Origin of the sequence: Paenibacillus sp. FJAT-27812, from assembly GCF_001273905.1 — a bacterium.
In the GTDB taxonomy this organism is placed as follows: domain Bacteria; phylum Bacillota; class Bacilli; order Paenibacillales; family Paenibacillaceae; genus Pristimantibacillus.
Genome location: NZ_LIGH01000001.1, coordinates 6,609,291 through 6,666,961, shown reverse-complemented (window position 1 = coordinate 6,666,961; position 57,671 = coordinate 6,609,291). Strand labels below are relative to the sequence as shown.

57 protein-coding genes, 1 pseudogene and 1 other annotated feature (2 of these 59 cut by a window edge) are annotated in these 57,671 nt (G+C 47.1%); of the genes and pseudogenes, 48 read left to right on the top strand and 10 right to left on the bottom strand.

The window, feature by feature from the left end:
• From ADU23_RS28640 to ADU23_RS28625, 4 genes are all read left to right on the top strand, one after another.
• A protein-coding gene (locus tag ADU23_RS28640) for an MFS transporter (RefSeq protein ID WP_053376879.1) crosses the window boundary here: on the top strand, positions 1-386 show its 3' portion. The gene continues 844 nt to the left of window position 1, outside the view; the window shows 386 of its 1,230 coding nt (coding positions 845-1,230); the start codon falls outside the window, past its left edge; its stop codon occupies positions 384-386.
• A gap of 62 nt (positions 387-448) precedes the next feature.
• Positions 449-1,009 carry a maltose acetyltransferase domain-containing protein gene (locus tag ADU23_RS28635; RefSeq protein WP_053376878.1) on the top strand — a complete coding sequence of 187 codons (561 nt, stop codon included), beginning with the start codon at positions 449-451 and terminating at the stop codon, positions 1,007-1,009.
• A gap of 161 nt (positions 1,010-1,170) precedes the next feature.
• Positions 1,171-1,887 (top strand): DUF421 domain-containing protein, encoded by a 717-nt coding sequence (locus tag ADU23_RS28630; RefSeq protein WP_053376877.1) that lies wholly within the window; start codon positions 1,171-1,173, stop codon positions 1,885-1,887.
• Positions 1,888-1,953: 66 nt separating this feature from the next.
• Positions 1,954-2,826: an aminoglycoside 6-adenylyltransferase gene (locus tag ADU23_RS28625; protein WP_053376876.1), complete on the top strand. Its 873-nt coding sequence runs from the start codon at positions 1,954-1,956 to the stop codon at positions 2,824-2,826.
• Positions 2,827-2,879: 53 nt separating this feature from the next.
• Here the strand turns inward: ADU23_RS28625 and ADU23_RS28620 are convergent, their stop codons facing one another.
• A complete protein-coding gene (locus tag ADU23_RS28620) occupies positions 2,880-4,679 on the bottom strand; it encodes a DEAD/DEAH box helicase (protein WP_053376875.1) in 1,800 nt (599 codons plus the stop codon).
• Positions 4,680-4,808: 129 nt separating this feature from the next.
• On the opposite strand from ADU23_RS28620, the gene ADU23_RS28615 reads away from it, so the two are divergent.
• From ADU23_RS28615 to ADU23_RS33020, 3 genes are all read left to right on the top strand, one after another.
• On the top strand, positions 4,809-5,009 hold the full coding sequence (locus ADU23_RS28615; RefSeq protein ID WP_053376874.1) for a YwbE family protein: 201 nt from the start codon (positions 4,809-4,811) through the stop codon (positions 5,007-5,009).
• Between the two features lie 12 nt (positions 5,010-5,021).
• Positions 5,022-5,324, top strand: coding sequence for a hypothetical protein (locus ADU23_RS28610; RefSeq protein ID WP_053376873.1), 303 nt, complete (start codon positions 5,022-5,024; stop codon positions 5,322-5,324).
• A gap of 148 nt (positions 5,325-5,472) precedes the next feature.
• Complete coding sequence (locus ADU23_RS33020; protein ID WP_197286118.1) at positions 5,473-6,669, top strand: GNAT family N-acetyltransferase; 1,197 nt, start codon at positions 5,473-5,475, stop codon at positions 6,667-6,669.
• A 512-nt stretch (positions 6,670-7,181) separates the two neighbouring features.
• Here the strand turns inward: ADU23_RS33020 and ADU23_RS28600 are convergent.
• On the bottom strand, positions 7,182-8,807 hold the full coding sequence (locus tag ADU23_RS28600) for an FAD-dependent monooxygenase (protein ID WP_231637552.1): 1,626 nt from the start codon (positions 8,805-8,807) through the stop codon (positions 7,182-7,184).
• A 133-nt stretch (positions 8,808-8,940) separates the two neighbouring features.
• Between ADU23_RS28600 and ADU23_RS28595 the strand changes: the two genes are divergently transcribed.
• The 3 genes from ADU23_RS28595 (at position 8,941) to ADU23_RS28585 (ending at position 12,080) form a co-directional block, all read left to right on the top strand.
• Positions 8,941-9,642 carry a MarR family transcriptional regulator gene (locus tag ADU23_RS28595; protein WP_053376872.1) on the top strand — a complete coding sequence of 234 codons (702 nt, stop codon included), beginning with the start codon at positions 8,941-8,943 and terminating at the stop codon, positions 9,640-9,642.
• Positions 9,643-10,440: 798 nt separating this feature from the next.
• Complete coding sequence (locus ADU23_RS28590; protein ID WP_053376871.1) at positions 10,441-11,538, top strand: L-dopachrome tautomerase-related protein; 1,098 nt, start codon at positions 10,441-10,443, stop codon at positions 11,536-11,538.
• A gap of 281 nt (positions 11,539-11,819) precedes the next feature.
• Complete coding sequence (locus ADU23_RS28585) at positions 11,820-12,080, top strand: hypothetical protein (protein WP_053376870.1); 261 nt, start codon at positions 11,820-11,822, stop codon at positions 12,078-12,080.
• Between the two features lie 304 nt (positions 12,081-12,384).
• Here ADU23_RS28585 and ADU23_RS28580 read toward each other — a convergent pair whose 3' ends face one another.
• Genes ADU23_RS28580 through ADU23_RS28560 form a run of 5 tightly spaced genes read right to left on the bottom strand, consistent with a single transcriptional unit; the run spans position 12,385 to position 14,699 of the window.
• The gene (locus ADU23_RS28580; RefSeq protein WP_053376869.1) at positions 12,385-12,681 is read right to left on the bottom strand and encodes a spore coat protein; all 297 of its coding nucleotides are present in this window, start codon (positions 12,679-12,681) and stop codon (positions 12,385-12,387) included.
• A gap of 11 nt (positions 12,682-12,692) precedes the next feature.
• Positions 12,693-12,893 carry a hypothetical protein gene (locus ADU23_RS28575; RefSeq protein ID WP_053376868.1) on the bottom strand — a complete coding sequence of 67 codons (201 nt, stop codon included), beginning with the start codon at positions 12,891-12,893 and terminating at the stop codon, positions 12,693-12,695.
• Positions 12,894-12,924: 31 nt separating this feature from the next.
• On the bottom strand, positions 12,925-14,061 hold the full coding sequence (locus ADU23_RS28570; RefSeq protein ID WP_053376867.1) for a zinc-dependent alcohol dehydrogenase: 1,137 nt from the start codon (positions 14,059-14,061) through the stop codon (positions 12,925-12,927).
• The gene (locus ADU23_RS28565; protein ID WP_053376866.1) at positions 14,058-14,444 is read right to left on the bottom strand and encodes a spore coat protein; all 387 of its coding nucleotides are present in this window, start codon (positions 14,442-14,444) and stop codon (positions 14,058-14,060) included. The genes ADU23_RS28570 and ADU23_RS28565 overlap by 4 nt, the downstream gene beginning before the upstream one ends.
• A gap of 12 nt (positions 14,445-14,456) precedes the next feature.
• Positions 14,457-14,699: a hypothetical protein gene (locus ADU23_RS28560; protein ID WP_053376865.1), complete on the bottom strand. Its 243-nt coding sequence runs from the start codon at positions 14,697-14,699 to the stop codon at positions 14,457-14,459.
• 191 nt (positions 14,700-14,890) lie between these two features.
• Between ADU23_RS28560 and ADU23_RS28555 the strand changes: the two genes are divergently transcribed.
• The 5 genes from ADU23_RS28555 (at position 14,891) to ADU23_RS28535 (ending at position 20,116) form a co-directional block, all read left to right on the top strand.
• A complete protein-coding gene (locus tag ADU23_RS28555) occupies positions 14,891-15,172 on the top strand; it encodes a hypothetical protein (protein ID WP_053376864.1) in 282 nt (93 codons plus the stop codon).
• Positions 15,173-15,858: 686 nt separating this feature from the next.
• Entirely contained in the window at positions 15,859-17,529 is a 1,671-nt protein-coding gene (locus ADU23_RS28550) for a spore germination protein (protein ID WP_442950664.1), read from the top strand.
• A gap of 15 nt (positions 17,530-17,544) precedes the next feature.
• Entirely contained in the window at positions 17,545-18,750 is a 1,206-nt protein-coding gene (locus tag ADU23_RS28545; protein WP_053376863.1) for a Ger(x)C family spore germination protein, read from the top strand.
• A gap of 5 nt (positions 18,751-18,755) precedes the next feature.
• Positions 18,756-18,977, top strand: coding sequence for a hypothetical protein (locus ADU23_RS28540; protein ID WP_053376862.1), 222 nt, complete (start codon positions 18,756-18,758; stop codon positions 18,975-18,977).
• 35 nt (positions 18,978-19,012) lie between these two features.
• Complete coding sequence (locus ADU23_RS28535) at positions 19,013-20,116, top strand: GerAB/ArcD/ProY family transporter (RefSeq protein ID WP_053376861.1); 1,104 nt, start codon at positions 19,013-19,015, stop codon at positions 20,114-20,116.
• Between the two features lie 449 nt (positions 20,117-20,565).
• Here the strand turns inward: ADU23_RS28535 and ADU23_RS28530 are convergent, their stop codons facing one another.
• Positions 20,566-21,771, bottom strand: a complete 1,206-nt coding sequence (locus ADU23_RS28530; RefSeq protein WP_053373954.1) for an IS110 family transposase — start codon at positions 21,769-21,771, stop codon at positions 20,566-20,568.
• A gap of 270 nt (positions 21,772-22,041) precedes the next feature.
• Between ADU23_RS28530 and ADU23_RS28525 the strand changes: the two are divergent.
• The 9 genes and pseudogenes from ADU23_RS28525 (at position 22,042) to leuS (ending at position 31,870) form a co-directional block, all read left to right on the top strand.
• Positions 22,042-22,508 (top strand): annotated as a pseudogene (locus tag ADU23_RS28525) (DUF2691 family protein).
• A 230-nt stretch (positions 22,509-22,738) separates the two neighbouring features.
• Complete coding sequence (locus ADU23_RS28520) at positions 22,739-24,283, top strand: right-handed parallel beta-helix repeat-containing protein (RefSeq protein ID WP_053376860.1); 1,545 nt, start codon at positions 22,739-22,741, stop codon at positions 24,281-24,283.
• Between the two features lie 303 nt (positions 24,284-24,586).
• Complete coding sequence (locus ADU23_RS28515; protein ID WP_053376859.1) at positions 24,587-25,156, top strand: PadR family transcriptional regulator; 570 nt, start codon at positions 24,587-24,589, stop codon at positions 25,154-25,156.
• Positions 25,153-25,563, top strand: coding sequence for a DUF6194 family protein (locus ADU23_RS28510; RefSeq protein WP_053376858.1), 411 nt, complete (start codon positions 25,153-25,155; stop codon positions 25,561-25,563). The genes ADU23_RS28515 and ADU23_RS28510 overlap by 4 nt, the downstream gene beginning before the upstream one ends.
• Positions 25,564-26,235: 672 nt before the next feature.
• On the top strand, positions 26,236-26,724 hold the full coding sequence (locus ADU23_RS28505) for a DedA family protein (protein ID WP_053376857.1): 489 nt from the start codon (positions 26,236-26,238) through the stop codon (positions 26,722-26,724).
• Between the two features lie 9 nt (positions 26,725-26,733).
• Entirely contained in the window at positions 26,734-26,940 is a 207-nt protein-coding gene (locus ADU23_RS34110) for a hypothetical protein (RefSeq protein WP_331459296.1), read from the top strand.
• A gap of 274 nt (positions 26,941-27,214) precedes the next feature.
• Positions 27,215-27,901, top strand: a complete 687-nt coding sequence (locus ADU23_RS28495) for a response regulator transcription factor (protein WP_053376856.1) — start codon at positions 27,215-27,217, stop codon at positions 27,899-27,901.
• Positions 27,902-28,112: 211 nt separating this feature from the next.
• Positions 28,113-28,997, top strand: a complete 885-nt coding sequence (locus tag ADU23_RS28490) for a HAMP domain-containing sensor histidine kinase (protein ID WP_231637650.1) — start codon at positions 28,113-28,115, stop codon at positions 28,995-28,997.
• Between the two features lie 103 nt (positions 28,998-29,100).
• Positions 29,101-29,349 (top strand) — a binding site (T-box leader).
• 82 nt (positions 29,350-29,431) lie between these two features.
• Positions 29,432-31,870, top strand: a complete 2,439-nt coding sequence (leuS, locus tag ADU23_RS28485) for a leucine--tRNA ligase (RefSeq protein ID WP_053376855.1) — start codon at positions 29,432-29,434, stop codon at positions 31,868-31,870.
• A gap of 48 nt (positions 31,871-31,918) precedes the next feature.
• Here the strand turns inward: leuS and comER are convergent, their stop codons facing one another.
• The gene (gene comER / locus ADU23_RS28480) at positions 31,919-32,758 is read right to left on the bottom strand and encodes a late competence protein ComER (protein ID WP_053376854.1); all 840 of its coding nucleotides are present in this window, start codon (positions 32,756-32,758) and stop codon (positions 31,919-31,921) included.
• Between the two features lie 190 nt (positions 32,759-32,948).
• On the opposite strand from comER, the gene ADU23_RS31845 reads away from it, so the two are divergent.
• The 7 genes from ADU23_RS31845 (at position 32,949) to holA (ending at position 41,365) form a co-directional block, all read left to right on the top strand.
• Positions 32,949-33,470, top strand: a complete 522-nt coding sequence (locus ADU23_RS31845) for a ComEA family DNA-binding protein (protein ID WP_063846113.1) — start codon at positions 32,949-32,951, stop codon at positions 33,468-33,470.
• Between the two features lie 91 nt (positions 33,471-33,561).
• Entirely contained in the window at positions 33,562-34,857 is a 1,296-nt protein-coding gene (locus ADU23_RS28470; RefSeq protein ID WP_053376853.1) for a homocysteine synthase, read from the top strand.
• Positions 34,858-34,919: 62 nt separating this feature from the next.
• The gene (locus tag ADU23_RS28465; protein ID WP_053376852.1) at positions 34,920-35,450 is read left to right on the top strand and encodes a deoxycytidylate deaminase; all 531 of its coding nucleotides are present in this window, start codon (positions 34,920-34,922) and stop codon (positions 35,448-35,450) included.
• 112 nt (positions 35,451-35,562) lie between these two features.
• Positions 35,563-38,145, top strand: coding sequence for a DNA internalization-related competence protein ComEC/Rec2 (locus ADU23_RS28460; RefSeq protein WP_053376851.1), 2,583 nt, complete (start codon positions 35,563-35,565; stop codon positions 38,143-38,145).
• 372 nt (positions 38,146-38,517) lie between these two features.
• The gene (locus tag ADU23_RS28455) at positions 38,518-39,066 is read left to right on the top strand and encodes an RNA polymerase sigma factor (RefSeq protein ID WP_053376850.1); all 549 of its coding nucleotides are present in this window, start codon (positions 38,518-38,520) and stop codon (positions 39,064-39,066) included.
• Positions 39,063-40,076 (top strand): anti-sigma factor family protein, encoded by a 1,014-nt coding sequence (locus tag ADU23_RS28450; protein ID WP_053376849.1) that lies wholly within the window; start codon positions 39,063-39,065, stop codon positions 40,074-40,076. The genes ADU23_RS28455 and ADU23_RS28450 overlap by 4 nt, the downstream gene beginning before the upstream one ends.
• Before the next feature lie 254 nt (positions 40,077-40,330).
• Positions 40,331-41,365, top strand: coding sequence for a DNA polymerase III subunit delta (gene holA / locus ADU23_RS28445; protein WP_053376848.1), 1,035 nt, complete (start codon positions 40,331-40,333; stop codon positions 41,363-41,365).
• Between the two features lie 147 nt (positions 41,366-41,512).
• On the opposite strand, the gene rpsT is transcribed toward holA, so the two are convergent.
• The gene (gene rpsT, locus ADU23_RS28440) at positions 41,513-41,785 is read right to left on the bottom strand and encodes a 30S ribosomal protein S20 (protein WP_053376847.1); all 273 of its coding nucleotides are present in this window, start codon (positions 41,783-41,785) and stop codon (positions 41,513-41,515) included.
• A gap of 259 nt (positions 41,786-42,044) precedes the next feature.
• Here rpsT and gpr point away from each other — a divergent pair, with 259 nt between their 5' ends.
• The 17 genes from gpr to mtaB form a co-directional block, all read left to right on the top strand.
• Positions 42,045-42,986 (top strand): GPR endopeptidase, encoded by a 942-nt coding sequence (gene gpr / locus ADU23_RS28435; protein ID WP_053377871.1) that lies wholly within the window; start codon positions 42,045-42,047, stop codon positions 42,984-42,986.
• Between the two features lie 231 nt (positions 42,987-43,217).
• Positions 43,218-44,465 carry a stage II sporulation protein P gene (gene spoIIP, locus ADU23_RS28430; RefSeq protein ID WP_053376846.1) on the top strand — a complete coding sequence of 416 codons (1,248 nt, stop codon included), beginning with the start codon at positions 43,218-43,220 and terminating at the stop codon, positions 44,463-44,465.
• A 38-nt stretch (positions 44,466-44,503) separates the two neighbouring features.
• Entirely contained in the window at positions 44,504-44,941 is a 438-nt protein-coding gene (locus tag ADU23_RS28425) for a hypothetical protein (RefSeq protein WP_053376845.1), read from the top strand.
• A gap of 80 nt (positions 44,942-45,021) precedes the next feature.
• Complete coding sequence (gene lepA / locus ADU23_RS28420) at positions 45,022-46,839, top strand: translation elongation factor 4 (RefSeq protein ID WP_053376844.1); 1,818 nt, start codon at positions 45,022-45,024, stop codon at positions 46,837-46,839.
• 140 nt (positions 46,840-46,979) lie between these two features.
• On the top strand, positions 46,980-48,140 hold the full coding sequence (gene hemW, locus ADU23_RS28415) for a radical SAM family heme chaperone HemW (RefSeq protein ID WP_442950634.1): 1,161 nt from the start codon (positions 46,980-46,982) through the stop codon (positions 48,138-48,140).
• A gap of 93 nt (positions 48,141-48,233) precedes the next feature.
• Positions 48,234-48,704 carry an N-acetyltransferase gene (locus tag ADU23_RS28410; protein WP_053376842.1) on the top strand — a complete coding sequence of 157 codons (471 nt, stop codon included), beginning with the start codon at positions 48,234-48,236 and terminating at the stop codon, positions 48,702-48,704.
• A gap of 205 nt (positions 48,705-48,909) precedes the next feature.
• A complete protein-coding gene (locus tag ADU23_RS28405) occupies positions 48,910-49,185 on the top strand; it encodes a hypothetical protein (protein WP_053376841.1) in 276 nt (91 codons plus the stop codon).
• 159 nt (positions 49,186-49,344) lie between these two features.
• A complete protein-coding gene (gene hrcA / locus ADU23_RS28400; protein ID WP_053376840.1) occupies positions 49,345-50,370 on the top strand; it encodes a heat-inducible transcriptional repressor HrcA in 1,026 nt (341 codons plus the stop codon).
• A 60-nt stretch (positions 50,371-50,430) separates the two neighbouring features.
• Positions 50,431-50,991: a nucleotide exchange factor GrpE gene (grpE, locus tag ADU23_RS28395; RefSeq protein ID WP_053376839.1), complete on the top strand. Its 561-nt coding sequence runs from the start codon at positions 50,431-50,433 to the stop codon at positions 50,989-50,991.
• An 84-nt stretch (positions 50,992-51,075) separates the two neighbouring features.
• Positions 51,076-52,911, top strand: coding sequence for a molecular chaperone DnaK (gene dnaK, locus ADU23_RS28390; protein ID WP_053376838.1), 1,836 nt, complete (start codon positions 51,076-51,078; stop codon positions 52,909-52,911).
• A 104-nt stretch (positions 52,912-53,015) separates the two neighbouring features.
• Positions 53,016-54,146, top strand: a complete 1,131-nt coding sequence (gene dnaJ / locus ADU23_RS28385; protein WP_053376837.1) for a molecular chaperone DnaJ — start codon at positions 53,016-53,018, stop codon at positions 54,144-54,146.
• A 110-nt stretch (positions 54,147-54,256) separates the two neighbouring features.
• A complete protein-coding gene (locus tag ADU23_RS32515) occupies positions 54,257-54,412 on the top strand; it encodes a YfhD family protein (RefSeq protein WP_082311237.1) in 156 nt (51 codons plus the stop codon).
• Entirely contained in the window at positions 54,412-54,618 is a 207-nt protein-coding gene (locus ADU23_RS28380) for a hypothetical protein (protein WP_053376836.1), read from the top strand. The genes ADU23_RS32515 and ADU23_RS28380 overlap by 1 nt, the downstream gene beginning before the upstream one ends.
• Positions 54,619-54,853: 235 nt before the next feature.
• The gene (prmA, locus tag ADU23_RS28375; RefSeq protein ID WP_053376835.1) at positions 54,854-55,834 is read left to right on the top strand and encodes a 50S ribosomal protein L11 methyltransferase; all 981 of its coding nucleotides are present in this window, start codon (positions 54,854-54,856) and stop codon (positions 55,832-55,834) included.
• A complete protein-coding gene (locus tag ADU23_RS28370; protein WP_053376834.1) occupies positions 55,834-56,508 on the top strand; it encodes a site-2 protease family protein in 675 nt (224 codons plus the stop codon). The genes prmA and ADU23_RS28370 overlap by 1 nt, the downstream gene beginning before the upstream one ends.
• Positions 56,509-56,607: 99 nt before the next feature.
• A complete protein-coding gene (locus ADU23_RS28365; protein ID WP_053376833.1) occupies positions 56,608-57,384 on the top strand; it encodes an RsmE family RNA methyltransferase in 777 nt (258 codons plus the stop codon).
• Between the two features lie 5 nt (positions 57,385-57,389).
• Positions 57,390-57,671, top strand: partial view of a tRNA (N(6)-L-threonylcarbamoyladenosine(37)-C(2))-methylthiotransferase MtaB gene (mtaB, locus tag ADU23_RS28360; RefSeq protein ID WP_053376832.1) — the 5' portion only. Its footprint extends 1,110 nt past the window's final position; the window shows 282 of its 1,392 coding nt (coding positions 1-282); it begins with the start codon at positions 57,390-57,392; the stop codon falls past the right edge of the window.

Below are 57,671 nucleotides of genomic sequence, written 5' to 3'. Positions count from 1 at the left end.
TCATTCGTGCTGGGCAAATTACGGCTCTGGTCGGATCAGCGCTAATGTTCTTGCCATTGCCGTCTGTTTTCTCGCTTGCAGGCTTTATGATCGTCGGATTAGGGCTGGCGCCGATTTATCCATGCATGCTGCATGAAACGCCGGTACGATTCGGGAAAACGCACTCCCAGACGATAATGGGGTATCAGATGGCTGTAGCCTACACGGGAAGCACGTTTATGCCTCCGATACTTGGTTTCCTTGCTTCCTATTTAACAATCGGCATTTTCCCCACATTTATCGTCATGTCTGCTGTAGTTATGCTTTTGTTCTCAGAGAGGCTGAATGCCTTCTTGAAAAGAAAGGGTATTTTAAAAGAGAAAACATCGGGCTTTACGGTTCATTAAGCATAAGCTGCATCTTGCTTCTTTCGGAATAAAGGAATTCAATAAATAGGAGCTGTTTTTGCATGAAGACCGAAAAAGAGAAAATGCTGGCTGGCGAGCTTTATCTGGCGAGCGACGCGGTATTAATGAATGAGAGGCTGAATGCTCGAAGGTTGACTCGACTGTTCAATCAAACGCTTGAAACGGAAGATAACCAAAGAACAGAACTGCTCAAGGAACTGTTTGGCTCAACCGGAAAAAATCTATACGTTGAACCAACGTTCCGTTGTGATTATGGCTACAACATTCATGTCGGCGAAAATTTTTACGCTAATTTTGATTGTGTTTTACTGGATGTTTGTGAAATTCATATTGGCGATAATGGCTTCCTAGCGCCAGGGGTGCACATTTATACGGCAACCCATCCGTTGAATGCAAAAGAGAGAATATCGGGCGCTGAATACGGCAAGCCGGTAACGATTGGCCATAATGTCTGGATAGGCGGGAGAGCCGTCATTAATCCTGGCGTTAAAATAGGCAACAATGTCGTGGTCGCCTCCGGTGCAGTCGTTACGAAGGATGTACCGGATAACGTTGTAGTAGGCGGAAACCCAGCGAAAATACTTAAAGGTATTGAACAATAGAAACCGTTAAGTTTTCGAAAAATGATGATGAACGAATAGAAGCGGCAGTCTTGGGCTTTTTTGTCCGAGGCTGCCGATTTGTTTTATTTTCCGCTCAAAACAAAGTTATTTTTCTCTAAATGGGGGTAATGAATGATAAACGTTTAGAGGAGGCAGCCGCAATGGAAAACTATTTGCCCATACTGATAAAGCTGATTGTTGCGTTTGCCGGACTATGGTGTTTGACGCGACTGCTTGGCAAAAGGGAAATCGCCCAGCTTTCTCCCTTTGATTTCGTATCCTCGATGATAATGGGCGAAATTGTCGGCAATACGATTTACGACGAGAACGTATCTGTGTGGATGCTTATATTCGCGCTGGCGCTTTGGGCTGGACTATCTTATTTTTTCGAGAAAATCATGGAGTTCGGCAAGCCGCTGCGCAGACAGCTCGAAGGTAAACCAGAGCTGCTGATTGTAAATGGACAAATCGATATGGAAGCGCTGCGCCGCAATAATATGGCATTTGACGAGCTGCGAATGATGCTGAGGCAGCGTGATGTTTTCTCTCTTAGCGATGTAGCTTACGCAGTTTACGAAACGAATGGAGCACTCAGCATTTTGAAAAAATCGGCGTTTGATACCGTGCAGCGCGGCGATCTTAATCTCCAGTCGAATCCGCCAAATCTGCCGCACATTCTGGTTGAGGACGGGGTTCCACAACATGAGGGGCTTGCCGCCATTAAGCGTGACGAGAAGTGGCTGCTTCAGGAGTTGGAGAAACTCGGTTACCCGGAGGTTCGGTCAGTGGCGCTCGCTGAATGGACTACGGACGGTGTATTAAAGGCGATTCCGCGGTTTGAAGGAAAGGGTGATCGGAAAATATCTTTTCAGATTTAAAAACGGCGACAGGCAGGTATTTTCTTTTGCTTAAACGAATTGTGATAATGATGGGGGTGAACACGAATGAGAAGTGAAAAGGAAATGTTTGATTTGATTTTGGAGGTGGCGCAAAAAGACGAACGTATCCGCGCCGCATACATGAACGGTTCGAGGACGAATCCGAATGTTCCCAAAGATATATTTCAGGATTATGATATCGTTTACGTGGTCACGGAGACGTCTTCTTTTGTTAAAGACGAGTCGTGGATAAAGGTTTTTGGGGAGCTAATCATCATTCAAGAGCCTGATAAAATTGATGAGAGCCTTGGAATGAAGATGGATTTTGATCGTTCCTATACCTATTTGATGCTGTTTAAAGACGGAAATCGGATCGACCTTCACATTGAAACGAAAGAATCTATGCTTGAGGGTTATGTAAAGGATAAGCTCACGGTGCCGCTATTGGATAAGGACAACTGCCTGCCGTCTATTCCAGCGCCCTCAGATATCGACTACCATGTTAAGAGACCAACAGAAGCAGCGTACATAGGCATCAACAATGAGTTTTGGTGGTGTCTGCAAAACGTTGCCAAAGGAATATGGCGAGATGAATTGCCTTATGCGAAGCAGATGTTTGAGCCATCCAAAAAATCATTGGACGAGGTCGTTTCCTGGTGGATCGGCATGAAATATGATTTTAGCATTTCTACGGGAAAGATGGGGAAGTATTTTAAAAATGATCTTCCGGGGCCGTACTGGGAGTTGTATAAAGCAACGTATTCGGATAGCAGCTATGAACATATGTGGGATTCCATATTTGCAGCCTGCGACTTGTTTAGAACGTTATCCAAGGAAATTGCAGAAGCATTTTCCTACAGCTATCCTCATAACGAAGATAAAAATATGACAGCCTATCTGGAGCGTGTAAGAAGCCTGGCTCCTGCTGTGAAATCGTAAAAAAAGAGCAGTCTCTGGTGAATTTACATCCCGGAGACTGCTTTTCTTATGGTTTAGCGACTGCGACCGCCGCCGCGCGGTTTGTTTGAAGAGCTTCCGCCACGCGAGCTTCCGCCGCGTCCGCCTGCCGGTGAACTGCTGCGACCGCCTGCGGAAGAATTGCCGCGCTGACCGCCACGGCCGCCAGCTTGTGCTTTGCCGCGTACGGCGCCGCGCTCGTTGCTTGCTTTAGCATCCTTGCGCGTTGCTTCCCATGGGCTCTCTACCGAAGAAGCAGCACGGCCTGCAACATGCTCAGCTCCGCGCGGGCTTCCAAAGCCGCTGCGGCCTGCGCCGCCGCGAGCTGCTGTGTCGCGATTGCTGGAGCGTTCGCCGCCGCGAGGCGCGCTGCCGCGATTGCTCGTGCGTTCGCCGCCACGTGGTGCGCTGCCGTTATCGAACCGCTCGCCGCGGCGAGCTGCCCAGCCGGATGTTTCGCCAGCTGTTTCCACAGCTTCACCGCGAACTTCCGCTGTTCTTCCGGTACGTTTGCCTGCTGTGGGACGAACCGTCTCGCGCTGGCCTCTGCGACCGCCTGGCTTAGCGCCGCGGTCCGATTGACCGGAGCGACCGCCGCGACGTCCGCCTTCAGCAGGCTTGCCGCCGCGAGCGGCGCCTCTGCCGCTGTCAGAACCTGCAGGACGGCGGCCTTTTTCAGGACGATCGCCAGGCTGGGAACGGACAGCTGTCTCTACGCCTTCGCTGTCAATTGCACGGCGAGGAAGTCTAGCGTTAATGCTTTGCTCGATAAGCAGCAAATGGTTTTTGTCATACGGCGTTGCAAGTGTAATTGCAGCACCTTCTTGGCCAGCGCGTCCGGTTCTGCCGATACGGTGAATATACAGCTCGCCGTCCTGTGGAACATCATAGTTGTACACATGCGTTACGCCTTCAACATCAAGTCCGCGCGCAGCTACGTCAGTCGCAACGAGCACTTGAAGACGCGCGTCTCTGAAGCGCTTCATTACCTGCTCGCGCTTCGCTTGCGTCAGATCGCCATGCAATTCATCGGATTCAATCCCGATTTCTTGCAGCTCTTTGTTCAACTTTTTCGCGCGAACCTTCGTCCGGCAAAAAATAACGGCCAAATACGGTTGATGCTGCTCAAGCAAATGCACCAACGTTTGCTGTTTGCTGCGATCAGTCGTTTCGTATACGATTTGGGTAATGCTGTCCAGCGTGACGTTCGTGCTGCGAACGCGAATGTCGGCTGGCGTTTTCATATAATCAGCTGCCAATTTGCGAATAGCATCAGGCATCGTAGCGGAGAACAGCATCGTTTGACGAGCCTTCGGCGTTTGCGAGATTATGCTTTCTACATCTGGCAGGAAGCCCATGTGAAGCATTTGGTCCGCTTCATCAAGGACTAGCATTTGCAGCTTGCCTAGGCTGACGGTCTCACGCTTCATATGATCGATAAGACGGCCCGGCGTTGCAACGACGATATGAGGCGAACGCTGCAGCTTGCGGATTTGAGCATCTACGTCTTGGCCGCCGTAAGCAGCAAGCACGCTAACGCCAACAGCAGGGACAAGCTTTTTAAGCTCGCTCGTTATTTGAATGGCAAGCTCCCTTGTTGGTGTAAGGATAAGCGCCTGCACTTGCTCTTTCTCTATATTAATTCGTTGCAAAATAGGCAAAGCAAACGCGATTGTTTTGCCTGTGCCCGTTTGTGCTTGTGCAATGACATCCTGTCCATTAAGTAGGAGAGGGATAGCTTGCTTTTGAACCGGAGTCGGCTCGGTAATTCCATCTTGGTGCAGCAATTCGCTTAGCTTGGGAATGATACCCAAAGCGTTAAATGCGTTAGACATTAATACATTTCCTCTTTTCGTAAACATCGTTTGATGTTAAGTATAACAGCTGTCCTTATAATGTGCATCTTTACTTTGCATATGCTATGCTATAAACCAACATTATTAGCAGCAGAGGCAGGTTAGAGAATGAATGGAACAGAGCGCTCCGCCATTAGAGCAGGGCTTGAGGTCGATATCGTATTGAAGCAAGATCAACGTACAGGCAAGCTGACACGAGGTGTCGTGAATGATATATTGACCAATTCGCCGAAGCATCCGCATGGCATTAAAGTAAGGCTGGCGGACGGCCAAGTTGGACGCGTCAAAAATATTATTGCTCAGCCATAAAGGAGGGCGACTATGGCATTTGGCATAAAGAGGCAAGAGATGGAGCAGTGGAAGTCGGCTGTAGCTCATGGAGAAATTGCTTTTCTTACTCATTACTGGCGGGATCCCCGATTTCCGAACATGCGGACAGTAACGAAGGTTGGCTGCTCCGATATGGCGAAGCTGTCGCGCTGGTGTCTCGATCATGGTCTCAACCCTCGTTATATTCATGCGCGATCAGAGTATCCGCATTTTGATCTGCTTGGACCAATGCAAATTGAAGTACTAAAGCGGGCGAACCAATACGAACAGCTTGAGAGATTCGGCATGCTATGAGGATAGGTAGTACAAATGGCTGCTCATGGAGCGGCTGTTTTTTTGCTGCGAACACAAAAAATGTTCTCGCTTGTAAACGTTGAATCCAGTACTATAAAAGTATCAGATGGAAATGTTTACATTTTTTAGGGGAAGAGGGAACTTGCAAATGGATAAAAACAAAGAACAGCTGCTTCATGCCTTTGGAGAATGGATTACGTTTGTAACGGATTTGGCGAAGTATGAGGAACGGATATGGAATCAAAGCGTGGAGCCCGGAAAATGGACCGTTCGTGAGGTTGTGGCGCATATTTTGCGATGGGATGATTATTTCTACAAGGATGCAATTGCGAGGGCAGCCGAGGGGGTGCCGCTCACGGTTAAGCATCTCGATTATGATCAGTTCAATGAAGGCGCGAAGGCATATGGGAAAGCAACCTCGATTGCGGAGCTAACGGAGCAAGCGGTTCGGAGCCGTAAGCAAATAATAGATGCGATAGCTGAACTTACGAACGAGCAATATGAAGCGTCATATGTGGATGCTGACGGGCATCCGTTCCAAATGTCGCATTATATGAACGATTTTATATGGCATGACCAGCATCATATCCAGCCGATTAAGCGCCTGCTGCATTTTCGAATCGAGGAAATGAGCTTGAACGGCTGGCCTGCCCTGCAAACGGTCGTATATGACGGCTGGCTGCAGCGATTTGCGGAAGGGTATACGAAGCGATCAAATAGTATAAATCCGATCTATGGCCATACGCTGGAGCTGGATCCCAAAATCCGCGCCTGCGAGAAAAGGTATGAGCAGGAGGGCATCCGGACGGCATTCAAAATTACCCCGTTCAGCCAGCCTGCCTCACTTGATGATGAATTAGCCGCACGCGGTTATGAGCTTATCGATCAAACGGTTGTGAAAACGGTACATTTATCTGAGGTGCTCTCTCCCTCAAATGGAGATGTCTGGCTAGAGCAGTATCCTTCAGAGGCTTGGCTGGATGCATTACGCGTATTTAGCGGGTTAACGGACGGACAGAAGGATATCACTCGAAAAATGCTTGAGCAATCGCCGCTTGAGCAGTGCTTTGCGATTTTGCATGATAACGGCATTCCGGTCGCTTGCGGGTTTGCAGTGCTGGAAGACGGCTTCGTTGGCCTTTATGATATCGTCACCGATACCGGCAAACGGAATAAAGGGTACGGCGAACAGCTTATTTTACATTTGCTGCAATGGGGCAAAGGACGCGGAGCGAAGGAGAGTTATTTGCTCGTTGTAAAAAATAATGCGGCAGCCAATCGGCTTTACGACAAAATTGGTTATGTGCAGCAGTATGAATATTGGTACCGCGTTAGTCAGAACTAACGGTGAACGTAGTAAAGAAAACGTATCATGCACAGCTCGTGGAATGGGACGAGCTGCTGTATGGGAAGCTAAACAACATAGAAGAACAGCATGAGAAGGAAGGATTATTTTGTGAACTGGTGTCAGACCACGAGAACATATCACCATAAACGATAGAACTTGGTACTAATCCAGTGCCGAATTATTGACAATCTGTTGTCATTGCACTATCGTTCCCCATCATGACGGGATACGATAGTCGAAAATAATACATTAACATGAGCAGATGCTACAGTGACCTTCTCATTTATTAAGCTATTTCTGGGACCTCATAATACGAACGGGAAGAATAACGCAACGACAAGTGGCTGTCCTAAAAGCCAATTTGATTCTTTGGAGTCCTAGTTAATGTTGAATTTCTTCGAAAAAAAGGATCTCAGGCTCCATTTTACAGTGGAATTTGAGGTCCTTTTGTGAAAGCAATAGATACATACTTGTTTTGGGAAGTGAAAATCTAGCTGTGACTGAAACCTTCAGTTTGAATGAATCGCATTGGACCGTGATGGGGTCATCGTTTTGGATATATTATCAAAAGCTCCCTGCCAGTTGTTCGAGATGATGTTTCCAATGTAACCGTCAGGTCGTATCAATACCAGCATGTCACTGGTAATGCCGTAAATTTTTTGAAGATTGCCTGTGGTGTCTTTAATGGAAGTGTCGTCGATGCTTCCATTGCCTACAATATATCGGCGCAATTCAGCTCCATCGGTAGGCCATGTCAGCCCAGGAAGTTCCTTGGAGGCATTGGCTCCAAAGGCAAGAAGAGTGAAGTGGGGGCCTTGATATAGGTCAAAGAGTCGTCGTATCCCACCAGGACCGCTACAAGGTGCGTCCGGAGCTCGGTCTCCCACTTGCAAGGTCTTGGTGACTGCGGTGTCTGCAGGGGCGAGCGGCCCGGCATGGTATGAAATTATGAGCTGTCGTTCCTCATCTCCACGCTTTAGGCTGGAGAGTGAGCGCTTGTCTATGCCGGAGTAAAGCTCATTTGATTTACCAAGAACATGAGCAGCAATCGGCTGCCGTTCAGCTTCGTAGCTGTCGAGGAGACTGTCGGGAGCTCCGGAGATGACCTGCCCTAATTTCCAACCGAGATTGTATGCATCCTGCACGCCGGTGTTGAGCCCCTGCCCTCCGGCAGGTGTATGAACGTGGGCGGCGTCGCCAGCCAAGAAGACTCTGCCTGCCCGGTAGTGCTTCGCGAGCCGAATATTGGGTCGGAACACAGAGGACCAGGTGATGCCATGTAACCGGAACCCAGTGAGAGTATAGAACTGATCTGACAATGCTGCTTCATCGAGGACAGGCGTCTCATCAGTTTTCAGCCGAATCATGATTTGGAATTGGTCGGAATGGGGCAGTGGGCATACTGCGACCGACTTACCATGTGTACGTGGCCACATATGCCATCGGTTGCGTGCCAGTTTGTCAACTGTACCGTCGACAATGAGCCATTTGTCGGATTCGTTGGTCTCTCCGACGAACCCAATACCAGCAGCTTTGCGAACAGTGCTTGAGCCTCCGTCGGCCCCAACCAAATATCTGCAGCGGACCTTCTCCCCAGAAGAGAGCTTCGCAATCACCCAATCGGAATCTTGTTCGAAGCTCTCCACGGCAGTGCCGAACTCAATGTTAAGTCCACGGCGCTCGATCAGGCGATGCAAGATGGCGTCGGTGCGGAGTTGCGGCAGCAATAAAGTGTTTGGGTATGGTACGCTTGGAGACGATTTATTCCGCTGTATCATACGCCACGGCAATGTGAACGGCCCAAAATGGAGGCCAGCAAGAGGGTATGCTCCTCCTTCAGCGAGCGCCTCATCAAGTATCCCGAGGTCTTCAAAGACTTCCAAAGTACGAGGTTGAACTCCCTTTGCACGGGAGCCTTTGAATGCGTGTGGTGCCTTGTCAATCACTCGAACACGAAGACCTCGACGTAGAAGGTCTGCTGCCAACGTTGATCCTGTTGGGCCAGCACCGGCAATAAGAACATCGATATCCTGGTGATCGGTATTTGATGACTTGCTTACTAATTCAAAGTTCTTCATTGTGTAGTTTCCTTTCTGTGCAAAAATAAACAAAATGATTCTAATTTTAGTTTCCATGAAACATTATGTTTCTTAGAAACAATAATACATGGAGCTTGCTGTTTACGTCAATAATGTTTCGTGGAAACTTTAATTGCTCATTCACTCTTGATATACTGGTTTTAGCTTAACTAATATCGGAGGAAAACAAATGTTAAACGAATCGGGGAAACAAAATAAGGATCGATTAATTAAAGATTTGATTGTGTCAGTAAACGATCTACAAAATAAATTCCAAAGAGACGATGGCCAAGAAAGACAATGGCTTATTCAGAATAGTCCTACTCCTATAATCGCTCAGCTGGTGAAAGATATGACTGTTAAGATGCTGCATGTGCTTAGTGCCATTGGTGAGCTTGAGCCTGTTAATGGTATTACAATTTCAAAACAATTCGGATTCTCAAAAGGGAATGTCTCTAAAATCACGAGAAGACTTGCAGATAAAAAAATTATTATTTTTGAATATCTCCCTGATAATAGAAAGGAAATCCTGTTTCGCACCACACAATTAGGAAAAGAGATTAACCTTTTACATCGAACGCTACATGAAAAAATTGATATTGGGGCCAATCATTTATTAAAACGATATAACGAAGATGAATTGCGATTTCTAGTCAATGTTATTCAAGAGACTTTGCACACTTCTTTGATTCATTCGGAGACAAACGAAGAATCAAACCCACTCTGTAAAAGTGCGTCGCATACGAAAGTAGAATCAGACATAGACAAGGCAACAACAGATTCTGACGATATCAACGAAGTCATTGAGTTGCTCAATAAGCTGGATTCCCGTAACTTAAAGAAAGCGAAAGCGATTCTTAAAGATGTATTTTTTTCAGTGTACGAGGATTAAAGCTTCAACAAATTAAGATTGAACAATTAATAATTGATTAATCTGTTATACTCCCTTGGTACGATATGATTTTCTCAAGAATGCTCGCTTATTCGCAGGACTTCGCCCGGATAGTAAGGGGGAAGACATGAAGGGAACACCCTGTTAGACTTCGGTAACATGAAGGCGCACGGGAATAGAGGAGGGATAAAACCGTCCTATATACTTCCATTTACTGCAAGCTTTCTCCACGCGACCCTTGGAGGTTTTCACTCCCATGTCTTAACGGGTCGTTGCTCTTTGGTTTAATGAATCCGGTACTCCGTGCTTTCTTTGAAATCCTTCGAATAAGCCAAAACTCGTACAACGAAACGGGTTGTATGGTTAAGCTGCTTGTAAGAGTGGTAACGTTTTATGTGGCATGTAGGCTTTACCGCTACGAGCCATCCCGACTAGTATTCTGGCCAATTATCGCAGGGACTTTCAATATTAGGAGAATGAAAGGCAGCCGGCCTCACGATCGGCTGCCGTTGTTCGTTAAATTAACTACGGGCAGCATTCCTATTATGAAGAAATACGGAGTTAACGTTTCTCCAATGAGGGAGGATAGTTTAAGATCATTCGCGGTGAACCATATCAGAAGTAAAAGAGGTTCTGAAATAATTTCATTTTAGCGTTAATAAAACCAACATTTTTAATAATGGGAAGTTGAAACCCACAGCATTCATCACGATAGAAAAATTTATCAAGAACCAGGCACTACAAAAAAAATTAAACATATATAGTTGATATCCGTTCGGATTTGATGAGGAGGATATCATGCAACCTATGTTACCTATGGAAAAATATTTTGGGCAGTTTGAACTGGTGCATGCTTTTTATGGGGCTATGCCTACAGGTGTCAGCGTTTCCGAAACCGGCCGTATTTTTGTTTGCTTTCCGAAATGGGGAGACGACGTTCAATTTACTGTGGCGGAAATTGTTGAGGGTGAAATGCAGCCTTATCCCAGTTTAGAAACAAATATGGTTAATACCGGTAATATTAAAATGTCTTTCGTCAGTGTCCAAAGTATCGTTGCTGATGGAAGAGGAATACTTTGGGTACTAGATACAGGGGCACCAAATTTTTCTGAACCTATTCAAGGGGGAGCAAAATTAGTTGCTGTTGATTTAAGCACGAATACAATAAGGAGAGTATATACCTTTACAGAAAATGTTGTCTTGCCAACAACTTATCTGAATGATGTCCGGTTGGATTTTCGGGTTGGAAGAGCAGGCTATGCATATATAACGGATTCTTCTTCCAGAGGGCCAGGGGCTATTATCGTCGTTGATTTAGAAAATGGGAACGCGTTTAGACGTTTAAATGGGGCAATATCAACTTCGCCTGATCCCTATTTTTTACCGAAAGTAGAAGGTGAAGTTTTGATGAATCGAAACCCGGACGGCTCGACTTACCCATTTAGATTGGCTTCCGATAGTTTAGCGATTTCTCCTGATGGAAAGGTTTTATTTTATGCTCCGCTAACCAGCCGTCAACTGTTCTCAATCTCAACAGAAGCCCTAAGAGACAGAAGGATACAGGACATGAATTTATCCCAATATGTGCAGTATTGGGGGGAAAAAGGTGCGTCAGATGGAATGATCACCGGCGCAAACGGCACCGTTTATGCGGGAGACTATGAAAACAACAGTATCCGGAAGATATTGCCGAATGGTGCAATGGAAACCATCGCACATGACCCGAGAATTTTATGGCCGGATACTTTTTCGATTGGCCCCGATCAATACTTATATGTCATTGTGAATCAATTACATCGGCAGGCGAGATTTCATTATGGAAGAGACCTGCGGGAAAAACCATATAGTTTACTTCGTATGAGAATTGATGAATTCCCTGCTCCTACCTTTTCATAATAATTTTAACCGAAGGTAGCTATCCCTCATCAGGGAGCTGCCTATTTTTTCAGTTAAAACTATATTTTTGTAAAATTGTATATATTCCCGCAACTGCCCTATTATAAAGAGGCTGTTATCTGTTGATAAGGAAGGACCCTTGAGAAATATGGGTTCTTCCCTAGTTTTGCATTTAGCATTATTCCTCTATTTGAACGGTAACACCCTTCTCCACATGGAACTCCATCTCCAGATTCAGTATGACTTTTTTTGATTAGTAAGTACTAGGAAGATCACCCCAGATGCTCATTAGAAGTTATTCGTACATTCTCAACCTAAGGGGAAACTACGAGCAGTACTCGGGCCTGACAGAACATCTCGAAGGCGAAAGGGTAGCCCTCTTTGGTGAGGTAGCTGAGGACGGCAATGACCACGACACGCTTGAACCTCAACAGCACACCCACATGGGAATACTGGAAGAAGGCGACATAGACCTCAAACCAGTTGGTTTGCTGGGAGGCCTTTGTGACCAGTGGCTAGATTTGTGGAGCTTTTCGACCTGAAGGGCCGCAGGCATACTACAGGATCGGTATACTCGGCGACAACGAATACTTCGTCCTGCTGTACGCATCCCAAAACTCGTTAGACCTTGAAATTGAATCTTGGCTGGCCAGCAGATCCCAAAGTAAATCCCCTATTCCGCTTACGGAGTAGGGGATTTTCAATTCTAACCAGGGGCGAACAACGAATGACACAAGCTAATCAACAACTTGAGTTCTTCCCGGGTTCTCTGAAGTCTCCGGCTAAAATCAAAAACGCGCCTGAACCATTGTGGTTTTGCGCGTTTTGCCGGGACGAAATACGGTGTCAGGACGGAATGTTCATAGCGGTCTGAATGTTTTTCAGATCGAGCTGAATTTGCTCTGGAATATGGTAGGGATGGTATAGGCCCCGCTGCATCATGTAGATTGTTATCTTTTCATGGGAGTCTATGGCTTCGTCGAGCTGTTTCATCAAAATTTGCTTGATTTCGGGAGTGGCACATTCGGTCACGGCCATGGCGTAGTTTCTGACTCCGCTCTTGGCGTTCATCAAAAAATCCATTGCGATCACGTCATCGGTCAGCATATGAAGCCCTGTCATGTGTTCTAATATTGTATTCATGTTATTATCTCCTATAGGGTCATTTTAGACAGCACTCCACCGAGCTCCTGAAGGTGCTGCTGTGAAGATTGCACGTCTTGCTGCAAAATTTGCATGAGCTCCGGGTCGGTTACCAGAGCTTGCATGGTTTTGGATTTGGTCATGCAAACCGTCTTGAACGCAGCCATTTCATGAACCTCCAGCATTTCATGCAAAGCGTAATTGGAATTCATTCGGATTGTCCTCCCATGTATCTATCCATATTCAAGGCTTTAAGATGACTTTGATGCAATCGTCCGTTTTCGTATCGAACACTTCATAGCCGCGCTTGGCCTCGCTGAGCGGAATGACGTGCGTAACAATATCTCCAGGGTCCACTTTGCCCGAAGTAACCAACTCGTACATATACGGCATGTAGTGAACGACCGGAGCTTGTCCGGAACGGATATTCACGTTGCGCTGCATGATGTCGCCGAGCGGGAATCCGTTATAGCGTCCGCCGTATACCCCAGTGACTTGGATAGTCCCGCCTTTGCGGACAGCCTGAGACGCAATGATAAATGCGCTCATGGTGCCGCCTTGCAGTTTCAAACCGCTGGCTAGAAATTCGAGATCGCTCATCTTGCCGTCCATTCCTACCGCATCAATCACGACATCGGCGCCGCCTTTGGTCATTTCCTTGAGATTGTTGCCGATATTCTTATCCTGTTCGAAGTTTACGATTTCCACATTGTTCGTTCGCTTCGCATGCTGTAAGCGGTAATCGACATAGTCGACGGCTATGACCCGCTTTGCTCCTTTCAGCCAGCAGAATTTCTGGGCCAGAAGTCCGACCGGACCGCAGCCGAGCACGATGACCGTATCTCCATTCTTTACGCCGGCGTTATCTACGCTCCAGAATGCCGTCGTCATGGCATCGGCGATCAAGCTTAGCTTTTCGTCCGGTTGTTCGCAGTTTTCGGGAATCTTGAAGTGGGTAAAATTTGCGAACGGGACTCGTAAATACTCGGCTTGCCCGCCAGGGTATCCGCCGGTCGTTCCGGAGTAGCCGAAATATGCGCCCATATCCCCGTGTTCGTTTGAGTTGTCACATTGGCTTTCCAGCTGATTTTTGCAAAAAAAACATTCTCCGCATGCGATGTTGAATGGGATGATCACACGGTCGCCTTTCTTTACATTTGTCACGCCTGGGCCTACCTCTTCTACGATCCCCATCGGTTCATGCCCGATGACATAGTTCTCCTGAAGGTTAGGGATCATCCCGTGAATAAGGTGAAGGTCGGAACCGCATATGGCGGTACTGGTGATCTTTACGATCATATCGTCCGGTTTCTCAATCTTCGGATCCGGTACCTCTTTGACTACGACATTTTTAATCCCTTGATACGTTACCGCCTTCATGCTTTATGTCCTCCAATATGTTCATCTGGGGTCCGATCAAACATCCCTTTACGAGACGTATCACCCGGGAACAAATTCATCTGCCCGATCATCACCGTATTTTTCGCCGAAAGCTGGTCGAGTTGGTACTGTTCGTTCAGCTCGTAAGGATGGAACCATTTTTTGCGAATCATGAGCTCCGTGATTTCTTGGTGCATTGCAATCCCCTGCTTAAGATGATTGCGCAGCAGCGCTCTTACATCCGGAGAAGCCGTTTCCGTCAGGGCGATGGACAAATTTCGCACACCCTCCTTGGCACGAAGAAGGAAGTCCATTGCAAAAGTCATATCTGCCATTTCTGGCATATTTAATGAATTAATCGGGTCTAAATAATCGGTATTCATTTGCGTTCCCCTTTAATGTGTTATAGGTGTCGGGCTATTCGGAACAGGCGCTTGGAAAGGAGCTCTTGCGTAGATTGCTTGCAGCTCTGTAATCTGTTGTGTGGATTGAATTACGTCTTTCTGCATTAACGCTTTTAGCTCTTGGTCAAAGACCAAGCCTTGCATAAGTTTTGACTTAGCGAGGCAGAGCGTTTTAAAGTTTAACGCTTCATGTAGTTCCATCGATTCGTGCGGCGCTAGCGTTGGCGTATTCATTGAGAAATTATCACCTCCTTTTTTTTATCAACGTTAGATTTTCCGACGCACCGGATCTTATACTAAAATTGATTGCCGGAAATGTGGGATCCGGATATTCCCATGCAGTCGCAGGAATATAAACAAAATCTCATCCGCATACTTATTTCTGTATAAATTAATGATCTTTGCTCAAGGGAGGATGACTCGCTTTGCCTAATGAAAACAAAATTGATCTAGCCACCGAAAATGCAAGAAAGCCGGCAGAAAGTACACTTAACTCGAGCGGCAATACGCTGGAGCAGCATGCATTTAACGCGGTTTCTGATGCGCAAACGGCTTTAAATCAGGCGATAAACTCGATAAGTGAATCTAATGCGGCAACAAATTCACAAGCTTTGGAGACGGCCCGGAAGCAATTGACCCAAGCAGAGGAATTTTTAGAACAAGCACAAACTTCAGAAAACGCATTACGTCTACCGGACCAACAATAAAACGGGCTTGGCGCAGATAGGCTTGGCAGAGATTCTCCTTCTTTTTCGGATACAAGTGGAGTCAGGCTTACTAATGTCGAGGTATGACCGTCTGTCTATGTCGAGTAGACGCTGCGATGATGTTTTGCTGTCTTAGCCGATACTCTCCGCATGGGCAAAGAACCTGCTTTGAAGCTCGGAGGAACGTATTTGCCATTGACACAGAGAGTCACCGTCAGAAGGCTTCGGCTTGTGCCGAAGCTTTTTGTTTTTTGAGATGTCTCGGACATTTTCAAAAAACTAATTCGAATCCGGATATTATTGAGCAGTGGAGCCCAATTTATTCAATCTTCCGGAATTTGACTTCTCCCGTTTAAGGCAACTGGGAACATTGGTTAACAAAAACATGCGAATCATAAAATCATTCGCTTGTAATCGCATTACACATTAAGCTGCTGCTTTTTTTGAGCTGCCTGGGGCTTCGACACAGAAGAAACAATCACAATACTGCTAACCAATGAGCTTATGATGTGTTCACCTTGTATGCGAATGCATGATTATTTTTATACTGATCAGCAAGGCTCCTCAAAGATTTAGGATATCAGATTGTATCCCTAAGAAATTTACATCGTGCGTGCATTAGTCCAATTATGCGGTAAAGTATGCTATTTCCTTTTATGATTATAGCTGTGAGTATTTTTCCCTCAATTGGTAATCCTAATTCTGCTAATCGCTATTATAAACGTCCACAGGTTAGGAGGGATATCATAAAGCTATTTAATAAACAGAGGCATAGTAACTACACAAGTTCTCCTGTTGAAAAACCGCATAGATGGTGGGAAGAGGTCGACACTGAAATCAAGGTAGACATTAGCATTAAGACTAATATAGATTGGATTGCGAATCGGCTGGGCAACAGTACGGATCTGACTATTAGGTATTTTAAAATGGGTGAAAAGGATTCCCGTTCTGCGGCTGTTTTGTTTCTTGAGGGGATTTCCGATGCGCCCAAAATGCTGGAATCCATAGTTACTGCTGTGCGCGATCATGCGAATCAAGAGCTCCATTGGTTAGTAGTCGATGGGGAGGATTTTATGGACCGTCTGATCCTTCCTGCCGGATCGGTAAAAAGGGCAGACAATATGACTGCTATCCTTAAAGCGATACTCTTCGGTGATACCGTTATTTTATTAGAGGGTTGGGAATACGGGGTGCTCGCAGGCTCTCGTAAGTTGGAGGATCGCGGAATTGAGGAGCCGAGCAACGAGCCAGTCGTTAGAGGTCCACGAGACGGCTTCAATGAGACACTTAGAACCAATACGAGCTTGATTCGCCGTCGGATTAAGGATCCGAATTTATGGATGGAAACCATTCAAATCGGAAGATCCACTCGAACGGACGTGGCCATTATGTATTTGAATGGCATTGCAAGTCAGAAGGTAATCGACGAGGTGCGGAAGCGATTGAAAGCCATAGATGTCGATGGCATATTGGAGAGCGGCTATATCGAGGAATTTATACAAGACAAAACCTTCACTCTTTTTCCGCTGATTTACACCACTGAGCGGCCCGATGTTGTCGCCGCGGAGCTGTTGGAAGGGAGGGTTGCTATTCTTGTAGATGGTACTCCCTTTGTGCTAATTGCTCCAGCGATGCTGATTCAATTTCTGCAGGCCTCGGAAGATCATTACCAGCGCTGGGATTTCGCTACGTTTATACGTCTAATCCGATACGTTAGTCTTGGCATTACGATGCTAGCGCCAGCGCTTTATATTGCGATCACTACTTTCCACCAGGAGGTTCTTCCGACACAGCTTCTGATGAGTTTGGCAGCAGCCCGGGAAGGCGTTCCTTTCCCTGTTTTTGTAGAGGCTGTATTGATGGAAATTACATTCGAAATATTACGTGAAGCCGGTGTAAGGATGCCGAAAACGATCGGTCAAGCTGTATCCATCGTAGGTACGCTAGTCATCGGCCAAGCAGCTGTTGAAGCGGGTCTGGTTTCCCCGGCTATGGTCATTGTAGTAGCGATAACCGCGATTTCCAACTTTGTGCTGCCGTCATATAGCATAGCCATTTCTTTTCGAATGCTGCGTTTCTTTATGATGATATTAGCTGGCTCCCTAGGTTTTTTTGGTATTTTACTTGGCCTGTTAGCTGCCGTATTTCACTTATGCGGTCTGGTATCCTTCGGGCTGCCTTATATGAGCGGCTTTGCTCCTTTTCATTTAAATGACCAAAAGGATGTCATTCTCCGTGTGCCTAGATGGGCTATGTTCACAAGACCTAGTTACATCAAAGATAGAAATTTCACCAGAATGGGGTCGGACAAAGATCCATCTTTAAAAAAAGAATCTGAGGAGAATTCCAATTCATAACGCGGGAGGGCTTTAATGGCGGTTAGGATTTGTAAAGGGCTATTCATAATCGGATTAATGATATTGGTGACAGGCTGCTGGAATCGCAGGGAGCTAAATGAAATGTCTATCGCGGTGGCCATGGGACTGGACGAAGCGAGGGAAGGCCGGGTTTTGGTTTCGGTACAAGTTGTCAATCCCGGCGAGATTGCTTCAAAAAAAACATCGGGGTCCGGTGGAACTCCGGTAACGACGTTTCGTGCGGAAGGAAATTCAATTTTTGAGGCACTCCGAAAGCTAACGCTAAAGCTAAACCGTAAAATTTATTTATCTCACCTGCGAATGCTGGTCATCGGGGAGGAGCTCGCGAGGAAAGGAATTGCAGAACCCATTGATTATCTGTCGAGGGACCATGAGCTGCGGACTGACTTTGCCATAGTCATAGCGAAAAATGGAAAAGCAGAGGCTATGCTGGACATTTTAACACCCCAAGAGAAAATCCCAGCGAGTAAATTGTATTCCTCGCTTGAAGTAGGCGAAAAAGCATGGGCTTCTACGAGCAAAGTGTCTTTGGATATGCTGATCAATGATTTAGAAAATGACGGAAAAAATCCTGCTCTGACTGGAATAATTATGAAAGGACCTCATAACGAAGGGCAAAAATTATCCAATCTTCAATTGACAGATACGAAAACAATTATGGTGTACGACGGATTTGCTGTTTTTCGTAAAGACAAGCTCGTGGGATGGTTGAACATAAATGATAGTCAGGGCTATAACTACATCCAGGGAAAAGTGAAGAGCACAATCATCGTAAACTCATGCAGTGGCGGTGTAATAGAGGTGGAGCTCATTCGAACAAAAACAGCTGTCAAGGCAACTCTGACAGAAAAGGGAGAGCCGAAAATAATAGTTGATGTCCATGGGGAGGGTAATGTAGGAGATGTTTCCTGTGACATCAATATGCTGGACCCCACCACCATTCCTCGGATCGAGAGGATGACCGAGCAGCGTATTGTGGAGATTATTAAAGGCGTGGTAGATACGACCCAATCAAAATATAAAACCGACATTCTCGGCTTCGGAGACACCGTTCATAGGGCATACCCACAGCAGTGGAAGAAGTGGAAGCAGGACTGGGACTCTACTTTTATGCACTTAACCGTGCAAGTGGACGTGCATATCGACATCCGACGAATTGGAACCATTAACCAGCCTATTAAATCAAAAGTAAGGAAGTAGATCACATGTGGGTAACGGTAGGAGCCGCTGTAATCGGCATCTATGCTGTTTGGTCAGAGATGCCTGAACTGCACAGATCAAAGAAATACAAAGAGATGCTGATATTTAGTTTACTGGTGGTCATTTCGCTGACCGTTTATACTATGCAAATCATTCATGCAGCTCTTCCAAACCCGCTCGAAGGGATAACAATTGTTTATGAATGGCTCGGGCTGGTTCTAAGGTGAAGGATAAAGTGATCTGAAGAGAAAGGAGGTTTATCATGAAAGAAAGTGAGACAATCGGTGTCCATCAATTTACGATTTTAGTGATTATTTTTGGTATTGGAACCTCTATTCTCATCGCGCCAGCTGCCCTTGCGGCCGTTGCCAAGCAGGATGCCTGGATTTCAAGCATCATTGGCATTCTGGCAGGTTTTTTACCGGTTATAGTCTATGTTACATTATCAAAAAAGTATCCAAATAGGACAATTATTGAGATTAATGAACTGGTTTTTGGAAAATGGCTAGGAAAGACAGTTTCCGTATTATACTTATCGTACTTTTTTGTATTAAGCGTGCTGCTGCTCGGGGACGTTGGATACTTCCTAACGACGGAAGTGATGCCGGAGACGCCTATTGTTTTTATTATGGGCTGTTTGATGATCGTAATTATTTTAGCTACGCGTAAGGGGCTAGTCGTCATAGCCCGGGGAGCTGAAGTCTTTTTTCCTTGGATCGTATTGCTGCTGGTAATGGTTATTATAATGCTGCTGCCGGAAATTGAAATACGAAAAATTGAGCCGGTTTTGGAAAACGGGCTGATTCCGTCATTGGAAGGCTCTTATCCGTTTATGAGTCTGCAGGAGTATATCGTTCTGATGATGATTTACCCATTCGTTAAGGTCTCGAAAAAGAAGGCACCCGCTTTTTTTGTCGGTACCCTCCTGGCTGGGATTGTACTTATCATTATTATATTAGTATGTATTCTTGTACTTGGAGCCAGTCTAACAGAATCCAGCATGTACCCGACCTTCACGCTCGCCAAAAAAATTAGTATTGGTAATTTTCTTGAACGTCTGGAGGTTATTGTAGGCGGTTTATGGTTCGTAACCATTACCTTCAAGCTCATTATAACCTTCTTTGCGGTAACTGTTGGCACAAGTCAGCTGCTTCAATTCAATTCGTATACCTTTTTGACAATACCTATAGGCATGCTGATAACGGCAATGGTACAACCTACCTGCACAAACATAGTTTATGTCATGAATTTTATTCAGAAGGTTTGGCCTGCGTACTCCTTAACCTTTATGGTTGTACTACCGCTTCTGACCTGGCTTTTATCCTTGATAAGAAAGAGAAAGAGTACAGCCATTCAAGTTCAATAAAAGCCGCAAAGTAGCAGCATATAAAAGCACTCCTTCTCTTTGCTTGATGACCTATCTCAAGACAGCAAGCTATTCGTTTCTCCATAATTAAAATGGATTCCAATGAAATCATAGGTTCTTGTGGTAATAATTCTTTGGATTTGGAAAATGAAAATGTATAAATTGGATATGACATTGCTAAATCATTTTGGGGAAGAGGATATGATATGCTTCAGAAGCTATCTATTACGCATTCTCATCTTTAAAGATAAACGATAGTTCATAGAAATTACGGAAGTAGTAGATACAACTAGGCAGTGATTATACGCTTGATTAAGCTATACCAGCTAATAGCCTGTCAATATTTAATTATTAATGAAGTAAACGAAGGGTGCTATACTGGTAAAAATGCACGACAAATAACCGCCCCATAGAATTTGGGAAGGTTTTCCTCAATATCTAAACGTTTCTTATTCAGTCAAGCGGTAAGGTTCTTTCTTGGTCAAAATTGCATAAATCCATTGGATTAGTTTATTTGCACATGCAATCACGGCTACTTTAAWTAGTTTACCTTCTGCTCGCTTTTTATCGTAATAAGCTCTGATTTTCTTATTACGTGAGCTTCGCAAACCACATCGCACAGCTTGATATAAGGCTGTCCGGAGTCTTCTGGAGCCGCGTTTGGTGATTTTATTTCGGGTTGCTGTAAATTTACCAGAAGAAWAGACACTTGGATCAATACCGGCAAAAGCAACCAGCTTCTTTGCGTGATCGAACCGATCGATTTCTCCGATCTCAGCTAAAATTGTTGCAGCAATTTTAGTGCCAATGCCGGGTATCGATTGGATTAAATCATACTCCAGTAATTCTTCAGCCAGGGCCTCTATCGATTTATCAAGTTTCGTTAGATGCTCCTGGTACTGAAGAAGTAAATTAATGAACAGCTCTAATGAGATTAAATGACTCGGAAATGCGGTCTCCCTAAAGGGATTTAGCTGTGCTGCAGCCATTAGTTTCTGTGCCCGTTCCAGCGACCACCGGTTCGAGGCGACATGTCCAACAAGGCGTTGTATGTTCGCCGTAACGTTTTCCTCGGTCATCGCTAGCACGGATTGAGACGTTGGATACTGAGCCAGGAAACGAAGCGACACCTTAGAATAAAGGTCACCAAACACGCCGTGATACTCTGGAAAGACTTGATCCAGTACCGCTTGAAACTGCAACTTTGTCTGGACATACATTTCTGTCAGTGACTCATGTTGCCGAGTCAGGTATCGCAGATTCATCAGATACTGACYCCGTTTTTTGTAAGGCTCCAGCTCTTCTTTGTAGAACAATTCCCCCAGCTGGTAAGCGTCAGCAACATCCGTTTTCACCTTACGTAAATTCATCTTTTTCGCCTGGTGTGAAATTAACGGATTGATAATGATATACAGATATTGATGCTCATCTAGAAACTGTATAACTGGACTATGATAATGCCCCGTTGCTTCTAACACAATGGCCGGACGCTGCCCAGCAAAGGACTCCACGTTTTGAGCAAAGCGGAGGAAGGACGCTAATCCCTCAAGATTGTGCTCAAATCGAAAGGTCTTTCCGTAAGGCATTCCTCGATCAGAAAAAGCTTGTGCATGACTTTCCCCTTTAGATACATCTAATCCAATGACAGGGTTCATTCAATCACTCCCGATATTATATTCGCCGGCAACCCCTAACCTTCTCGTCGTCCACATTATCGCATGTGATTCGGGATCATTGTCCCAACYAGCCTAATCATGGTTTAACAAGTAGGGGGGATGAACTGTATAGCTCTCGGGATCCAACTCCCACGGGCAGAAACGTTCGATCCCCGGCTACCGCTATCTTATGACCTCACAAAAATGAGGTCTACCAGAAAGATCTGGTGACCTCATAATACGAACGGGCAGTATAGGAGAGGAGTTATTATGATAAGAGGCATTAGCTTCGAAATACCAAATGAGTACGGGAGCTACTTGGCTGGGATACTGAAGCCAGTCGATGTAGCTGCATATAACTGGATGTTGGCGGTGAAGAAGCATATTTCATCGAGGACGGGGAGTTAGGGCGGCCACTCTTTCCTGATGAGGTTATTGGAATGGAAGGCGAAACATTAAAGCAGACAATAGAAAAAAACGAGTATTATGTGATTTTTACAAACCTAAAGGCTTTTCCAAGAAATAAAGAGATTATTGATATTCAAACGTTTGAAGATTTTATTATCAGTGAATGTAGCCTCGTTATTTTAGTGGTCGATTGCGTGTATGTTACGGTGTATAGTAAGGATCCAGAAACAATCCAAAGGCTCTATAATAACTCGCTAACAATGGGGTTTTCTGAAGTAAACTTCATTACAGATGAAAATGATTTTAGAACAAGACTTTCTGTATGGTAAAGCATTCATGTTTGCATTGCTTGAATGTAATCGCTCAACTAACGGGACACGTTAACGGGCGGGTAGTTGAACAAGTCTAGAGAATAAATGCTGATAATGATATTCCCGTCTGAGTTTAAAGTACGCCAGTCTTTTCCTTGATCACATTTGCTCAAGTGTTTACTTGATGGTGCTTAAGATTCGTTATAGTATAATTAAAAGAAACATTCAGGAAAGGTAGATCCGTCTCAATGCAAACAAAGAGTAAATTATTCATTCTTGGTACGGTAGTTGCAACTGTAATAATTATGATGGGGCAATTGCGTGCCACCTCTACTTCAGCAGCCACTCCCACCTATTATGTAGACTCCAGAGGCAACGATGATAACGCGGGCACCAAAAAATCTCCTTGGAGAACACTCCAGCATGCAGCAGACGTCGTAAAACCGGGCAGTACCGTGTATGTTAGAGGGGGCGTATATAAGCAAAAGCTAAAAATTACCCGCTCCGGCTCAGCCCGGGGTGGTTCGATCACGTTCGTAAACTTTCCGAAGGAAAGGGCAGTCATTGATGGAAGCGGACTTTCTGTCACAGGACAACAAGGCATTATTGAGATTGAAGACGCCAGCCATATCACGATAAAGGGGTTTGAAATCCGTAATTTTATCACAACGAAAAAAGATCAATTGCCTATAGGTATATATGTCCACGGCTCAGGAAGCTATATTAAGATTCTGAATAACAAAGTGCATGATATCAAAAATACCGCTGCACCAACCGGCAGTGACCTGCTTGGCCGGGATGCTCACGGTATCGCTGTGTATGGTACTGATGCACCCGCCTCCATTCATCATGTAGCGATAGAAGGTAATGAGCTTTACAAGCTGGTACTGGGTTCAAGCGAGTCCCTTGTTTTAAACGGAAATGTCGATACTTTTTCCGTGACGAACAATCTCATTCATGATAATGACAATATCGGGATCGATCTCATCGGCTTCGAAGGAGTAGCGCCGCATCCGTCCTACGATCAAGTGAGAAATGGATTAGTCAGTGGCAATAGAGTATATAACATCTCATCCAACTTTAACCCTTCTTACGGTAAATCACTTCCTAACAATAGCAACGCGGCCGGCGGTATTTATATAGATGGGGGGAAAGACAGTGTTATTGAACGAAATTACAGTTACAAGAACGATATTGGCATTGAAATTGCCAGTGAACATGCAGGGAAATCCACAAGCGATATTACCGTGCGAAGCAACATTGTCTACAGTAATCGGTATACGGGAATAGCGATGGGCGGCTACGATAGTGAACGAGGCGCAACTGTGAATTGCAAGATCATCAACAATACCCTATATCAAAATAATTCGCTGAATAACGGCAGTGGTCAAATTCTGCTACAGTATGATACCAAGAATAATATGATCACAAATAATATCATCTTTGCGGAATCATCGAATGTCTTCATCTATAACGAACACACGAAAAACTCGGGAAATGTGGTAGACTACAATCTTTATTACGCCCCCGGAGACGTTTCGAAAGCAACTTGGATTTGGAAAAACGAGGAATATGTCGGTTTTTCGGCTTATAAGACCAGTACTAGAAATGATGTACACTCTATATTTGCCGATCCCCGGTTTGTGAATCAAGGCCAAAATAATTTCCACCTTAAAGCTGCTTCCGCAGCAATCGATGCTGGTAGATCTTACAGTTCGATCATCAAAACCTTGGACATTGACGGTCAAGCAAGACTACGGGGAGCATCAGTTAACATAGGGGCAGATGAGTAAAAGGAAACGTTAGTTCAATAGTACACATCGATGAGCAGGCGCTGCGGTGGCCTGCTCATTTTATTAAGCTCCCTCGGTACGATGCAGTTTTCTCACGAATACTCGCTTATTCGCAGGATTTCACCAGAAGATAAATCGTAAGCCGGATAGAATGGGGCTATAGCCGTCTAAATGGGCATCCGGCTGCTGAGCGGCGTATTCACTAATTATTCAAGTTTGACTAGTGTGAGTTAGGAACGTTATAATACAAGGTATCGCTATTCAAATTTGATTAGTAAAGCAATCCTTGTAAAGGAGATAACCATGTCAACTGTTAGATTACTCGTGTTAGGTTCCATATTGCGAAGAGGAATTAGTCATGGCTATGCAGTTTTAAGTGATATCACTTCTTGGCATGCTGACACTTGGACCAACGTAAAGCCTGGATCTATATATCATGCCTTAGACAAGCTTGAATCGCAGGGGATGACAAGGTCCGTTAATTCAGAGCTCAATGTAAAACTTGGTCCATCACGTAAGGAGTACACTGTCACTAAGAAGGGCGAAATCGAATTTATAGCTTTGCTTGAATCGGCACTTGTAAGTATCGACCTTCAGCAGTTTTCAGCAGGGATTGCTTTTATGAATATGTTATCACGACAAAAATTAAATGCGCTCTTACAGCAACGCCGTATTGCATTAAAAACTTCGATTAACTTTTTGAGGAGTTTGCCAACGGAAGAGCGCCCATCTGATCCTTCCAAGCATCCTGAACTTGTTGGCATTTGGGTTAGTTATGTTGAGAATGAGGCAGCAACTACAGAGAGGATATTGGCAAATGTCCAAGCAGGTAAATACGAGTTCAAATCTGAATTGTTGGAGGGAGAACGATGAAACAGGTGGATTATGACGCATTCATAATGGAACTGCCAAATGTGCAACGAGAAGTGAACTTCGGATATTCGTTCTTTTTTGTCGGCGACGATCACCGCTTACCGTTTGTAACCATTGCTTATTCAGATAATGAATACGACGATGTGTCCAACCTTAATCGAGAAGATGTATTTCGCCTCAATATTGGAGTTAGCAAACAGACCTTTAATAATCTCCTCGCTGGCCTGATGGATGAAAGCATCGACTATTTGGTGCTGAACGAGTTTTTACCACATCCCCAATATTCACGTCAATTCTTTGTTTGTATCCTTAATCCAGTCGGAGAGAATGCCGAAAAAACAAAGCAACTGATTGTAGAAGCACATTTGATTGCAGAAGGAAGGCTTCAACGTAAGGGCGGTAGCTAGGGATAGAGGGTGCATTTCCGTGTGCATAGTAGCTTAGATCGTCGGCTTCGCCAAATATGCCAGCCTGAATAGTTGCATACAAGCCGCGGACTTCAAGCAATTTTGGAACTTAGGGTATTCGCTCGAGTAAGGGAGGGAAACATTATAGCTCTCGGGATCAAGTCCCAAGGGCAGTTACTTTCGAACAGGCTACTTTAATCCTCTATGCAAATGAAAAGAGGTTCAACCAGAAAGATCTGCCTGAACTTATAATACGAACACAAGGCAGTTCAAAAACAGCAGCACCTTAATTTATAATGCGATTGGATGCGAATCATTTTATGATTCGCTTTATTCGCTTTCTTCGCCCCCATATTTTTCATATTTACAGCCCTGTTCCACCCATTGTTTGTCATGTACAAAAGAAAAACGTTCAAAATCTAAGGAAACAAGCGTATTTAAGAGGAAAACGATTCTCCATATAGTGAGATCAATTAAATAACCCGTAAGAAATGCTTGCCTTTAAAAGAGGCGAGCATTTCTTGTTTTGACTGCTTTAAAACATTAAAACAGCTAAGTAATCTTCAGAATTTCTTCAGAAAGTACCTAGGTAGGAACTAAGTATTTTTTTCTATACTGATGTTGTCCTTATCAGGGCGCACACAAGTCATTTTCACGAAATGGGGAGCATACGTGGATCAAATTATGACAATGATAAGCCATTATGGTTACATTGTACTTTTCTTAGCTTTCTGTTTGGGGCCTTTTGGGATTCCAGTTCCAAATGAGGTGACGATTATCGCCGCTGGCATTATGACATCTCAAGGATTGTTGCACCCCTTTTACACCTTTGCTTCTATTCTATTTGGAATGACATCCGCCGTGACGTTAGGGTATTGGATCGGCAGGCTGGCAAGTAAATACGGTTTCCTTCGAAAATTGAGCCATTTCGGAGGATATAAGAAAGCTGAGCAATTTTATATAAGGCATAGTGGGACAGCTTTGTCGTTAGGCTATTTGATTCCGCTAGTTCGATACTTCGTTAGTATTTTAGCCGGAGTAAACAAACTTCCTTTTAAACGAATAATCTTCGTCTCCTATCCAAGTGCTATTGTATGGATCGGCATGTTATACGGTGTCAGCTTCATTATTGGCAATCAATTAGTCCAAATATTTCAATGAGGTGTTAAAATGATAAAGAATCATTTACTGCTTTTTTTTAAAAAATTCATTCTTAATCCTAGAAATGTTGGAAGCGTCATTCCGAGCTCACGTTTTTTGGCGAATCGCATGGTCGCATCGGCAATGTGGGAGCAAGCTGAAAACATCGTCGAAATCGGTTCAGGTACCGGTGGAATTACACGCGTAATTGCAAATAAGATAAAGTATGGTGGTTGAGAGAGATGAAGAGATGGGTCAAACTCTTCAACGGGATTTTCCCCATTTTATTAGGGAAAGTAATGCATTAACCAACTGATTTCGCAGTGCAAAGAAGCGCTGAAACCAGGTGGTAAATTAATTGCTTTTCAGTATTCATTGCAGATGAAAAAATTGCTTTCAGAGCATTTTGAGATTGAAAGTATTTCTTTGGTCCCCTTGAACATCCCTCCCGCGTTTGTTTATGTTTGTAAGAAACCGGAAAATTGAAAAAATAATCTAGGGAGAGATTGAATTGGGTGTAATTTTAGTCGTAGATGATGATTCGGAAATAAGAGACGTTATCCATGTTTACTTACGCAATGAAGGATACTCTGTTATTGAAGCTAAGGATGGAGCGGAAGCACTCGATGTGCTTTCGCAACGGGAATTGGATTTAGTCATTTTAGATGTAATGATGCCACGAATGGACGGTATTAAAGCATGCATTCACATTCGGGAACGATATGCTGTCCCAATCATTATGCTCTCTGCGAAGGAAGGAGATATTGATAAGATCATGGGGTTATCGACAGGAGCGGACGATTATGTAACGAAGCCATTTAATCCCATGGAATTAATCGCAAGAGTGAAAGCGCAGCTAAGAAGACAAAAGATAATCGCAGGGAAGGAAGTTCCACTCAATCAAATAACCATTGGAGAGCTCGTTATTGATATTGCAAAGCACTTTGTATCGATCCGAGGACAAGAGGTCATGCTGACACCGCTTGAGTTTTTAATTCTAAATCTGCTTGCGGCTAATCCAGGACAAGTATTTAGTGCTGATACTATCTATGAATCCGTATGGAAAGAGCGTGTGGGCTATTCAGACAATACTGTCATGGTTCATATACGAAATCTGAGGGAGAAGCTTGAACTCAATCCCAGAAAGCCAGAGTACATCAAGACGGTGTGGGGTGTTGGTTATAAAATGGATAAATAAACGTTTCAAAATCAGACATAGCGTTAGATATTCCTTTCTCGGGGCAACGCTCCTGACCATAGTGATCTCCTACATTCTTAGTTTGTATATTGTGGGTTTGATTGGGCAATTGATCGATTCGATCTCATCAAAAGGAAAGCTTGAGTATATTCCGCTTCTAATCGTTGTATCGCTCGCGGTTTTCATATTGATCTTTCTCTTATCATTCTACATGTTAACGAAGCGAATTATTAAATACTTTTCGGTTCTTTCGGAAGGGTTAGGGTTTATTTCACATGGTAATTTTGAGTATAGGGTTCCTGTTCGTCGCGAGGACGAATTGGGCATATTAGCCAAAAACATGAACAAAATGGCTGAGCAGCTCGCATCCCAAAAAATGAAAGAAAATGAGGCTGAAGATTCTAAAATGAATCTCATTACAGGCGTTTCTCATGATCTTAGAACTCCACTAACGAGTATGATTGGCTATTTGGATTTACTTCGTAATAGATCCTTCTTAGACGAGAACGAATATGATCGGTTCGTAAACAATGCTTATAGCAAAGCACAGCAGTTGAAAATGCTTATTGATGACCTATTCATTTATACGCGTTTGTCTTCTGGAGATATGAGTTTGACGAAGCAACATGCGGATATGCGCGAGCTTTTGGAGCAAGTGCTGTTTGAGTTTGTGCCAATTGCCGAAGAGCATCATGTAGTTGTTAGGCCAGAGATAAGTATTCAAAAGGCAGCCGTCAATATTGACCCTGAACAAGTGGCTAGGATCTTAGATAATCTGCTGATGAACGCTCTTAAATATTCAACGACTCCTAAAGTCATCGATATCCACTTAACCTCGAATGAGACATCAGTTTACTTAACCGTAGCAAATGAGGGAGAACATATTACGAAAGAACAGGAGGCCAAACTCTTCGATCGCTTTTACAAGACGGAAAATATGGAGCATAACAAACATCTTCAAGTAGGTGCCGGCTTAGGCCTCGCGATTGCAAGACAACTTGCAGAACACCAAGACGGTTGCCTTACACTTGCATATGATAATGGTCATTATGCATTCACGTTAGAACTTCCCCTGCTTACTATAAGAAAGAATTGAGCTGGAGCGAATAGAACTTTACCGGTTGAACGCGGGAGTGACAAAGCGATCTCTTGACACGGTAACGCTCGATCTTTATAATCGAAACTAACCATTTTATGCATATGGAGCGTTGAAGAGGAACAGTAATTTCGTAGGCAAGGCCTAGAGAGCCGGCGTTTTTGAAGGTGCAAGCCGGACCTGCTGCGGAGTGAAGCTCGCCTTGGAGCTGTGCGAATAAAAGGTCGATGCCGTGCATCGATTGTGAAAAGCACCGTTTGGCCTGCGATAAAGGCGACAAGTGAGCGATAGGCAAAGCATGCCTGCCGCTAACTAGGGTGGTACCACGGGAGAACAACCTCTCGTCCCTAGCGATAATCGCTAGGGGCGGGAGGKTTTATGTTTTTTTGAAGATGCATACTTACAGCACATATTTTTTAGGAGGATTTAAGCAAATGAGTCAAGAACAGCAATTCCACGGCTACAACCCGCTTGTTGTCGAGCCTAAGTGGCAGCAATTCTGGGATCAGAACAAAACGTTTCAAACAACAGAAGACGCGGACAAACCGAAGTTCTACGCGCTTGATATGTTCCCGTATCCATCCGGCGCGGGCCTTCATGTAGGCCATCCGGAAGGTTATACAGCTACGGACATCGTATCCCGTTACAAAAGAATGAAGGGCTACAACGTGCTTCATCCGATGGGCTGGGATGCATTTGGTTTGCCGGCGGAGCAGCATGCGCTTGATACTGGCCAGCATCCACGCGATATTACATTCAAAAATATCGATAATTTCCGCCGTCAAATTAAATCGCTTGGTTTCTCCTATGACTGGGACCGCGAGATCAGCACGACAGATCCGGAATATTACAAATGGACGCAATGGATCTTTATCCAATTGTACAATAGAGGACTTGCATACGTTGCCGAGGTTTCGGTTAACTGGTGCGAGGCGCTTGGAACAGTTCTTGCGAACGAAGAAGTCATCAATGGACTCAGCGAGCGCGGCAACCATCCGGTTGTGCGTAAACCGATGCGCCAATGGATTTTGAAAATTACCGAATATGCGGATCGTTTGCTTGATGATTTGGAAGAGCTCGACTGGTCGGAGAGCATCAAAGACATGCAGCGCAACTGGATCGGCAAATCGAAGGGCGCTGAAGTTACGTTCGAGATCGACGGCCACGATTCGGCATTGGTCGTATTTACGACTCGTCCCGATACGTTGTTCGGCGCGACATATTGCGTATTGGCGCCTGAGCATGAGCTTGTTGCGCAAATCGTAACCTCGGAGCAAAAAACGGCTGTAGAAGCTTACCAAGAAGCTGCAGCGCGCAAGAGTGACCTGGAGCGCACGGACCTAGCAAAAGACAAATCCGGTGTGTTCACGGGCGCATATGCTATCAACCCCGTGAATGGCGTTAAAACGCCAATCTGGATTGCGGATTATGTGCTTGCCGGTTACGGCACGGGCGCTATTATGGCCGTACCGGGCCATGATTCACGCGACTGGGAGTTCGCAAAGCAATTCGACCTTCCGATCGTTGAGGTTGTTCAGGGCGGAGATATTACGAAGGAAGCTTATGCGGGCGACGGACCGCATGTGAATTCCGACTTCTTAAACGGCCTGACTAACTTGGACGCAATTGCCAAAATGATCGAGCATTTGGATGCAACGGGCAAAGGCAAAGGCAAAATCACTTACCGTTTGCGCGATTGGCTGTTCAGCCGCCAGCGCTACTGGGGTGAGCCGATTCCAATTATTCACTTGGAGGACGGCACGATGAAAACCGTTCCTGAGGATCAGCTGCCGCTCTTGCTGCCTGATGTTGACGCGATTACGCCTTCAGGCACAGGCGAGTCTCCGCTTGCGAGCGTTACGGAATGGGTAAACACGATTGATCCCGAGACGGGCATGAAAGCTCGCCGCGAGACGAATACGATGCCGCAATGGGCAGGAAGCTGCTGGTACTACCTGCGTTTCATCGATCCGAAAAACGACAAGCAGCTATGCTCGCCAGAGAAACAAAAGGAATGGCTTCCGGTTGACCTTTATATCGGCGGAGCCGAGCACGCGGTGCTTCATTTGCTTTACGCTCGCTTCTGGCATAAGGTGCTTTATGATATCGGGGTTGTGGATACGAAAGAGCCTTTCCACAAGCTTGTTAACCAAGGGATGATCCTTGGCAATAACAACGAGAAAATGTCCAAATCACGCGGCAACGTCATTAACCCGGACGATATCGTAAATGAGTTCGGTGCAGATACGCTCCGCATGTACGAAATGTTCATGGGGCCGCTTGAAGCGACTAAGCCTTGGAACACAAATGGCGTGGAAGGCACGTACCGTTTCCTTAGCCGCGTATGGCGTTTGTTCGTAAACGAGGACGGCAGCCTGAACGCGAAAATCGGAGATGGCGATACAAGCGATGCTTTCAAGCGCACATGGCACCGTTCCATTAAGAAAATTACAGAGGACTATGAAGCGCTTCGCTTCAACACGGTCATTAGCCAGCTGATGATTTTCGTTAACGAAGCTTACAAAACGGAAGTGCTTCCGCTTGCGGCTATGGAGCAATTCGTTCAATTGCTTTCCCCAATCGCTCCGCATATCGCAGAAGAGCTATGGGAGAAGCTAGGCCGCAAGGATTCGCTCACTTACGCTTCATTCCCGACTTTCGAGGAAGCATGGACCGTGGATCAAGAAGTAGAGATCGTTGTCCAAGTGAACGGTAAAATCGTGGACCGCGTTTCCATCGCAGCGGATATGGACGTCGCTGAAATGGAAAGCTTGGCGAAGGAAATGGAAAAAGTGCAAGAGCTGATTGCCGGCAAATCGATCCGCAAAGTCATTGCGGTCAAAGGCAAGCTTGTTAATATCGTAGCTAATTAATAGATGTACGCAAAATAAAGAGGTGAGCGGGCTTTAGCTGAAGAACAGCTATTGACCGTTCACCTCTTCGCCTATGAAGGCGGTCGAAACTTTGGCGACATCTTCATCGAACTTGGCATGCGTCGTGCGGATGAGCTGATTGAATACGCCATCCGTCTCGCGGCGAAGCAGATTTAACGCTTTAGCGGTAATGCCGCCAGGCACGGCAACTCTTTCCTGAACCTCTGCTGGAGTCAGCCCGCCTTCGGTTAACAGCAGACCCGTGCCAAGCAGCATGGCGCTTGCTACCCGCAGAGCTTCCTCTCGTCCAATCCCTGTTTCTTCAACGGCTGCATCAACAAATTGCTCAAGCAGGAAGGAGATGAAGGCAGGGCCGCAGCTGGACAGATCCGATACGATACGCGTAAAGCTCTCATCTATTTGAAGTGGCTCGCTAATGTTGGACAACAAATGCTCAAGCTGCGTTTTGTCCTTCTCATCGATCCTCTTGCCGTATATGCAAAGTGATGCTCCGCTCCATACATAGTTCGTGATGCTCGGAATAACCTTTGCCACCTTGCAGTTTAATTCGCCCTCCAAATGGGATAGGAGTACAGGGCTTGTTATGGATACAACCATTTGGCTGGGACGAATGACTGGCTTCAGGTCATCTACGACCTTTTTAAACTCATGCGGCTTCACGCATAAAAAAATGATATCGCAGCCGCAGGCTGCTCCTGCATTCGTGTATTCGGCTCTCATGCCGGAATAACGGTTGGCCAATGCTTGCGCTTTTTCAAAGGTGCGGTTGCTGACTGCAATTTGCGATGGCGATAATGCCGCCGATGCAATAAATGCTTCAATGAGCAGGCTTCCCATCGTGCCCGTTCCGATAAATCCGACATTCATGCTGAGCCCTCCTAAAGGTTTAGCGCGTGCATACCTTCACACCGATGATAGGGTTAAGGTTATGCGCGAGCAAATCCCGAGTCAAAATATCCGTATTCGTTTTGTTTGCTCTCTTACTTTATTCCATAGTACTTGTTCTATATGTCACTAAATACCAAACAATTTGTCGTTTGCAGAAAGGATGATCCAAATGAAGCGTCCCTTTATTGTTGTACCGAATAAACAGTTATTATTTGCCGCTATGTTTTTGATAACAGCTGTAATACTTCTTGCCTTCGCGCTCATGGAGCCAAAACGGGAAACCGATCCCAAATGGGTGCCGCTCAATGCTGAAGTAGAATCGGCGCTAGCCTCGTTAGATCATCCTAATGAGGAAAGAGAAACGCCAGCAGCTGCGCCGCAAACCAAAGTTGAAAGCGCAAGCGCGAATACAGATGGAAAAACAGAAGAAAATACGGTAGATGAGACCGGAGAGGATAAAGGGGAAGCTGCTTTGCATCAAGCCGAGGAGGGCAGCAAACTGGATATTAATCGTGCTACAGCCGCAGAGCTGGATGATTTAAAAGGAATTGGACCTGCGAAGGCGAAGGCGATTGTTCAGGATAGAGATCAGAATGGAAAATTCAGCTCGGTGGATGATTTGCTCCGTGTCAAAGGAATCGGCGAGAAATTGCTGCAAGGTATTAAAGAGAGCATTGTAGCTCGTCCATAATTGTGAGAGAATGGAAGGAAGCGGCATGGAAATGATTCCGCTTCCATTATAGCTACAACCATTCATATCTCATTTTGAAGGAGTCGAGAAAATGTCAGAACAACGCAAACTTTCTCTTGATACGCTATCCGTCCACGGAGGCCAACAAATCGATCCGACTACGTTGTCGCGCGCGGTGCCTATCTACCAGACGACGTCTTACGGATTCAAAGATACGGATCATGCAGCAAATCTATTTTCACTGCAAGAGTTCGGTAACATTTATTCCAGAATTATGAACCCGACCTCGGACGTTTTTGAGAAACGTGTAGCTGAGCTTGAAGGTGCTCCGGCAGCTTTGGCAGTTGCATCTGGCCAATCGGCAATTACATATGCGATACTCAACATCGCTGGTGCAGGCGATGAAATCGTATCTGCAACAAGCCTATATGGCGGAACGTTCAACCTTTTTTCGATAACGCTGGCTAAGCTTGGCATTACGGTAAGATTTGTTGATCCATCGGATCCGGAAAACTTCCGCGCTGCCATTAATGAGCGTACAAAAGCGGTTTATGCGGAGACGATCGGCAATCCGAAGGGCGATGTCATTCATTTAGAAGCCGTTGCTGCAATCGCGCACGAGAACGGCATTCCTTTTATCGTGGACAACACGTTCCCAAGCCCGTATTTGTGCAGACCGATCGAGCACGGCGCAGATATCGTTGTCCACTCTGCAACGAAGTTTATTGGCGGCCATGGCACGTCAATCGGCGGCGTCATCGTAGACGGCGGCAAATTCGACTGGAAAGCCAGCGGCAAATTCCCAGGCTTGACCGAGCCGGATCCAAGCTACAACGGCGTCGTGTACACAGATGCGGTTGGTCCTGTCGCTTATATCATTAAAGCACGCGTGCAATTGCTTCGTGATATGGGAGCGGCGATTTCACCTTTTAACTCCTTCTTGTTGCTGCAAGGCCTTGAGACGCTTCATCTTCGCATGGAACGCCATAGCTCGAACGCGCAAAAGGTAGCGGAGTTTCTGGAAGGGCATGAAGCGGTTGAGTGGGTAAACTACCCAGGACTTGCAAGCCATCCGTCGTATGAGCTCGCGCAAAAATATTTGCCTAAGGGCAAGGGCGCGATTTTGACATTCGGCATTAAAGGCGGCGTGGAAGCGGGCAAAAAAGTGATCAATTCCGTGGAGCTGTTCTCGCATTTGGCGAATGTCGGCGATTCGAAGTCGCTTATTATCCACCCGGCAAGCACGACTCACCTGCAGCTCTCTGAAGAGCAGCAAACGAATGCAGGCGTATCGCCTGGCATGATTCGTCTATCGATCGGTACAGAAGGCATTGAAGATATTTTGGCTGATCTTGCGCAAGCGATTGCGGCCAGCCAACAGATCTAATTCCCATTATTTTTTATAGCAGCCAGAACATCAGATGCAGCAGCTGAAAGGAAGTTGGTTTCATGAACACCCAAACACAGGATGCCGTCCGTAAGGATTGGGACACTTATTTTATGGATATCGCTTATATGGTATCGACGCGCTCGCGTTGTCCGCGCAGACATGTTGGAGCCGTGCTCGTGCAAGGGAAAAAACTGCTTGGTACGGCGTATAACGGAGCGCCGATGGGCGTGCAGGACTGTCTAGAGGCAGGCTGCATGATTTCGGAGGAAGTTGAGATGAGAGTAGTCGACGGCCAGGAGCAGCCGTTCAAGAAGCAGCGCTGCATCCGTACGATCCATGCCGAGCAAAACCTGCTGCTGTTCACGGATCGTGCCGATCGCGAAGGCTCAACCGTCTACGTCACCGACCAGCCTTGCTGGACCTGCGCCAACATGCTTGCTAATAGCGGCGTCATAGAAATCGTCTATCACCGCAGCTATCCGAAGGATAGCGACAAGGTGAGCCATCTAATGAGGCAGAAGGGCATCATATTCCGCTGTTTGGATCATTTTGAACCACCTGCTCAGGCGCATATGGATGTGACTTCGTAGTTGTAGAGCCATTAAATAGGTAGTAGGGGAAGAACCTCTGATTGCATCTTCGGATGCGCCAGAGGTTCTTTTTTTTTCGTTACCGGCAAGTTGCGATGAAGGAGAGATGGGGATGAACCGGCGGCCTTTAATTTGGTTTGTGATTTTCTGGGTATTTGGGAGCGCTGCGGCTGCGGGTTTGAACAGCCGCGGCGTTTTGCTTGCGGCGGGCGCTGCTGCGCTGCTGGCGCTTGCCGCGGTGCTGTGCAGGCAGGCGCCTTGGCAGCTCGCGGCAGCCTGCGTCTTGGCAGTGGGCCTTGCCGCTGGGGAGAGGATGTGGGCGGATGCCCGCAATGTGACCGAGCTGCCGGCCCTGCTCGCCGCCGCAGAGGCGGATGGACCGCGGGCTGCGTATGCGGCGGAAGCGGTCGGCACGATTGTGTCGGCGGTAGAGGTCGACGGCGACCGGGCGATGTTTCGCGTGGAGGCGCAAAGCGTCCACGCGGAAGGGGGAGCGGCCGCGCGAGAGGTGCGCGAGCGGCTGCTTGTGCATGTGCGGCTGGATGCGCAGCCGCAGCAGTCGATCGCCGCGGCGTGGCAGCGCGGCGACAACGTGCGCCTCGCCGGCGAGCTGACGCGGCCGGCTGGCGCATCCAATAGCGGCGGCTTCGATTACCGCCGCTATCTCAGCAGCCAGAGAACCCACTGGCTGCTCAAAGTGCAGGGCACAGGCGCCGTCCGCGCGGCGCCTGGCCCCAAGTGGACCGCGGCCGCGCTGCTCGGCCGCGTCGACGCCGCGCGCGACTGGCTTGGCGCGCGCATGGACGCCATGTACCCGTCCTCGCAGTCCGGGTACATGAAAGGTCTCGTCCTCGGAATCCGCGAGGACCTCGACCCAGAGCAGTTCCAGCAGTTTTCGCGGCTTGGACTCACGCATATACTGGCTATTTCCGGCCTCCATGTCGCCGTATTTATTTACGCGCTTGGCGGCTTGCTTCGGGCGGCGCGGATTAGCCGCGAGCGAATATTGCTTATTCTCATGCTGTCCGTCCCGCTATACGTGCTGCTCGCCGGCGCTTCGCCTTCGGTAAACCGCGCTGGACTTATGTCGGTGTTGGCTTTGCTGGCTGCCCGAATGGGGAAGCTCAAGGACGGCATGCATCTGCTGGCTGCCGCCGCGGTCATGATGCTCGCATTTGATCCTTTCCTGCTCGAGAATGTAAGCTTCCAGCTATCGTTTATTGTGACGCTCGGCTTAATAGTGGGCGTCAAGCCCGTGCGCCAAGCGCTGCCGCAATGGCAAAAGGGCAAGTGGCTGCTGGATTTGGCAGCCGTCACGCTTGTTGCCCAGCTCGTTTCCTTCCCTTTAACGATCTATTATTTCAACCAGTTCCATGCGCTGTCGATGCTTGCTAATTTTGTGCTCGTTCCGTTCATAAGCTTTATTGTGATGCCGCTTGGCGCAGCCGCGCTTCTGCTGGGGATGATTTGGGATTCTGGCGGCAAGCTGCTAGCCTATGCCTCGCAATATGCGAATGATTGGACGTTTGCGCTTGTCGAGCAGTTAGCGGCGGTCGACTCGGTTCGATCGATTTGGGCAACCCCGCCGCTCTGGTGGGTAGCGTCTTGGCTCCTGCTGCTTGGCGCTTTATTTCAGGCCCTCAACCTTTGGAGCACGCAATCGGCTGATTTGCGTGCCGAAGCGATTGAGGCAATGGAGGCAACGGCACCCATAGGAGCAGCTTCTTCAATGAGGATGCCTCAGCCCAGTTATAAAGGGGTGAAGACATCTTTTTACTCATTGCTGATCCTTTCTATCTTCATGCTCTTCTATGCGTATAAACCGGATTTGTTTAACAGAAAAGCTGCTGTAAGCTTTATCGACGTTGGTCAGGGCGATGCGATCCATATCCGAACGGCCAGCGGAAAACAAATATTGATTGACGGCGGGGGGACACTTTCCTTTGGCAAGGAAGGCGAGGAGTGGCGAGAGCGCAGCGACCCTTTTGAAGTAGGGAAGAAGGTGCTTGTTCCTTTATTAATGAAAAGAGGCGTGCGCGCTGTCGATATTCTAGTTATCTCGCATCTGGATAGCGATCATATCCGCGGCTTGCAGGCGGTACTCGATTCGATCCCGGTTCGCAGCATTTGGTGGAACGGTACCGTTAAAGAGGCTGAGGATGCACAGCTGCTGCTGAGAAAGGCGTTGGAGCTGCGAATTCCAATGTATAGCGTGCATGCTGGCCAGCAGTACAAAATCGACGAGCAGACGGAGGTCAGCATCTTGTGGCCGATTGCGAAAAAGGATTCTGTTGTACAGCAGGCAGAGGAGCAGAACGAAAGCAGCGTCGTGATGAGCGTGCGGTTATACCACTCGACCTTCTTGTTTTCCGGCGATATTAATTCCGTAACGGAGCGGTCTATTATTCGTCATGAACAGAAGCGCTCTAATCGGGCCGCAGAGCAAAAAACGATAACGGTCATGAAGGCTGCGCATCATGGCAGTCGTTTTTCGACGGGCAAGGAATGGTTGGATTATTGGAGGCCGTTCGGAACAGTAGCATCGGCAGGAGCGTCAAATAGCTACGGGCACCCCCATCCGGATGTCTTATCCAGACTGGCAGTCGCCGGAGCGGTTATTTGGCGGACGGACAAGGATGGCGAGGTTCGTTTTACGGTAACGGCCAAAGGGCTGTATAATGGCACTATGCGCTAATTTAACTGAGGTTATCATGCTGCTATAATGGGAGTTAATCCATGTTTTAAGATGCTTTTGGTATATATTTATGAGAAATAGATCAAAGGTCCGCCTTCTTCATGCAGTATTCGATCACTTTCTATATACGAGGTACTAGAAATTTGGTATCCTTTGATGTGGAGTTTATTTCGCATTTTCGTTTTATCATTCTCGTATGCTACATTATTTTACCGTTGTTTGCTTGCGAAATGAACCATAAACGGTCCCGCAAGGGGACGATGTTATCCAATGGCAATTGTTACTAAAAAAAATATAGTAATATTTCAAACAAATCTGCAACTTTTACCGCAACCGGTTCGTCAGAATGGTTGCAAGAGAGGGGGATCCTTCGTGGTGGAGCCGGAGCTTATAAGAGCCGCTCAGTCGGGAGATCGCGACGCTTTAATTACTCTATTGCGAGAGATTGAAACGCATGTTTATCGGACAGCCTATTATATATTAAACAACGAACAAGATGCACTGGATGCTGCGCAGGAAGCGCTCATTCGCATCTATACGAAAATAGGCTCGTACGAAGAAAAAGCGCAGTTCAAAACATGGATTCAGCGTATTGTAACAAACATTTGCATTGACAAGTTTCGGAGAAATAAACCGACCGTCTCGATAGATGAGCATGACATGGTATTCCACGAGAAACAGAATGTGGAGGACGAGGTAATGTCTGCTTACGCTGTTAAAGACATTCAAGCCGCTATCGATAAGCTTCCTGAGCATCATCGAGCGGTTGTCGTCCTTCGGTACTTACAAGATTTCTCTTACAACGAAATCGCAGATTCGCTCGATTTGCCGCTCAACACGGTAAAATCTTATTTGTTCAGAGCTAGGCAGCAGCTGCAGACGTTACTCCATGATTATCAGAAAGGTGGTGTCCGGGGATGAATTGTCAAGAGGTGATGGAATTAATGCAAAGACAGCTAGACGACGATCTCGATGAAAGCGAGAAAGAAGTCTTGATGAGCCATACTAGACAGTGTCCGGACTGTGCAGCGATGTTCGAGCGGTTACAGCTGTTATCCGCCGAGCTTACCAGTTTACCCAAAGTTGTGCCGAGCTACAGCCTTGTAGACGCTATTATGCCCCAATTGGAGCGTATGGAGCTCTTTGGTCAGCCTGACTCGGATACTGAGCCTGCTCCTGCCGTACAAGCAGCAGAAGCGCTTCCTCGCCGCGCTAAGCGCGAACGGCGTTGGCCGTCCATACGCATAATGAGCGGAGTTATCGCGGCCGGTATTGTAGCAGGATTATTTCTTGTTACGTATAAGCCTGATTCTTCGCCGGATTTAAGCAGCACCGCTAAATTTTCTGCTAATGAATCCAGCAATGCCGCCGCCGATATGCAAGCGGATGTCCCGAAAGAATTATCGTTTAAAGGACCTAAATCCGACGATGCAGCCATGCCGGATGTGAGTACGGAAGGTTTAAGAAAGCAAGAAATGATGGGCGATAAATCATTCGTAGAGAATAACGGTGATTCAAGCCAAAGCAATTCGAACTCCAGCGGAGGTTCGGGATCAAACACGGGGAGCATGCCATCCAAAGCGATTAAGCCGGATGAAAGTTCTAACGGCAGCACTGATGGCGGATCAAATCCAACTCAAGGCATTGCCGGTGAGCAAAGCGGTGAATTCGGAATCACATCCCAAGATGCCGCCGTTGTTTCTCCTGATGGCAAATATAGCGGGGAAGTTGTTGGATTTGGCATCAAATTGTATGCTGTATCCGACCAATCTCTATTGTTCGAGTCTCCGCGCAAAAACGGCAAGCTGGCCAATTTGAGCTGGTCAGAGGACAGCTCGAAGCTGACCTATGAGGTTCAGGTGGAAAAGGGCGCAATCGAGAAATATGTGATTGACATTGCTACTTTTACAGAGCAGAAGGCGGCTCACTAATTTACAAGATAAGCAAAAACAAGCGTCAGCTGTTTTTGCCTACAAACATTCGCACACATTCATCCGCTTTTGCGTATAGTATTAGCAACGAGAGTGTCTGCGACGAAGCCTTAACGTCGTATGACCATCCGCAGGGCGGCACCATGGGCCTGCCTGCGAATGTTTATATAGATGTTCGGCAAAGGGATGAAGCCTAGAAACGGCTCATCCCTTTGTTGCCGTTTAAATGTACTTACTGGTAACGAGGTGAAGGTATGGATGCGAAGGAAGCTTTAAAGGAAATTAAGGGCGGCCGCTTTCGGCCTATCTATGTGCTATACGGGAAGGACCGCTACCGGCTCCAGCAGTTTATTAACGTTTTGACGGAAGCGATGTTCACGGCTGAGGAGCGCGAGCTTGGCATCGTCAAATTTGATACGGCGGAAACCTCGATAGATGAAGCCGTGCTTGAAGCGGAGACTTCGCCGTTTTTCGTGCAGCGCAAGCTTATATTGATACGGGATGCTACCGTGCTTTGTGCTGGAGGCAAAGAAGGGGGAAAGCTTGAGCATCGCCCTGAAAAGCTTATTCAATACATGGAGTACCCTTCAGAATCGTCGATTATCGTCATTTCCGTAAATGCCGAGAAGCTGGATGAGCGCCGGAAGCTCGTCAAGACATTAAAGGATCGGAATTCGCTAGTGCCATTTCCCGAGCTGGACGCCGCTCAGCTCAAGCAATGGATGATCAAGCGCGCTGCGGAGCAAAATCGGACGATGACGGCAGATGCAGCGGATCTGCTGCTCTCGCGAGCGGGATCAAGTATGCAGCAGCTGTCGCAAGAGGTGGACAAGCTTTGTTTGCATGCGGGCGCTGGCGGCACCATTGATGTGGAAACCGCTGCGCTCCTAACAGCTGCAACCGTCGAGGAGGACGTGTTCGCCCTTGTGGACGCCATTGCCGAGCTTCGCATCGATCGTGCGATTCGATTGTACAGGGAGCTCCTCGTGCGACGTGAAGAGCCCATTAAGATCGCAGCGCTTATCGCAAGGCAATTAAGAATTATGCTGCAAATTAAAGAGCTGGAGCAGCATCACTATTCACCGCAGCAGATGGCCGGCCAATTAGGTTTGCATCCTTATGCGGTCAAGCTTGCTGCTGAGAAGAGCAGAAAGTTTCAGGTGGCAAGGCTTGGCAGGCTGCTTGCATCGCTTGCAGACCTTGATTACCAAATGAAAACAGGCGCTATCGACAAAACGTTGGGCCTAGAGCTTTATTTGCTTTCACTCGGCATGGAGAAAGGCGCGTAGCCTGACTCCAGTGCCATTTTTTTTATTATTGGTTGAACGCAAAAAAAAAAGCTTCACTGCTCGTAATGAGCGGCGAAGCTTCTTTTGAGTGCCAAACGAGCTTCTAACGCCCTAGGACGAAATTAGCCGTTTATGCAGGTATCATGCTTAGGCTTGAGCCGAAAGGGCATTAAGTCTTTTAGCAAGACGTGATTTTTTGCGGGAAGCCGCATTTTTATGAATCAGGCCTTTAGTTGCTGCTTTGTCCAATTTTTTCGTTGCAGCGATAAGAGCTGCTTTAGCAGCATCTACATCAGTGCCAGCGATAGCTTGGTCAGCAGATTTAACGGCCGAACGAAGTGCGGATTTTTGGGATGCATTCAAAGCACGACGCTTTTCACTTGTTTTAACGCGTTTAATCGCGGATTTAATGTTTGGCATGGAATTCACCTCCTAAACTGTTTACAACGGTTCATATACATAATAAACCTAGACAACACAACTTAAAATATATTATCATGCCGATGCCCAAAAAGCAATAGCAGTAAGTTTCCTGTTGCAACAGTTGCGAGTATGAAAAAAAACCATCTGCAAACAATAACCTTAGAACATGTGTATGAAGGGAGAATGAGCAGTGGAGAACGAGCTTGATCTGCAGAAATACAACGTAAGAACCGATTTGGCGCTTGAGGCCAAGGAGATGGCGGAGAGACCGAACGGCGGGCCAATACCAGGCATCCAATCGGAGACTACGGAAGATGACGGCATTACCATTACACAGCTTCAAGTCCAAAATGAGCAAGGCGCGCAGGCGATAGGCAAAATGCAGGGCAATTATGTGACCATCGAGGTGCCGGGACTGCGAAATGGCGATACAGGGCTGCAGGATCGTGTTGCTACGCAGTTTGCCAAACATTTTGAAGCTTTCTTGGAGAGGCTGTCCATCAATAAATCGGCGCGCGTTCTCATTGTCGGTTTAGGCAACTGGAATGTTACGCCTGACGCGCTAGGTCCGATCGTCGTCGAAAATGTAATGGTGACGCGTCATTATTTTGAGCTAATGCCTGATCAAGTCGCGCCCGGCTACCGGCCTGTTAGCGCGGTCGCGCCAGGCGTGCTCGGCATCACAGGAATCGAGTCGAGTGAAATTGTCCATGGGATCGTCGAGAAGACGAAACCGGATCTTGTTATAGCGGTCGATGCCCTTGCATCGAAAGCGGTGGAACGCGTGAACACGACGATCCAGATCGCGGATACAGGCATTCATCCAGGCTCGGGCATCGGGAACAAACGTAAGGGACTGACGCAGGAAATTTTAGGCGTGCCTGTTATTGCAATAGGCGTTCCAACGGTTGTCTACGCCTCGACGATTGTGAATAACACGCTTGAAATGATGAGCAGCCACTTTAAGCAGCAAAGCGCCAACTCGGATCAAATTATGGGGCTTGTCAATCAAATGGACGAGAACGAGCGCCTGCAGCTTGTCCGGGAAGTGCTGAGTCCGCTCGGGCATGATCTTTTGGTGACGCCAAAAGAGATTGACGAATTTATTGAGGATATCGCCAATATTATTGCGAGCGGCCTTAACGCGTCGCTGCACGAGGCTGTCGATTCGAGTAATGTAGCGGCTTATACGCATTAAGCTTTAGCTTTAGTTTGGAGCTGTCTATTAAGGCGATTAGCCTTTTAGGACAGCTCCTTTTTGCGCGTCGGAATGGCTCTGGCCAAGTCTAGTAGACGAGGTCTATTGATCAACGAGCCAAATCTATTACATACATGCATTCACATTTAATAGGTTCTATGAACTCTATTACTCTCATAGTTTAGTAGTAACAAAAGCCACTGGCGCGAAGAAGCGGAGGTATCAAAGCTAATGAAACGAAGGATCATGCTGCTGGATATCGGGAAAGAAAGTAAACGAATGAGACAATTGCTGGTGACGGGACGTACGTTCGCGTTGCTCTCTTTTTGCTCCATGCTGTTTTTTGTCGTGCTGGGCGTTGCGGGAATGGCGCATAAGCAAACGACGGCTTCACCGGTTAATTCGATGAAGGGATTCGCTGCTGCCGTATCCAGCGGATTTTTTGGGGATATGCTAGAGATGGAGATGCCTGCTTTTCAAAGCAGCAAGGAAACCGAATCTTTTACGACCAAGCAGCTAAGCGCATTTCTAATGAGGGCTCTGACGGATATTAATCCGAACGATCCAAAGAGCCTGCTCGCAGGCGAGCTGCCGGGCATGAGCGCGAATGACGCTTTTCTTATACGCAAAGGCATTGGCACGGATACGGATATTGGACCTGAGGACAATGCGCCGATTACCTACGATCCGCTGGAAGGGCTTCACGAAGGGACCGGGACCGATGTAACAGGCGAGCCAACGGATGAACCGGCTGGACAGCCAACTCCTACGGATGAGCCTGATCAGCCAGATGATAGCGGCACGCCGATTAAACCAACAACGGGCGGCGCGAAGGTTGCCTTTATTTATCACTCCCATAACCGGGAATCTTGGTATCCCGTGCTGACGGATAAATCAAAGGACCCAAGCTCCAATACAAAAAACATTACGCTAGTCGGCAAGCGGCTTGCGCAGAAGCTGGAGGAGAAAGGCGTCGGGGCGCAGCATTCCAATACGGACTATCCGTCAACCATCAAAGATTTCAAATATTATTTATCCTATAAATATTCGATGAAAACGGTGAAGGAAGCGATCGCGAGCAGCAAGGATTTGAAGTTTTTCTTCGATCTTCACCGCGATTCCCAGAAACGAAAGTATACGACGATTGATATTGAAGGCAAAAGCTACGCTCAGGTTTATTTTATCATCGGGCATAAAAATCCAAACTGGGAGAAAAACGAAGCGTTCGCAACCAAAATACATGATGCGCTTGATAAAAAATATCCAGGCATCTCACGCGGCATTTGGGGCAAGACAGCCGCATCCGGAAATGCGGAATACAATCAATCGCTTGCAGCAGACAGCGTCCTAATCGAGGTAGGCGGCGTTGATAACACGCTGGAGGAATCCTATCGCACAGCCGATGCACTTGCGGAAGTCATTTCGGAGATCTATTGGGCGGAGGAGAAGGCTTCAACGAGCAAGGGCGACGCGAGCTAACGAGCGAACAGCTTAATAAAGAGAGGAACGGTGAACCTATGAAACGGAATACGCTAAAATGGACGGTGCTCGGCGGCGCCATCGCGATTATCGTCATGTACGGGATTGATATGTCCACCGCGGGCATTGAGCGTATTTACGGTCCGATGGAAGGCGGGAGCGAATATACGGAAGTCGTGCAGCCTGTAGAAACGACGGACCCGGCAAAAGAGCTGGCGAACGCCCAGCAGCAAAAAATTGCCCAGCTTGAGAAGGAGCTTGAAGAGCTGAAGCGGATGGCAGCGAAGGGGGCAGAATACTCGAACGAATATGACGAAGGCAAGCTTACGGAGAATGAAAGGCTGCCGGGCGTGCCCCTCCAGAACGATCAACCGGCAGTGAACCGGATCGCCGATTCAACCTCTGGATTGCTGCAAAATATGTCTAGCGAAGGCATTCGAATGGTCGTTTCGATATTCGACGGCTTAACCAAGTGATAATGAACATTGCTGGTCTTCTCCTTAACTGATATAATAGGAGGAATGATTAGCATTATTGGAAATTGTGGGGGTTAGGCATGACTGACGTACGTGACCGACAAAAAAGAATTAGAAATTTTTCCATTATCGCGCATATAGACCACGGGAAATCAACGCTTGCTGACCGGATCTTGGAATTTACCGGCGCTTTGTCATCTCGCGAGATGCAAGAGCAGGTTCTTGACCAAATGGATTTGGAGCGGGAACGCGGAATAACGATTAAGCTGCAAGCGGTTCGTTTGGCTTATAAGGCAGATGATGGCGTGGAGTATATACTGAATTTGATCGATACGCCTGGACACGTCGACTTTACATACGAGGTTTCACGCTCACTCGCAGCATGTGAAGGCGCTTTGCTCGTAGTGGACGCTGCGCAAGGTATCGAGGCACAGACGCTTGCCAACGTATATTTGGCGCTCGACAACAATTTGGAGATCGTGCCTGTTATCAACAAAATCGATTTGCCAAGCGCTGAGCCAGAACGGGTGAAGCAGGAAATCGAGGATGTGATCGGACTTGATGCGAGCGATGCGGTTCTTGCATCGGCAAAAGCCGGTATCGGCATTAAAGAAATTCTTGAGCAGGTAGTGGCAAAAATGCCATCGCCGACCGGCGATCCGGACGAGCCGCTAAAAGCGCTTATTTTCGATTCCCATTACGATCCTTACAAAGGCGTAATCGTCTATGTGCGGGTAGTGGACGGAAGCATCAAAGCTGGCCAAAAAATCCGGTTTATGGCTACGGGCGCAGAGTTTGAGGTCATTGAAGTTGGAGCCTTTATGCCGCGCATGTCGATTGTGAAGGAACTTGCGGTTGGCGATGTTGGTTTTGTCGTAGCGGGCATCAAGAACGTGAAGGATACGCGTGTCGGCGACACGGTTACTGATGCGAAGCGGCCGTCGCCTGAGCGTCTGCCGGGCTACCGCCAGATCAATCCAATGGTATTTTGCGGCCTTTATCCGATCGAGACGCAGGACTATAACGACTTGCGCGAGGCGCTTGAGAAGCTAGAGCTCAATGATGCATCGCTCAGATATGAGCCGGAATCCTCGACAGCACTAGGCTTTGGCTTCCGCTGCGGATTCCTCGGCTTGCTGCATATGGAAATTATTCAAGAGCGCATAGAACGGGAATTCAACATTCCGCTCATTACGACTGCGCCAAGCGTTATCTACAAAGTAACGCTAACGAATGGCGACTCGATGGAGATCGATAATCCATCGAACTATCCGGAAGCTGGCAAGCTTGACTTTGTCGAAGAGCCATTCGTAAAAGCAGCGATTATTGTACCGAACGACTACGTCGGCGCGATTATGGAACTTTGCCAGAACAAGCGCGGCGAATTCGTTAACATGGAATATTTGGACACGAATCGCGTTACGCTTACGTACAACGTGCCGCTATCGGAAATCGTTTACGATTTCTTCGACCAGCTCAAATCGAGCACGAAGGGTTATGCTTCGTTCGATTATGAGGTAATCGGCTATCGCAGATCCAATTTGGTCAAAATGGACATTAATCTTAACAACGAGCAGGTTGATGCCTTGTCGGTTATCGTTCACCGTGACCGTGCGTACCAGCGCGGCAAAGTGATTTGCGAGAAGCTGAAAGAGCTGATACCGCGTCAAATGTTCGAGGTGCCGATTCAGGCATCCATCGGCAACAAGGTTATTTCTCGTGAGACGGTTAAAGCGATGCGCAAAAACGTTCTTGCCAAATGCTACGGCGGTGACATTAGCCGGAAGCGTAAGCTGCTTGAGAAGCAGAAGGAAGGCAAGAAGCGGATGAAGCAGGTAGGTAGTGTAGAGGTGCCGCAGGAAGCGTTCATGGCGGTGCTCAAAATCGGCGAGGATTAAGACGTACGAGGATGAGGGAGGGCGCTGCTCTCCCTCTTTCCTATTGATAGTGATTGGAATTATGATTATATTTTCAATGCGAAACGTAAGGCCGCGCAAGATCGGTTTCAGCCGTTTGCGCTTGAAGGAGAATGCTAACGATGACTATAACGCAATCACCGCGCGCTTTATATATACACATCCCATTTTGTACGAACAAATGCCACTATTGCGATTTCACCTCTTATGTATTGAAGGGGCAGCCGGTCGACCAGTACCTGGATGCGCTAGAGATGGAAATGCAGCGGACGGTTGAACAGTGGCCGCCCGAACAGATCGATACCGTATTTGTTGGGGGCGGTACGCCAACCGTACTCACTCCGCCGCAAATGGAAAGATTTTTGAAAGCGGTTCGGACTTATTTTCCGCTTGCGCCAAATGTAGAGTTCACGATGGAAGCCAATCCGGGAACAACGGATATTGATAAGCTGACCGCGATGAAGGAAGGCGGCGTAAATCGAATCAGCTTCGGGGTGCAGTCCTTTGACAACGGTTTGCTGGAGCGGATCGGCCGTATTCACAACGTGGACGATGTCTATCGCAGCATCGAAAATGCGCGCGCGGTCGGTTTCACCAACCTTTCCATTGACCTAATGTTCGGCCTGCCTGGCCAGACGGTAGAGCTGCTCAGAGACAGCGTTAGCCGTGCGATGGAGCTTGGTTTGCCCCATTACTCCATATACAGTCTCAAGGTTGAAGAAAATACGCTGTTCCATAAGCTCTACGAACGCAATGAGCTGCCTCTGCCTCCGGAAGAAGAAGAGTTTAATATGTTCATTCTGCTAATGGACATGCTGAGAGAGAACGGCTATGCGCACTATGAAATTAGCAATTTCGCCAAGCCGGGTTATGAAAGCCGCCACAATTCCACCTACTGGCGCAATGAGCCGTATTACGGCTTAGGAGCGGGAGCGCACGGCTATGCAGATCGCATGCGCCATGTTAACTTGAAGGGGATTACGCCTTACATCGAGGCTGCGGCGCAGAAGCTTCCTCGCCTTGAAACGCTTGAGGTGCCTGAAGCGGAGGCGATGGAGGATTTAATGATGGTGGGTCTCAGACTGCTAGAAGGCGTGCCGGCATCCCGTTTCTCCAATCAGTTCCCAGGACAAACGCTTGAGGGCAAGTTCGGCGATATTATAAATAAATTAATGAATGACGGCCTGCTAGAGTCGGAGAAAACCGAGGAGGATACGATTTACCGTCTGACGGATAAAGGCGTGCTTCTCGGGAACGAAGTGTTCGGTGCTTTTATCGGATAAAAACGGCTAAAATCCTCTTGAGAAAAAATTCAATCTAGTGTATATTTATTCATATTGAATTTGAACTTGCACCGGGTGGAGGCGAAGGCACAAATGCAGGCATTGCAGGTCGTATGTAGAAAAGCGACATCAGGCGATATCGAGACATTGTTTCAATTAATTAAAGGTTATGCCGAGAAAGGCATTATGCTGCCTCGCACTCGGGAAGCGCTCGAATATATGATAGATACATTCGTCGTCGCGGAGATTGGGGACGAGGTTGTCGGCTGCGGTTCCCTTACAAGACTGGGCAAGGATTTAGTAGAGATTCGGTCGCTGGGCATGTCTGAGGGGTACAAAGGCGTCGGAATCGGAAGCAAGCTGGTGGACGCTTTGATCGAACAGGCAAGAGAGCAGCAGATTCCGAAAATTATGGCTTTGACGTATGCCGTTTCCTTTTTTGAGAAAAATGGCTTCAAGGTTGTAGACAAAGAAATTTTCCCCGAAAAAGTATGGAAAGATTGCGTCAATTGTCCGAAGCAGCTTGCCTGCGATGAAATAGCCGTATTAAAGATGCTGTTCTAAATCGAGTGCAAATGAAGCAATCCGAGCGATTCTGCTTGAAAAATAAAACCACTATCCCTTAGCGCTTGTATGCGGCTAATGGGAAAGTGGTTTTTTGCAGCGATAGGCCAAAAGGTACTTTGTCCGAACTCGTTGATAGTAATGTCATGCGTTTTGGTATATAGTCAAGATAGATGTTTATTGTCATATAGAGGAGAAATAAAAAATGAGCCAAAAAAAAGATCAAATCGTAGCGGTAGAAGATAAGCTGAAGCATGTCACAACGGTGCTGCTGAAGAAATGGGCGGGATTAAGCGGATTTTACGGATTTAAAGCAATGGAATTTGACGAGGTATTCGCTTTGCTAAACACGAACGGTTGGAAAGTAACTATAGATGACTCTGTTTCTCCGAATCGAATCGTTGAGCTTTATCAAGGCGCTAACCGGGTTAGAAGAGAGAAATTTGCAGTCGACGAAGCAGGAAGAGTGCATAAAGTATAATGAGACGTTTATAAAATAGGCGACAAAAATGCCGAACCGACTTGACAATCGACAAGCTGGTTTGGTATTTTTGTAGTAATGATTAGCACTCGATTGTATTGAGTGCTAACGATGGTAAACCGAAATAACGGATTTAACATTTACGTAGGGGGAATTCGAATGCTGACGGAACGACAACGGATGATTTTGCATGCAATTGTGGATGATTATATTCGCTCGGCTGAACCGGTCGGCTCACGCAGTATTTCGAAGCGCGGCGACGTTGGCTTCAGTCCGGCTACCATTCGCAACGAAATGGCGGATCTTGAGGAGCTTGGCTTCCTAGAGCAGCCGCATACGTCAGCAGGGCGTGTCCCTTCCACGAAAGGCTACCGTTATTATGTCGACCATTTAGTAAAGCTTAACGAAGTGGATGAGAACGACATTGGCATGGTCCGCTCTTTCGTTACGGACAAAATGAACCAAATGGAGCAGGTCATTCAGCAAACCGCCATGATCCTCTCCAATTTGACCAATTATACATCCATTTTGCTTGGACCGGAAATGTTCAGTACGTCACTTAAACATTTTGGACTAGTGCCGCTGGACCAAACCTCGGCAGTTGCCATTATCGTGACGAACACCGGGCATGTTGAGAATCGGACGATTTCAATTCCAGAGGGCCTCAAAATGGAGGATATGGAAAAGGTCGTTAACATTTTGAACACGAGGCTTGTTGGCGTTCCGCTAATTCGCCTAAGGTCGAAGCTTTACACCGAAGTTGGGCAAGAGCTTGAGCGGCATGTTGATCATTATGAACAGCTGCTTCAGGTGCTGGACCATGCGCTGCAGAACGAGGATGAGCATCGCATATTTCTTGGCGGTACGACAAATATGCTGACGCAGCCTGAGTTTAAGGACGTTGACAAAGTTAAGACGATTTTGGATTTACTTGATGAGACACCAGCCATTATGAAAATGTTTACCGGCCTTCCGTCAGGTATACAAGTACGTATCGGGACAGAAAATGACCATAAGGCAATTAGCGATTGCAGTCTAATCACAGCAACCTATGCCATTGATGGCCAATCGCTGGGAACGATCGGCATTCTAGGACCTACACGAATGGAATACGGCAAAGTCATTAGTCTTTTGGATATTATATCCAAGGATATGGCGGTTCTTCTAAGCCGCTGGTATAAATAGTGTTTATACCGAAGCTTACGATGCCAAGTTTACTTCGTAAACTTTTAAGGAGGTGATTGCATGAGTACGAAAGAACAACATAATGAAGCAGTTGAGGCTGCAAAAGAAGTAGTATCTGCTGAGCAATCAGAACAGGCTTTCGAGGAAACGGCAAATGAGGAAACTCAGGAAGACGCACGTTATGCGGAGCTTGTGAAGCAAGCGGAAGAGAACCAGCAGCGATACCTACGGGCGCAAGCGGATTTCGACAATTTCCGCCGCCGCACGTTGAAGGAAAAGGAAGAACTAGGACAATACGCATCGATGAAGCTGATCGGTCAGCTTTTGCCGGTTGTAGATAATTTTGAACGCGCAGTTGCTGCGGCATCGGTTAACGGTGATTTTGAATCGCTCGCAAAGGGCGTGGATATGATCTTCCGCCAGCTGGAGCAGACGCTCGAGCAGGAAGGCCTTAAAGCAATGAACGTTGTTGGTGAGCCGTTTAACCCTGATTTCCACCAAGCCATTATGCAGGTTGAATCCGACGAGCATGAGGAAGGCATTATTGTGGAGGAAGTACAGAAGGGCTATATTTTGAAAGATAAAGTCTTGCGTCCAGCCATGGTTAAAGTTAGCGGCTAACGCTTATGACTTCACTAATAGATTTGAATACAAAAAGCTTTATTTTGCGTAAAAATACAAATGAATGTAGGAGGAACTATAGCTATGAGTAAAGTAATTGGTATTGACCTTGGTACAACAAACTCTTGCGTAGCAGTAATGGAGGGCGGCGAAGCAGTCGTTATCCCGAATCCAGAAGGCAACCGTACAACCCCTTCGGTTGTAGGCTTTAAGAAAGACGGCGAGCGTGTCGTCGGTGAAACGGCAAAACGCCAAGCGATCACGAATCCAGATCGTACTATCAGCTCGATCAAACGCCACATCGGTACGAACCACAAAGAAAAAATCGATGACAAAGATTATACGCCGCAAGAAATTTCAGCAATCATTTTGCAAAAATTGAAAGCTGATGCGGAAGCTTACCTAGGTCAAACGGTAACCCAAGCGGTTATTACCGTTCCTGCATACTTCAATGACAGCCAGCGCCAAGCAACAAAAGATGCTGGTAAAATCGCTGGTCTTGAAGTACTTCGTATCGTGAATGAGCCGACTGCTGCTGCACTTGCATACGGCCTTGAGAAAACAGAAGACCAAACGATTCTTGTTTATGACCTTGGCGGCGGTACGTTTGACGTTTCCATTCTTGAGCTTGGCGACGGCTTCTTTGAAGTTAAAGCAACAAGCGGCGACAACAAGCTGGGCGGCGATGACTTCGACCAAGTGATCATCGACCACCTCGTTGCTGAATTCAAAAAAGACCAAGGCATTGACCTCTCCAAAGATAAAGCAGCGGTTCAACGTTTGAAAGATGCTGCTGAGAAAGCGAAAAAAGAGCTTTCCGGTACATTGACATCCGCGATCTCGCTTCCATTTATTACGATGGTTGACGGCGTTCCTCAGCATTTGGAGCTAAGCCTAACTCGCGCGAAATTTGAAGAGCTTGCTGCTGGACTGGTTGAGCGTACGCTTGGACCTACTCGTCAAGCGCTTAGCGATGCTGGCATGTCTTCCAGCGATATCGATAAAGTTGTACTAGTAGGCGGATCTACGCGTATTCCTGCGGTACAAGAAGCGGTTAAAAAATTGATCGGCAAAGATCCGCACAAAGGCGTTAACCCGGATGAGGTTGTTGCTCTTGGCGCTGCCGTACAAGCGGGCGTTCTTACTGGCGATGTGAAAGACGTTGTATTGCTAGACGTTACTCCATTGTCGCTTGGTATCGAGACAGCAGGCGGCGTGTTCACAAAAATGATCGACCGCAACACGACGATTCCTACAAGCAAATCCCAAGTGTATTCGACTTATGCGGACAATCAGCCGGGCGTTGAAATTCACGTCTTGCAAGGTGAGCGCTCGATGGCTGCCGGCAACAAAACGCTAGGCCGTTTCACATTGAACGATATTCCTCTTGCTCCACGCGGCGTACCTCAAATCGAAGTTACTTTCGACATCGATGCGAACGGTATCGTTAACGTATCCGCGCTTGACAAAGGAACAGGCAAAAGCCAAAAAATTACGATTACATCTTCAAGCGGCTTGAGTGAAGATGAAATCAACCAAATGATGAAGGATGCTGAGCTTAACGCTGAAGAAGATCGCAAGCGCCGTGATCTTGTTGAAGCAAAAAACAGCGCTGACCAACTAGTCTACTCCGTTGACAAAACGATTAAAGATCTTGGCGATAAAGTTGATGCTTCCGAAATCGAAAAAGCGAACGTTGCGAAAGAAAAAGTTACAGCAGCGCTTGCTACTGACGATCTTGAGCAAATCAACGCAGCCGCAGCTGAGCTGACTGAAATCGTGCAACAGCTTTCCGTGAAGCTTTACGAGCAAGCGGCGCAAGGAGCTGAAGGCGCGGGTCCGGATGCGGGCGCTGGCGCAGCAAAAGGAAAAGACAATGTAGTAGACGCGGATTACGAAGTTGTTGACGATAATAAATAAAGTGTAGCGAGCGAGAGGTCAAAGACAGGCGCTACCTGGCTTTGACCTCCTTTCGCGCGCATAGGCACATGGAATCATAGGATAGATAGCGGAGGTGAGAACAGGTGGCAGACAAACGCGATTTTTATGAAGTGCTAGGTGTAGGCAAGGATGCATCGGCAGAGGATATTAAAAAGTCATACCGTAAGCTTGCACGTCAATATCATCCCGATGTGAACAAGGCTGCGGATGCAGAGACGAAGTTCAAGGAAGTTAAGGAAGCTTATGACGTACTAAGCGATGACGGCAAACGCTCGACTTATGACCGGTTCGGCCATGTTGATCCAAATCAAGGCATGGGCGGAGGAGGCGGCGCGGATTTTGGCGGCGGCTTCGGCGATATTTTCGATATGTTTTTTGGCGGTGGCGGCGGACGTCGCGATCCGAACGCGCCTCAGCGCGGTAACGATCTGCAGTATACGATGACGGTCGAGTTCAAGGAAGCGGTATTCGGCAAAGAAACGGAAATTACGATTCCGCGCACGGAGACCTGTGATACCTGTCACGGCGACGGTGCGAAGCCGGGTACTAAACCGGAAACCTGTTCGGTATGTAAGGGCAGCGGGCAGCAGGAGGTTGTACAGAATACGCCGTTTGGCCGTATGGTCAACCGCCGTGCTTGTACGAATTGCAGCGGCACAGGCCGCGTGATTAAAGACAAATGTACAACATGCCACGGCGCGGGCAAAGTGAAGCGCCAGCGCAAAATCAATATTCGCATCCCAGCCGGTGTAGATGACGGCGCTCAAATCCGGATGACGGGCGAGGGCGAAGGCGGTCTGCGCGGCGGTCCTGCGGGCGATTTGTATATTGTCATTCGCGTGAAATCCCATGAGTTTTTCGAACGCGAAGGCGACGATATTTATTGCGAGGTACCGCTTACGTTCGTACAGGCGGCGCTTGGGGATGAGATCGAGATTCCTACGCTAACGGAGAAAGTGAAGCTGAAAGTACCGGCAGGCACGCAAACGGGCACTTACTTTAGGCTTAAGGGCAAGGGCGTTCCTAAATTGCGCGGTTACGGTCAAGGCGACCAGCACGTGAAGGTGACGATCGTAACGCCAACGAGCTTGACGGACGATCAGAAGGATCTTCTTCGCCAATTTGGCGGGCTGAGCGGCGATGCCGTAACGAATGATCATGAGCATCATGAATCTATATTTGATAAAATGAAAAAGGCGTTCCGCGGTGAATAACCCGGCACGCCTTTTTTTTCTTTTTATGGCTGTATAGATTTTGGTGGACAAACATATTCTATTCGGGAAGGAAAACCATACATCAACAAACAACCGGAGGGAATTAAACGATGACTGATCAAAACAACTTGGAGAAACAAAACTTTGGCAACCTGCCTGTAGGAAAAAACGAGGATGTTGAATTTTCCGAAGAGCTTGCTGACGAGGCTGATCGCAAAGCAGCGCAGCGCGCAGCCGCAGCCGATGAGCGCAACGAGCAGGAATAATGAGCCAAATCGAAATCCAAGCAACGTTTAATGGCGAGGGTGCAGCCCTTGAAGCGTCGCGCAAGCTGCAAGCGCTCCGTGCGATTGAAGTGAACGGATTATTCGATAACGGTCTGCTGACAGCAACCGTAGATGAAGCTGTCGCTGAGCGAGCACTTCATTTAATTCAGCAAATAGGCGGAAATGTGAATACGACGAGCTTTTAACCAAAAGAGACTGCGGGCCAAAAGGCCTGCAGTCTCTTTTGCTTGACCTATTCTGTATGCATGTATCTGTAACGTATTCAAGCATTAATGCGGCAATAGGTCGTTTGCGTCATTTTTTTGTGCAAAGGTGCTACTCTGGTGTACAATAGATGTTAGGTTTTTACTAGCGAAACGTTTGTCTAGCCGACTGAAGTCGGCGATGGCCGTTTACGATTGGCATTGGAGGATAATACATATGAAATGGCATGAAATTACGATCTCAACAACTGAAGAGGCGCAAGAGATGATATCGAACTTTTTGCATGAACTCGGAGCTGGCGGCGTATCCATTGAAGAATCGGGTACACTCAGCAAGCAGCGCGATACATCGCTTGGACAATGGTATGAGCTGCCGCTTAACGATATACCAGAAGGCCAAGCCATCATTAAGGGTTATTTTGGCGAAGATACGAATACGGATGAGCTTATCGCATCGCTTAAGCCTCGCATTGAGGAGCTTCGCGAATTTAATATCGATCCGGGCAGCGTAGAGTATTCGGCGCTTGTCGTAGATGAAGAGGATTGGGCAACGGCGTGGAAACAGTACTTTAAGCCGCTCCGTGTCTCGGATAAGCTGACGATTAAGCCAACTTGGGAAGTGTATGAGGCAGGCCCTGACGAACGGATTATTGAGCTTGATCCAGGCATGGCCTTCGGCACGGGTACCCATCCAACGACTGCGCTGTGCTTGCAGACGCTGGAATCTGTCATTAAAGGCGGAGAAGAAATTATCGATGTCGGCACAGGCTCAGGCATCCTTGCAATCGGAGCTTGCCGACTTGGAGCGAAAAGCGTGCTTGCGCTTGACCTTGACCCGATTGCCGTAACCAGCGCAACGGAGAACGTAAAGCTTAATGATCTATCCGATCAGGTTGAAGTACGCTTAAGCGACTTGCTTGGCGTAATCAAGGGCGCTGACGCCGGACAAGAAGCAACGGCTGTGACTGTACCGGTCGATTTGGTAGTTGCGAATATTTTGGCGGAAATCATCTTGCTGTTTGTAGATGATGTGTACGCAGCGCTGAAGCCTAACGGCATTTATATCGCATCAGGCGTATATAAGAACAAGGAAACCGATGTAGAAGAGGGCCTAATCCGCTCTGGCTTTGAGATTTTAGAGAAACGCCGCGATGAGGAATGGATCGCATTCGTAGCGAGAAAGCCGCAGGTGGGTTAATGGACTTACAAAGCTTTTTGCGATTTCCGCTTGAAGATTTGCCATTTATCGTATTGGCACTAATTATTGCGTTTACGGTGCATGAGTTCGCTCATGCCTACAGCGCTTATAAATTTGGCGACGACACCGCGTATAACGCGGGAAGAGTTACGCTTAATCCGCGCGTGCATTTAGACGTGCTTGGAACGCTCCTTATTCTGATCGCCGGTTTTGGATGGGCAAAGCCGGTTCCGGTTAATCCGAGCAAGTTCAGCAGTCCAAGAGTCATGAGCATTATCGTGACGCTTGTTGGCCCGCTTAGCAATTTGATTATCGGTACGCTTGGCATTATCATATATGTTGCACTTATCGCCTCCGGCGTTCTAGACAGTGCTTCCGTTGGCGTCAGCGCGGCGGTAGACCGGTTTTTTGATTATTTTATTTGGTATAACTTTCTTTTGTTTATTTTCAACTTAATTCCGCTGCCGCCGCTGGACGGCTACCGGATTATTGCCGATCTATTGCCGCTAAGGCTTCGGTACAAAATGGATCAAAATGTGCAGTGGGGAATGTTCATCTTTTTGTTGATTGTGTTTATCCCGCCGCTGCGCAGCGTTACGCTTGATCCGATATTAGGATTAGGCGCTGATTTAATGAACAACACCTTCGCATGGGTTTACCAGATCTTCTTTTAAAAAGCCATGGGTGATTGGCAACGGTTTCTGATAGATTTCATGAATATAAACATGCTATTATGAAGGATGGAATTTGTTTAAGGGTGGTAGGCAAGAGCGATGCAACGATATTTTGTAGCGGCGGAGCAGTTTGGCGACTCCGATATCCGCATAATCGGCGAGGATGCGCATCATGCGGTCCGAGTCATGCGCACGAAGCCAGGCGATAAGTTTATCGTCAGCGACGGACAGTCGCGTACTGCTCTTGTCGCGGTACGCGAGGCTTCTCCAACGCTCATTATGGCTGAGATAGTTGAGATGCTAAGCGCGGATAGTGAGCCTAATTGGGCAATCACGATTGCGCAAAGCTTGCCGAAAGGCGATAAGATGGAGCTCGTTATTCAAAAAGGGACAGAGATCGGCGCTTATGCGTTCAAGCCTTTCCAATCGGAGCGAATGATCGTTCAGTACGATGGCAAGAAGGAAGCCAAGCGCATGGACCGCTGGACCAAGATCGCGAAGGAAGCGGCGGAGCAGGCGCATCGCAACCGGATTCCGGACATTGAGTCGCTACATAGCTGGAAGGAGCTTATCCAGTCGTTCGGCTCTTATGATCTGGTGCTGTTTTGCTTCGAGCGCGAGGGCCATGCCGCTCATGGGCGGGGTATTGGCTCCGCGGTACGCGAGTGGATCAATCGTGCAGATATGGCCAGCAGCCCAAGCGTGCTGCTCATCGTAGGCTCGGAGGGCGGCTTCACAGATCGCGAAGCGGCTGAAGCGGAAGCGGCAGGCGCCGTGTTGGTTGGATTAGGCAGAAGAATATTAAGAACGGAAACAGCAGGCATTGTAGGATTAACCTGCTTGTTATATGAATCCGGAGAAATGGGAGGAGCGTAACTACTATGCCAACAGTCGCATTTTATACGCTAGGCTGCAAAGTAAACTTCTATGACACAGAAGCGATATGGCAGCTATTCAAAAACGAAGGCTACGAGCAGGTCGATTTCGAATCGACCGCAGACGTATATTTAATTAACACATGTACGGTAACCAATACGGGAGACAAAAAGAGCCGCCAGATCATTAGGCGGGCTGTGCGTCGCAATCCCGATGCCGTTATTGCGGTGACGGGCTGTTACGCTCAGACCTCTCCAGCAGAAATTATGGCGATTGAGGGCGTTGAC

Excerpts from the sequence above, each read along its gene's own strand:
- ADU23_RS28585 (WP_053376870.1), top strand. The coding sequence starts at position 11,820 with ATGCTCATTAGAAGTTATTCGTACATTCTCAACCTAAGGGGAAACTAC.
- leuS (WP_053376855.1), top strand. The coding sequence starts at position 29,432 with ATGAGTCAAGAACAGCAATTCCACGGCTACAACCCGCTTGTTGTCGAG.
- dnaK (WP_053376838.1), top strand. The coding sequence starts at position 51,076 with ATGAGTAAAGTAATTGGTATTGACCTTGGTACAACAAACTCTTGCGTA.
- ADU23_RS28635 (WP_053376878.1), top strand. The coding sequence starts at position 449 with ATGAAGACCGAAAAAGAGAAAATGCTGGCTGGCGAGCTTTATCTGGCG.
- spoIIP (WP_053376846.1), top strand. The coding sequence starts at position 43,218 with ATGAAACGAAGGATCATGCTGCTGGATATCGGGAAAGAAAGTAAACGA.
- ADU23_RS28570 (WP_053376867.1), bottom strand. The coding sequence starts at position 14,061 with ATGAAGGCGGTAACGTATCAAGGGATTAAAAATGTCGTAGTCAAAGAG.
- ADU23_RS28565 (WP_053376866.1), bottom strand. The coding sequence starts at position 14,444 with ATGAATACCGATTATTTAGACCCGATTAATTCATTAAATATGCCAGAA.
- ADU23_RS28625 (WP_053376876.1), top strand. The coding sequence starts at position 1,954 with ATGAGAAGTGAAAAGGAAATGTTTGATTTGATTTTGGAGGTGGCGCAA.
- ADU23_RS28410 (WP_053376842.1), top strand. The coding sequence starts at position 48,234 with ATGCAGGCATTGCAGGTCGTATGTAGAAAAGCGACATCAGGCGATATC.
- rpsT (WP_053376847.1), bottom strand. The coding sequence starts at position 41,785 with ATGCCAAACATTAAATCCGCGATTAAACGCGTTAAAACAAGTGAAAAG.
- ADU23_RS28545 (WP_053376863.1), top strand. The coding sequence starts at position 17,545 with ATGGCGGTTAGGATTTGTAAAGGGCTATTCATAATCGGATTAATGATA.
- ADU23_RS28620 (WP_053376875.1), bottom strand. The coding sequence starts at position 4,679 with ATGTCTAACGCATTTAACGCTTTGGGTATCATTCCCAAGCTAAGCGAA.
- ADU23_RS28370 (WP_053376834.1), top strand. The coding sequence starts at position 55,834 with ATGGACTTACAAAGCTTTTTGCGATTTCCGCTTGAAGATTTGCCATTT.
- ADU23_RS28405 (WP_053376841.1), top strand. The coding sequence starts at position 48,910 with ATGAGCCAAAAAAAAGATCAAATCGTAGCGGTAGAAGATAAGCTGAAG.
- prmA (WP_053376835.1), top strand. The coding sequence starts at position 54,854 with ATGAAATGGCATGAAATTACGATCTCAACAACTGAAGAGGCGCAAGAG.
- ADU23_RS28600 (WP_231637552.1), bottom strand. The coding sequence starts at position 8,807 with ATGGAAACTAAAATTAGAATCATTTTGTTTATTTTTGCACAGAAAGGA.
- ADU23_RS28610 (WP_053376873.1), top strand. The coding sequence starts at position 5,022 with ATGGCATTTGGCATAAAGAGGCAAGAGATGGAGCAGTGGAAGTCGGCT.
- ADU23_RS28425 (WP_053376845.1), top strand. The coding sequence starts at position 44,504 with ATGAAACGGAATACGCTAAAATGGACGGTGCTCGGCGGCGCCATCGCG.
- hrcA (WP_053376840.1), top strand. The coding sequence starts at position 49,345 with ATGCTGACGGAACGACAACGGATGATTTTGCATGCAATTGTGGATGAT.
- ADU23_RS28365 (WP_053376833.1), top strand. The coding sequence starts at position 56,608 with ATGCAACGATATTTTGTAGCGGCGGAGCAGTTTGGCGACTCCGATATC.
- ADU23_RS28465 (WP_053376852.1), top strand. The coding sequence starts at position 34,920 with ATGAACACCCAAACACAGGATGCCGTCCGTAAGGATTGGGACACTTAT.
- ADU23_RS33020 (WP_197286118.1), top strand. The coding sequence starts at position 5,473 with ATGGATAAAAACAAAGAACAGCTGCTTCATGCCTTTGGAGAATGGATT.
- comER (WP_053376854.1), bottom strand. The coding sequence starts at position 32,758 with ATGAATGTCGGATTTATCGGAACGGGCACGATGGGAAGCCTGCTCATT.
- ADU23_RS28460 (WP_053376851.1), top strand. The coding sequence starts at position 35,563 with ATGAACCGGCGGCCTTTAATTTGGTTTGTGATTTTCTGGGTATTTGGG.
- ADU23_RS28540 (WP_053376862.1), top strand. The coding sequence starts at position 18,756 with ATGTGGGTAACGGTAGGAGCCGCTGTAATCGGCATCTATGCTGTTTGG.
- ADU23_RS28630 (WP_053376877.1), top strand. The coding sequence starts at position 1,171 with ATGGAAAACTATTTGCCCATACTGATAAAGCTGATTGTTGCGTTTGCC.
- grpE (WP_053376839.1), top strand. The coding sequence starts at position 50,431 with ATGAGTACGAAAGAACAACATAATGAAGCAGTTGAGGCTGCAAAAGAA.
- ADU23_RS34110 (WP_331459296.1), top strand. The coding sequence starts at position 26,734 with ATGATAAAGAATCATTTACTGCTTTTTTTTAAAAAATTCATTCTTAAT.
- ADU23_RS28560 (WP_053376865.1), bottom strand. The coding sequence starts at position 14,699 with ATGAATACGCCAACGCTAGCGCCGCACGAATCGATGGAACTACATGAA.
- ADU23_RS32515 (WP_082311237.1), top strand. The coding sequence starts at position 54,257 with ATGACTGATCAAAACAACTTGGAGAAACAAAACTTTGGCAACCTGCCT.
- ADU23_RS28615 (WP_053376874.1), top strand. The coding sequence starts at position 4,809 with ATGAATGGAACAGAGCGCTCCGCCATTAGAGCAGGGCTTGAGGTCGAT.
- ADU23_RS28590 (WP_053376871.1), top strand. The coding sequence starts at position 10,441 with ATGCAACCTATGTTACCTATGGAAAAATATTTTGGGCAGTTTGAACTG.
- hemW (WP_442950634.1), top strand. The coding sequence starts at position 46,980 with ATGACTATAACGCAATCACCGCGCGCTTTATATATACACATCCCATTT.
- ADU23_RS28470 (WP_053376853.1), top strand. The coding sequence starts at position 33,562 with ATGTCAGAACAACGCAAACTTTCTCTTGATACGCTATCCGTCCACGGA.
- ADU23_RS28450 (WP_053376849.1), top strand. The coding sequence starts at position 39,063 with ATGAATTGTCAAGAGGTGATGGAATTAATGCAAAGACAGCTAGACGAC.
- ADU23_RS28595 (WP_053376872.1), top strand. The coding sequence starts at position 8,941 with ATGTTAAACGAATCGGGGAAACAAAATAAGGATCGATTAATTAAAGAT.
- ADU23_RS28380 (WP_053376836.1), top strand. The coding sequence starts at position 54,412 with ATGAGCCAAATCGAAATCCAAGCAACGTTTAATGGCGAGGGTGCAGCC.
- lepA (WP_053376844.1), top strand. The coding sequence starts at position 45,022 with ATGACTGACGTACGTGACCGACAAAAAAGAATTAGAAATTTTTCCATT.
- ADU23_RS28575 (WP_053376868.1), bottom strand. The coding sequence starts at position 12,893 with ATGAATTCCAATTACGCTTTGCATGAAATGCTGGAGGTTCATGAAATG.
- ADU23_RS28490 (WP_231637650.1), top strand. The coding sequence starts at position 28,113 with ATGTTAACGAAGCGAATTATTAAATACTTTTCGGTTCTTTCGGAAGGG.
- ADU23_RS28520 (WP_053376860.1), top strand. The coding sequence starts at position 22,739 with ATGCAAACAAAGAGTAAATTATTCATTCTTGGTACGGTAGTTGCAACT.
- ADU23_RS28510 (WP_053376858.1), top strand. The coding sequence starts at position 25,153 with ATGAAACAGGTGGATTATGACGCATTCATAATGGAACTGCCAAATGTG.
- ADU23_RS28580 (WP_053376869.1), bottom strand. The coding sequence starts at position 12,681 with ATGAATACAATATTAGAACACATGACAGGGCTTCATATGCTGACCGAT.
- ADU23_RS28535 (WP_053376861.1), top strand. The coding sequence starts at position 19,013 with ATGAAAGAAAGTGAGACAATCGGTGTCCATCAATTTACGATTTTAGTG.
- ADU23_RS28515 (WP_053376859.1), top strand. The coding sequence starts at position 24,587 with ATGTCAACTGTTAGATTACTCGTGTTAGGTTCCATATTGCGAAGAGGA.
- ADU23_RS31845 (WP_063846113.1), top strand. The coding sequence starts at position 32,949 with ATGAAGCGTCCCTTTATTGTTGTACCGAATAAACAGTTATTATTTGCC.
- holA (WP_053376848.1), top strand. The coding sequence starts at position 40,331 with ATGGATGCGAAGGAAGCTTTAAAGGAAATTAAGGGCGGCCGCTTTCGG.
- gpr (WP_053377871.1), top strand. The coding sequence starts at position 42,045 with ATGGCGGAGAGACCGAACGGCGGGCCAATACCAGGCATCCAATCGGAG.